Raw genomic sequence first — 56,844 nt, 5'->3', positions numbered from 1 at the left:
AGCTGAAATTCGTCAGCACCTGCATCTTCGGCGGTGTCGGCATGAATCCCCAGGTGCAAGCCATGTCCAAGGGCGTCGACGTCCTGGTGGCCTGCCCCGGTCGCCTGCTTGACCTGGTCGGTCAGCGCGCCGTGGATTTGTCCCACGTGGAAATCCTGGTACTGGACGAAGCCGACCGCATGCTCGACATGGGCTTCGTGCATGACGTGAAGAAGGTCCTCGCACGCCTGCCGAGCAAACGGCAGAACCTGCTGTTCTCGGCGACCTTCTCCAAGGACATCACCGACCTCGCCGGCAAGCTGCTGCACAACCCCGAGCGCATCGAGGTCACGCCGCCGAACACCACGGTCGAGCGCATCGAACAGCGCGTATTCCGCCTGCAGGCCAGCCACAAGCGCGCCCTGCTCGCCCACCTGATCACCGCTGGCGCCTGGGAACAGGTGCTGGTGTTCACCCGTACCAAGCATGGCGCCAACCGCCTGGCCGAGTACCTCGACAAGCACGGTCTGGCGTCCGTGGCGATTCACGGCAACAAGAGCCAGAACGCCCGCACCAAAGCCCTCGCCGACTTCAAGGCCGGCGCCGTGCGGATCATGGTTGCCACCGATATCGCCGCCCGCGGTCTGGACATCGACCAGTTGCCGCATGTGGTCAACTTCGAGCTGCCGAATATCGAGGAAGACTACGTGCACCGCATCGGCCGCACGGGCCGCGCCGGACGTAGCGGCGAGGCGATCTCGCTGGTCGCGCCCGATGAAGAAAAACTGCTCAAGGGCATCGAGCGCATGACCAAGCAGAAGATCGCCGATGGCGACCTGCTCGGCTTCGACGCCAGCACGGTCGAGGCCGAGCGCCCGGAAGTGCGCGAACCGCAGAAGCCACGCCAACCCCGCGGCGCCAAGCCGGAAGGCGAACGCCACGGCGGCGGGCGCAAGGACAAGGGCAAGGACAGCGGCAAGGACAGCGGCAAGGCCAAGCCTCAAGCCGCCCGTTCGCAACAGCCACGCGCGGCGCAGACCGGCCGCGCCGCCGCGCCAGCAGTACCTGCGCTGCCGCCGGATCGGGCGCCGGATGAGTTCCGCGACGACGAAATCGATAACTTCGGTAATCGGGCCGACTATGTCAGCCCACACCAGAACAAGCAGCAGAACCGTGGCCGTCGGCCCGGTGCGCCTGCTTCGGGTCCCAGCGCCAGCAACGGTGTTGGCCAGGGTCCGCGTACCCCCAGCAAAAACCCGCGCAGCGGCGCAGGCGCAGGCGCCGGTGCCGGCGCCGGCGCCGGCAGCCAAGGCAAACGCCAGGGCGCTGGCGGCCAAGGGCGCAATGGCTCCGGCCGTGCCCGGCCGCCACGTGACTCGCGTGAGATCACCACGTCGCTCAACCGCGATGAACTGCCACGCCAAGAGGGCGCCGTAAAAAGCCCGCGCGACAAGCAGCCGGTGATCGTGCACAAGGGTTCGCGTAGCACCGAGCGCTTCCCGACGCCCGAGCAACTCGACCAGCTGCCGAGCAGTCGTCCGCGCGGCGAGAAGCCTGCACTGCTGACGCGGAATCGCGAAAGCTAAGCAGCACCGTTAACGACAACGCCGACCTCAGGGTCGGCGTTGTCGTTCATGCACTCGCAAAAACGCCGACCCTGGGGTCGGCGTTCTGCGGAAACTGCGTTGGCTTACTTGCGCACGCCTTCTACCGAGATGATCAGCTCGACTTCCGCGGACGCCGGGCCGAGATCCTTCTCGATGGCGAAATCTTTCAGCTTGAGCATGGTGCTGCCGGCAAAGCCGGCGCGGTAACCGCCCCACGGGTCATCGCCCTGGCCAATGAACGTGGCGGCGATCACCACTGGCTTGGTCACGCCGTTGAGCGTCAGGTTACCGGTGATGTCGGCCGTGCCTTCGCCGGTGGATTTCACCGACGTGGACTCGAAGGTTGCAGTCGGGTGCTTGCCGACGCTGAGGAAGTCATCGCTGCGGATGTGCTTGTCGCGCTCGGCATGGTTGGTGTCGACGCTGGCCGTGTTGAGGGTGACATTGACCTTGCTGGCCTCCGGGCTCTTCTCATCGAAGCTGAAGCCGCCCTCGAACTCCTTGAAAGTGCCGTACAGCCAGCTGTAGCCCAGGTGGCTGATCTTGAAATTGACGAAAGCGTGCTGCCCTTCGGTGTCGATGGCGTAATCGGCGGCCGTGGCATGGCCAGCGCCGAGCAGAGCGGAACCGAGAGCCAGGGCGGCGAGGGTGTTCTTCAACATGGGCGTTCTCCTTGTGAGGTTGGGCAAATCGGCACGCGGGCATTCCTCGCACCAGAAAAGGGTGTCAGCGACCGAACATGCGGCTTAGCGTGCGGTCACGATCGATAAAGTGGTGTTTCAGCGCGGCCAGGGCGTGGATACCGGCGAAAATCACCAGGACCCAACTGAGGTATTCGTGCACCAGGCCGGCCACATCTTCCTGGTTGGGAATGCTGGTGATGGTCGCCGGCACCTCGAACAGGCCGAAGACCCCGATACCCCGGCCATCGGCGGTGGAAATCAGGTAGCCGGAGAGCATCAACACGAACAAGCCCAGATAGAGAAAGGCATGACCGAACCTGGCGCCCAGTCGGGTTAGCCGGTCATGCTCGGGCAAGCTGGCCGGCGGCGGACTGATCCAGCGCCAGAGCATGCGCCCGAGCATCACCACGAACAGCAGGATGCCAATGCTCTTGTGCAGCTCCGGCGCGGTCTTGTACCAGCTGCTGTAGTAATCCAGACCGACCATCCAGTAGCCCAGCCCGAACAGGCCAAAGACCGCCACCGCCACCAGCCAATGCAAGGCAATGCTGAGCAAACCGTAATGGGAGGGGGTGTTGCGCCACTGCATCGAGAAGGCTCCGCACAGAAAGTTCGCTAAAAAAATGATCAGGCAAGGGTAGCGGCAAATCTATCGATTAAAAGCGGAATTTTTCGCTTTGAAATATCGGGAAATACGATGCTTTTGTCTGAATTTTTCCCAACCAAATTAGTTCGCCGGGCCTGCCGGAGGTTCAACCAGCGACCGGCCAGGGCGGATGACCGGCGCCGCCGCGTGCGCCGAGCCGGCCGACTGTGGCGCACATGGGCCTGGGGGCATCTGATAGGCTTGGCGCAGATGATTGGGAGAGTGTTTCGATGAGCCTGAATGACCACTGGATGCAGCGCGACCTGAATGTGCTCTGGCATCCCTGTACCCAGATGAAAGATCACGAACAGCTGCCCCTGGTGCCGATCAAACGCGGTGAAGGGGTCTGGCTGGAGGACTTCGACGGCAAGCGTTACCTCGACGCCGTCAGCTCCTGGTGGGTCAACGTGTTCGGCCACGCCAACCCGCGCATCAACCAGCGGATCAAGGACCAGGTCGACCAACTGGAGCACGTGATCCTCGCCGGCTTCAGCCATCAGCCGGTGATCGAGTTGTCCGAGCGCCTGGTCAAGCTGACCCCAGCCGGACTCGACCGGGTGTTCTATGCCGACAACGGCTCATCCTGCATCGAAGTCGCGCTGAAGATGAGCTTTCACTACTGGCTGAATGTCGGCCAGCCCGAGAAAAAGCGCTTCGTCACCCTGACCAACAGCTACCACGGCGAAACCATCGCGGCCATGTCGGTCGGCGATGTCGCACTGTTCACCGACACCTACAAGGCGCTGCTGCTGGACACCCTCAAGGTGCCGAGCCCGGACTGCTATTTCCGCCCCGAGGGCATGAGCTGGGAAGCCCACTCGCGAGCCATGTTCGCCCATATGGAACAAACCCTGGCCGAGCACGGCCATGAGGTCGCGGCGGTGATAGTCGAGCCGCTGATCCAGGGCGCCGGCGGCATGCGCATGTACCACCCGGTCTACCTCAGGCTGCTGCGCGAGGCCTGCGACCGCTATGGCGTGCACCTGATCCACGACGAGATCGCCGTCGGCTTCGGCCGCACCGGCACGATGTTCGCCTGCGAACAGGCCGGCATCCGCCCGGACTTCCTCTGCCTGTCCAAGGCCCTGACCGGCGGCTATCTGCCGCTGGCCGCCTGCCTGACCACCGACACCATCTACCAGGCGTTCTACGACGACTACACCAGCCTGCGCGCCTTTCTCCACTCGCACAGCTACACCGGCAATCCGCTGGCCTGCGCCGCGGCCCTGGCGACCCTGGACATCTTCGAGCAGGACAACGTGATCGAGGCCAACAAGGCGCTGGCCGCGCGCATGGCCAGCGCCACCGCGCACCTGGTCGATCACCCGCACGTCGCCGAGGTGCGCCAGACCGGCATGGCCCTGGCCATCGAAATGGTCCAGGACAAGGCCAGCAAGACCGCCTACCCCTGGCAGGAACGGCGCGGTCTCAAGGTTTACCAGCACGCCCTGCAACGAGGCGCCCTGCTGCGCCCGCTGGGCAGCGTGGTGTATTTCCTGCCGCCCTATGTGATCACCGAGGAGCAGATCGATTTCCTCGCCGAGGTCGCCAGCGAAGGCATCGATATCGCCACGCGCAACTCGGTCAGCGTGGCCGTGGGCAACAATCGCTACCCCGGTTTTCGCGATCCTGGCTGACGACATGAGTCGTAGGGTGGATGACGCTTCACCCATCCACCATTGCGATATTGCGGTGGATGAAAAGAGCGTCATCCACCCTACGGAAACCGGTGCGCACGGCGCACCCTACGGCTAGAATTTGCGCCTTTGCTCCAGGTTCGCCTCCTATGCGACTATCCCGCTTCTTTATCGACGCCCCGCTCGCGCTCGGCCAGCATGAGCTGCCGGAAACCCAGGCCCACTACATCGGCCGCGTGCTGCGCCATACGGTGGGCGATGCCGTGCAACTGTTCGACGGCAGCGGCAACGAGTTTCTCGGCGAGCTGATCGAGGTCGGCAAGAAGAGCGTGCGCGTCGAATTGCGCGAAACCTTCGCCGGGCAGGCCGAATCGCCGCTGCACATCCACCTGGGCCAGGGCCTGTCGCGGGGCGAGCGGATGGACTGGGCGATCCAGAAGGCCAGCGAACTGGGAGCCAATGCCATCACCCCGATTGTCAGCGAGCGCTGCGAGGTGCGCCTGAAAGACGAACGTGCCGACAAGCGCATGGCCCATTGGCGCCAGGTGGCGATCAGTGCCTGCGAACAGTGCGGCCGCTCGGTGATTCCGGTCATTCACCCGCCACTCGCGCTGGCCGACTGGCTCGAGCAGACCGAGGCGGAGTTGAAACTGGTGCTGCATCCGGTTGCCGAGCCGCTGGCCAGTCACGACAAACCGCAGTCGCTGGCCTTTCTGATCGGCCCGGAAGGCGGCTTGGCGGATGCCGAAGTGACGCAGGCGAAAAACGCCGGCTTCCACGCCGCACGCCTGGGCCCGCGCGTGCTGCGTACGGAAACCGCACCGGTGGTGGCGCTCAGTGTGGCGCAGCAACTGTGGGGGGACTTCTAAAAATCGGCAAGGTGGACCGGGCGGCGATCCGCCTCAGCCCACTTCAAATCAACCCGGCATCCGCCAGCTTCTGCTCCAGGCCGATCAGGTCGGGAATCTTCAGCACATCCTCGCCAATCAGCACCGCGTCCAGCTCCAGCGGCGACAGCGGCGCATCGGCGCGCAGCAGTTCGGTACCGACCTTCACCGAGCGCGGGATGCCCTGGACCAGCAGGGCGATGAACTTGACCTTGGCTCGCCCGCCGAGGGCGTTGATGATCGCCACCCGCGCAGTGGAACCGACCTGCGCCCGACCATCGGAGGCCGCCTCGAACGACAACAGCGGCAGACTCAGGTCACGCCAGCCAATCTGGCCGAGAAACCAGGCCGGCATGCCGGCAGTGACGTGCGGTGCGCGATAGGCAATCAGCTCGGCGATGGCCACGTTGGGCAGCAACAGAGTACGGTCGGTCAGCGGCACCAGCAGGGCGGTCAGGCTGTTGACGGTATTCGGGGTAGCTATGGCTTGGCTCATGAAAAGATCCTATGCAGGGCGAAGCCCCGGATTAACTGCACTGCTCGGCCAGATGATTGACCAGCCCGGCGGCCAGTTCCCGCGGATCGGCGCTGAAGCTGCTGTAGCCACCCTCGCGCAGGCTGTCCGGCATGCTCGGGCATACGCAGGTATCGCCACGCTGGGTCCAGATGGCCCCGCCCTGGCGCCGCACATAGGCCGCGGCGGCGCTGCCATCGCTGCCCATGCCACTGAACGCAATGACGCCGCAGAGCCCGGCAAAATGCTGGGCAAGATTGAGCATCATCTGATCGATCGACGGGCTGTAGGGTTCTGGCCAGGCTCGTTCGCTGATCTGCATGGCCCCTGTGTCGCTGAAACCCAGCTCACGACTGATCGGTACCACCACCACTTCGCCACAGCGCACTGCATCGCCGTGACGCGCCGGATTGACGCGCCACTGGCTATGCCGCCCAACCGCCTGTGGCAGCGCCGACTCGAAACTGGGGTCGATATGCTGGGCATAGACGAAGCCCACCGGCAAACCGCCAGGCAAGGCATCGAGGAACGCCTTGATCGCCGCCGGGCCGCCGAGCGAGGCGGCCAGCAGCCAGACCTGGCGGGCTGGTTCACCGACCACCAGCGGCGTATCCGCGAGCACCTGCGGCAGATCCAGGCGGGTCGGCCGCTGCGCATCGGCCAGCAAGGCCTGCAGACTGGGCCCCACCGCCTGCGACGGGTCACCGACCAGCTTCTTCAGCTTGCCGAACAGGCGACGTTCCCAGCGCGGATAATTCTCAGAATGCCGCTCCGGCGCATGTCCCTCGCCAAACAGGATCGGCGCGCTGGCGTTTTCCATCAGGTCGTCGACCAGGGGGAAATCCTCGGACTGGGCCAGGTCGATCAACCACAGATCGGTCTCGCACGCCGCCAGGGTCGCCTCATCCAGGCGCGCCGGATCGCTGTTGAGCACCACCTGATAGCCACTCCCGGTCAACGCCTGCTGCAGCACATGGCGCTGCAGGGAGGTGTCGGCAATGACCGCAATGCGTGCCACATTCTTCTCCGTCATGCCGGCATGTCCGGGCGGCGATCCGTAGAGCGACTATCCGTCGGGCGGCGATCCGTCGGGTGACGCTCCGCCGGGTGGCGGTCCACCAGTTTCGCAATGCTCTCGAGCAATAGCGACTCCTGGTAGGGCTTGCCAAGGTATTCGTTGACGCCGATGGCCAACGCTCGCTCGCGGTGTTTCTCGCCGGTACGCGAGGTGATCATGATGATCGGCAGATCTTTCAGGTGTTCGTCGTGACGCACCAGGGTCGCCACTTCGAAACCGTCCATGCGCGGCATTTCGATATCCAGCAACATGATGTCGGGCTTGTGCTCCTGCAACTGGGAGATGGCGTCCACACCGTCCTTGGCGGTCAACACGTTCATGCCGTTACGCTCGAGCAGACGACTGGTGACCTTGCGTACGGTGACCGAGTCGTCCACCACCATCACCAGGGTCGGCCGATCCGCTTCGATTTCCGCGGCGCTCGCCGTATGGCCGAGCATGCGCGGCTGCAGTTGGTTGAGCAGATGCGCATGCAGCACGCGGATAGTGGCCAGCAGGTCGAGAATCACCACCACGCGACCGTCACCGAGAATGGTCGCGCCGGAAATACCGTGCACGCTGGCGAACTGCGGCCCGAGGCTCTTCACCACAATCTCGCGCGAACCGGCCAGGGAGTCGACCTGTACCGCCACCGCGTGCTCGCTGGAGCGCACCAGGATCACCGGTAGCGGCAGGCTCTGACCGACCAGTTTGGGTTGCTGGCCGTTATTCAGCAGGTCGCCGAGATAACGCAACTCGTAGGCCTGGCCGGCATACTCGAAGCGTGGCGTATCCGCCGTGCCCGCGGCGCTCTGCTCGTAGAGGGCTTCCAGCTCGTAGGGCGAAATCCGCACGATGCCTTCGATGGTGTTCAGCGGGATGGCGTACAGGTCTTCGCCCGACAACACCATCAGCGCGCGGTTGACCGACACGGTGAACGGCAGGCGGATGGCGAAGCGGGTCCCCGCGCCCGGCGTCGAGTCGATGCTCATGGAGCCGCCGAGTTGCTTGACCTCGGAATGCACCACGTCCATGCCGACGCCACGCCCGGATATCTGGGTGACCGCCACCGCGGTGGAGAAACCGGCCTCGAGGATGAACTGGAGGATTTCGTGATCGCTCAGATCCGACTCCTCGTCCATCAGGCCACGCTCGATGGCCTTGCGCCGCACGGCATCGAGCCGGATGCCGCCACCATCGTCGCTGAGGGTCAGGACGATATCGCCGCCCTCGCGGCCGAGGTTCAGACGGATGGTGCCGTGCGCAGGCTTGCCAGCGGCGCGACGCACCTCGGCCGACTCGATGCCATGGTCGACGGCGTTGCGGAGCATATGCTCCAGCGGCGCGACAATCCGTTCGAGCACGCTGCGATCCATCTCGCCGTCGGCGTTGCCGAGGACGAATTCGACCTGCTTGCCCAGCTCGCCAGCGACCTGCCGAACAATCCGCCGCAGCCGCGGGACCAGGCGGTCGAAGGGCACCATGCGGGTGCGCATCAGGCCTTCCTGCAGTTCGGTATTGACCCGCGCCTGTTGCAACAACAGGGTTTCCGCATCGCGGCTGCGCATGGCCAGGGTTTCTTTCAGGTCGAGCAAGTCGGAGGCCGACTCGAACAGCGCCCGCGACAGCTGCTGCAACTGCGAGTGACGGTCCATTTCCAGCGGATCGAAATCCTCGTAACCGGCGCGCTCGGCCTCGGCCTGATAGCGACTGAGAATCTGCGCCTGGGTTTCGATATCCAGACGCCGCAGCTGATCGCGCACGCGGTCGATGGTCGCTTCCATCTCGCTCAGGGTGAAACCGAAATCGCTGACCTGCTGCTCGACCCGACCGCGGAAGATCGAGGTCTCACCGGCCAGGTTGACCAGGCCTTCGAGCAGTTCCGCCGGCACCTTGACCAGCTCCTGCGGGGCGCGACGGGCGGCGGCTTCCTGCGCCGCCTCCTGCGCGCGGCGGACGAATGGCAGGACTTTCACCACCCGCTCGCGGGCCGGCAAGTCACTGGCCGCGACTATGGGGGCGACCAGGCCGGGGACTTTTGCCGCCGCCGGGTCGACGCCCGCCGCCGCACTGTCTTCCGCCGCCAGACTGGCCTGCAGGCGCTGACGCAGTTGGTCGAGTTCTTTCTGCAGCCCCTCGAAACCCGACTGCACGTCGAGGAACAGGCTTTCCGGCCAAGGCGCCCCCTGCAACAGGGCCTCGCTCAGGTGCGCTTCAAGGTCATGGGTCAGGTTGCCCAGGCGGTTCTGCCCGGCCAGCCGCGCCCCACCCTTGAGGGTATGCAAAACGCGCAACATGTCATCGATCGCGGCGCCATCGTCACGGCTCTGGTCCCAGCGACCCATGGCGACTTCCATGGCTTCCAGCAGGTCGTCGGCCTCTTCCAGGAAGATATCGAGGATGTCCGACTCGTCATCGTCCTGATCCTGATTTTCCGCGACCGCCTTGAGTTGCACGGCAGACGGCATGCTCAGTTGCTGGTCCGGGTTGGCGCGAAACCGCTTGATCGTCTCGATCAGCGCATCGCCATCGGCTACCGCGCGCTTGCCGCGCACCGCATCGAGCATCTCGGCCAGGCGATCGTGGCAAGCCTGGAGCAGGCCGAACAGCTCCTGGCTAGGGCGCAGCCGACCATCAGCGAGCCCTTCGTAAAGGAATTCGAGTTCATGGGCGAGGTCGCCAATCTCGCGAATTTCCGCCATGCGCGCACCGCCCTTGAGGGTGTGCAGGTCGCGTTGCAGGGATTCCAGTTCAAGGCTGTTGTCGACGTCTTCCATCCAGCGCTGCAGGGCCGCGCCGGAGCTGTCGATAATGTCGAAACCCTCCTCGAGGAAGATATCCACCAGCTCCTGATCGGGCTGATCCTCGGGTTCAGCTGGCGAGAGCATGCCCAGGTCGGTGACCGCCGACGCGGCGAAGGCCTGCGGCAGTATTTCCCGCTCGGCTGGCGCAAGCTCAGGCTCCGCGGCGAGGAGCGGCGGACCCGGTTCGATCTCGTCTTCGCCTTGCAGCAACGCCAACAGCTCGTTCTCAACCTCATCCTCATCCGCGCGCTCGGCTTCGGCTTCGGCTTCGGCTTCGGCTTCGGCTTCGGCTTCGGCTTCGGCTTCGGCTTCGGCTTCGGGATCAGGCTCGGCGGCCGTTACCGCCACCGACAAGCGCTGCGCGCCACCGCCCTGGCGGAAGCGACGAATCGCCTCGATCAGCTCGTGCGGCTGCTGCAACTCGGCCTGCTTCTGCAACTGCTCCAGCAATATGGCCAGGCAGTCATGGCTTTGCTGCAGCAGAGCGACAAGCGCCGGGGAATGGCTGAAACGCCGATCCACCAGGCCTTCGTACAAGGACTCCAGCTCATGGGCGAGGTCGCCGATCGGACGGATTTCGGCCATCCGCGCGCCACCCTTGAGGGTATGCAAATCACGTTGCAGGGACGACAAGGCGGCCTTGTTGTCCGGTTCGGCACTCCAGCGCTCCAGCGCCTGACCGGCGCTCTCGAGGATGTCCACGGCTTCCTCGAGGAAGATCTCGACCATCTCCGCATCGAGCGCCTCATAGCCGGAGGCAGCGGCAGGCTCGGACTCGGCCATGAAACCGGCGTCCGCATCGACCTGCAACTCGACGGCCGTAACGGTCTCGCCGTCGTTCTCCCGCGACCAGGGTGTCTGCTCGAGCGCCGCAGTGGCGGCATCCAGTTCGACCGGCTGCAGCTCCGCCTGACCGTCCGCGGACAACAGTGCCAGCGCTCGCGGATCCAGCGCTTCGCCGAGCAGGCCACGCAATGCCTCGACCCGCGCAGGCTCGGCGCTGACCTGCAAGCCGGCGGCGACCTGATCCATCATGCTGATCAGTGCTTCATGCGCCTGTTCGGCCTCGCTGAAGAAGCGCTCGCTGACCGCCAGGCTGCCTTCTTCCACGGCACCATAAAGATCGAGCAGGGCTTCACAGAGCTCATCGATCTGCGGCAGTTCGGCCATTTCCGCGCCGCGCCCCAGGGTCGTCAACTCGTCGAGCAGGGCACTCAGTTCCTGACGTTCGGAGGGGTGCTCGCGCCAGCGCTGCAGCAAGGCCTCGGCATCCAGCAGGATGTCCATGCCCTCGGCGAGGAAAATGCTGATCAGTTGCGGGTCGCGGGTCTCGCCCTGCTCGTTCTGGCGACTGCTTTGCGCGGCATCCAGGCGATCCTGATGCAGCTTGTGCGTGCGCTCGAGAAACGCCGGGGCCCCGGGCAGAGGCGCCAGCGGCTGCGTCTCCAACTGCGCCAGGCCCAGGCGGAACAGCTTCTCGGCGGCGCTCAATAATTCGGCTTCGGCCAGATCCATGGGGATCAGGTTGCTCTTGAACTCCTTGACCAGCTTCTCCAGCGGCGCGGCTATCTCCGCTACCGGCAGAATCCCGGCCATGTAGGCACTGCCCTTGAGGGTGTGCAAGGCACGCTGCAGGTCGTCGGTGACCGGCTGCGGCAGTTCCTGGGCACAATCGGCCAGAAAGCCGACCAGGGTATCGAGGTGGGTTTCCGCCTCGTTACGGAAAATCTCCAGCAGTTGCGGATCGAGGGGCTCGCCGTCGAGCGCTTCAACCTGCTCATCGACTGCCGCGACGACCGCGGTTTCGCCCGCAAGCGGGGCTACCGGCGCAACGGCTGGCGACAGGCGTTGGCCTTTCGCCAGCACATGTGCGGTGGCGGCCAGCAGGTCGACATCGTCACGCTGGCGCTGGGCCTTGGCGGCGAATTCATCGACCAGGGCCGGCATCAGCGCAACCACATCGGTCACCACCTGCAGCACCTCGGCAGTCGGTTGAATGCTGCGGTCGAGCACCCGATTGAGCAGGTTCTCGATCGACCAGCCCAGCTCGCCGATGACCAGCGCGCGGACCATACGGCCACTGCCCTTGAGGGTGTGGAAGGCCCGGCGGATTTCAATCAGGGCCTCTGTGTTGCCCGTGTCGGCGCACCATTGCGGGAGAAACTCGCCAATGGTTTCCAGGACTTCGCCGGCTTCTTCGACGAAGACTTCCATCAACTCTTCGTCGATCGGCTCTTCATCCGCCGGTGGTGGCAGCAGACTCGGCGGTACATCGTGAGCCGGCGGATTGATCGCCTGCAGCGGCGCGGCCATGACATCGGCCAGCGACATCGGCTTGTCGGCCAGCGGGGCCGGCTCAGCGACGATCGCCGGTGCGCTCGGCAGTTCAACCGCGGGCACGCCCAGCGAGGCCAGTTCGGCCTCATCCCAGTGGCCAGAGCTGCTCAGCTCGTCCAGACCCAGCTCTTCCAGCGGCATGGCAGCACTGCTGAAGTCCGCCAGCGGCGCTTGCGGTTCGTCACTGAGGTCGAGGGTCGGCAAGGATTCGCTGGCCGTCGACTCGAAATTCGGCTCGATATCCAGCGCATCGGCGTCCAGCGGGGCCAGGCTCCAGCCGTCATCGGCAAGCGGTTCTCCGGCCTCGACTGCAGCAGAAACAACCTCGCTGAACTCGGCGCTCAGTTCCTCTGGGGACACGGGTTCGGCCTGCGCCTCCGGCGGTTCAAGAGCCTCGGTCTGGGCCGGCTCATCGGCCAGTACCTCGATATCATCCAGGGGGTCGGCAAGCGGCGCAAAGTCTTCTTGCGCCGGCTCGACCGAATCGAGGATCGAGGGTTTTTCATGCAGTGGATAGCCGAGGCTTTCCAGACTTTCCTCGGCCACATCGAGAATCAGGTCGCCCTGGCTGCCATGGTCTTCGGTCAGGCGCTCGAGGTAGTACTCGACGCTGGTGATGGCATCGGCCAAGGTGTCCAGGCTCTGCCAGTTCGGCACGGCCTTGCGCGCCAGCAGCTGTTCCTGGATGTAGCGATTGCAGGCATTGAGCAGATCCGCGGCCCGCGCCAATGGGATCATGGCCAGGCCGCCACGCACCTGGGTCAGCAACGCCGGCACCCGCGCCAGATGCTCGTGGTTCCACTGCGAGGCAATGAATTCGATGATCGCGTCCTTGGCCTGTTCCAGGCCATTGCGCGCTTCCTTGATCACCAACTGGTGAATCTGCGCCACGTCGGTGGTGGGCAGATGGCTCTCTTCGCGGCCACCGTCGGCGACCGGGCCGACCATGCCGGCCAGGGTCGCTTCGACATACAGCAGCGCACCGGCAACATCCATCAGCACGGCATCGCTCGGCGCCTGCCGGCCAAGGGCCAGGCCGTGCACCACGTCGATCTGATCGAGGATGACTTTGCGTGGCTGGCCGAAACCGAGCACGGCCAGGGTGTCGGCTATCTGCTTGAGCGGCGCCAGCAGACTATCCAGCTCGGCCACCTGATTGCGGTCGCTGCGCACGAACAGGTCGAGGCTGTCCTTGACCCGCACCAGTTCCTCACACAGCGCGCCGACCACCGAGCGCATGGCATCGCGATCCGGACCGGCCAGACGGGCACGCTCCTCATCGACGATATCGGTGTCCGGCAAGGCGTCGTCGAGACGGAACTGTTCCTTCAAGGCACTGATGCGCGGTGACTGCGCCGGCGCCTTGGCCACGTAGAACAACAGATTCTTGATCAGCTCGTCGGAGGCCGGCTGGTTGATGCCGTCGGCTCCTTGCTCGAGCAGGCGTTTGAGCTCTTTATCGACCTCGCGCAGCAGGGTACGGACCGACGGACTGTTGACCACGCCACCACTGGCCAGGCCCTCGACCAGACCCGAGGCGATCTGCCACAAGGGGCCAAGCGGCGCGTCCTTGCACAAGGTCTCGAGACGACCGAACACCCGCGCCATATAGCCCAGATTGGTCGGCAGATCCTGATTGCGCATGACCCCGACCAGGGCCACTTGCAGCATCTGCCGCAGCTTGCGCAGCAGTACCGGCAGTTCCGCGGTGCGCAGTTCGCCCAGGGACTCGACAGACAAGGCCGGCGCGCGCACGGACATATCCGGGGAAAACAGGCTGGTTTCCGAGAGCAGCTTTTCGCCGCGGGCGGCCCGCAGGTCGTTGAGCAGTGGCAACACCACCATCGGCAAGTCGCGGCGGGCGGTCTGGATGCGGTCGAGGTAGACCGGCAACTGCAGGATGGCCTGCATCAGCACTTCCAGGGCTTCCCCCTGGTTGGCCACGCGCCCTTCCATCAGCGCCTGGGCCAGGTGCTCCATTTCTTCGGCGAGCAACGCCGCGCCGTAGAACTCCACCATTTGCAGAGTGCCGTGTACCTGGTGCACATAGGTCAGGCAGAAGCGCATGCGCGTCGAATCCTGCGGATTCTCGACGTACGCCTCCAGGGCTTGGCGCGCCTGTTTCAGGGTTTCCGCGATTTCGCCTTTGACCCATTCCAGGGCGACATAGTCGTGCCGATCCCCCATAGCCACTCCACTCATAAACTTGGCTCTGCCCTATCCCTTGCGGGTAAACGCCAGCACTCGCTCGTCGGCCACCGGAAGCAGGTCCGGATGCTGCCAACCGACCACTTCACCCACTCCCACCACCAGCAGACCACCCGGTGCCAGGCGCTCGGCCAGGCGGTTGAGGATCTCGCGGCGACGCCAGCGACGAAAATAGATCAGCAAGTTCTGACAAAAAATAACGTCCATTCCGGACATTGGCGCCTTGGCCAGTTCCAGCACATTGAGCCTGGCGCAACACACTCGCGCAGCCAGGCTCGGTATCACCTTGAAACGTCCATCGGCCTGAGCCACAAAGTAGCGCTGACCCAGCTGCGCATCGATCTGTTCCAACTTGCGCGCAGCATACTGACCATCGCGCGCCTTGCTCAGCGCGTTCAGGCTGATATCGGTACCGGTTACGCCAAAGTACTCGGGCTGCTCGCTGTCACGCAGCACTTCAGCCGCCGTGATCGCCAACGAATAAGGCTCCTCGCCACTCGAGCAACCCACGCTCCAAAATTCCCAGGGACGGCTCAATCCTTGCTGCAGTCGCTCGCCCAGGTAGCGCTCGAGCACGTCGAACGATGGCCGGTGACGAAAGAAACGGGTCTCCTGCACGGTCAGACGATCCAGCAGGGTCGACCATTCGACCGCCCCGCGTGGGCCATCCGTGACCTGCCGGTAATAGCTGGCGTAATCTGCCACCCCCAGTTCACGCATGCGCGCACTCAGGTTGGTCTGCAGGAACGCCCGCCGCTGCTCGCTGATCACCACGCCGGTGCGCTCTTCGAGCAGCGTCTGCCAGGCGCGAAATTCGGCGGCCGCCATGTCCACCACCGGTTGCAAGGCCCAGGCGCCTGACTGCATGTCGTGCCTCTCGCTCATGGCCATAGGCGTTGGGCGGCGACCGGACAAGGCCGCCACGCCACGCTCGTTTATGCCTGTTCGCCGCTTTCCGGCAAGGTAAAGCCGGAAACCGACTTACGCATCTCACTGGCCATCTTGGCCAGGTTACCAATGCTCTTGGCGGTAGCCGTGGTACCGGACGAGGTTTGCGAGGTGATCTCCTGGATCACGTTCATGGTGTTGGAAATGTGGCCGGCTGAAGACGCCTGCTGGCGCGCCGCGTTGGAGATGTTCTGGATCAGGGCCGCGAGGGTCTTGGATACCTTCTCGATCTCTTCCAGGGCGACCCCGGCGTCCTGCGCCAGACGGGCACCGCGCACCACCTCGGAGGTGGTCTGCTCCATCGAGATCACCGCCTCGTTGGTGTCGGTCTGAATGGTCTTGACCAGGGCCTCGATCTGCTTGGTCGCCGCCGAGGAACGTTCCGCCAGGCGCTGGACTTCGTCCGCTACCACGGCGAAGCCTCGGCCCGCGTCACCGGCCATGGAAGCCTGGATCGCCGCGTTGAGGGCGAGGATGTTGGTCTGGTCGGCAATGTCGTTGATCAGGCTGACGATGTCACCGATCTCCTGGGACGACTCACCGAGGCGCTTGATCCGCTTCGAGGTGTCCTGGATCTGCTCACGGATGTTGTCCATGCCGGTGATGGTGTTGTGTACGACTTCGTTACCCTTGTTGGCGATGGCTACCGAACGTTCCGCTACCGCGGAGGATTCCGAGGCGTTCGCCGATACCTGGTCGATCGACACGGCCATTTCGTTGATCGCCGCCGATGCTCCGGCGATTTCCTGGGCCTGGTGCTCCGAGGCTTCGGCCAGGTGCATCGCCGTGGCCTGGGTTTCCTGGGCGGCGCCAGCGACCTGAACGGCGGTCAGGTTGATGGTCACTACCAGGTCGCGCAGCTGGTCGATGGAGTAGTTGATGGAGTCGGCGATGGCGCCGGTGAAGTCTTCGGTTACGGTCGCGGCAACGGTCAGGTCACCGTCGGCGAGGTCGGCGATTTCATCGAGCAGGCGCAGAATCGCCGCCTGGTTACGCTCGTTCTTCTCGGCGGTCTCGGCGAGGCGGCGGTTGGTTTCCCGCACCATCACGATGCCGATCAGGATGATCGAGCCCAACGCCAGGATGCCCAGCACATAACCGGCCAGGGTGTTGATGGCGCGGCCGTCGGCCATCTCTTCGAAGCCGACAGCCAGGTCGGAGGCTTTATCCAGCAGGGTCTGCGAGACAGTGAAAATGCCGTTGGCCGACTCACGCACCTGGAACAGTTCCGGCGAGGTCTCGAGAATCTCGTCTACCGAACCGGAGACGAACTCGAACAGCTCGGAAATTTCCGCCAACCGCTCGAGCGCTTCCGCGTCGTTGACCTTGGCAATTTCCATCGCCGCGTTGCCTTCCAGCATGGCGCTCAAGACCCGACCGAACAGGCTGGCGTCGCGGCCGAACATGTCGGCGGCTTGTACCGAGTCCTGGTCACCGGCCAGCACCTTGTTCACCGAGCCGAGAATACGTTCGGCCAGCAGCGACTGGCGCTGGGCCACCGACACCTGGGCCGCCGGCGCACCACTTTCCAGGAGGATGTCGACCACTTCTTCGTACTCGACCTGCAGCTGCGGGATGGTTTCCGCCAGGGTTTCGGCCACCTGGTGCAGGGACAGAACCGTCTGTTCGCTGGCCAGAATGGCATCGGTGTTCTGCCGCAGGCTATCCCAGTCCTGCTGCACGGCAGTCATCTGCGCCTGCACGGGCTCCGGCGCCGAGGGCACGCCACTCTCCTGGTTGCCGTCGGTCAGATAGCCCCAGCGGGTCTCGAAGTCGTTGCGCGCCTCGCGCAACAGACCGAAGGCCTCGGCAGTACCGGCGGCCGCTTCGGTGGAGTTCTTGGCGATACGCTGGGACAGAACCCGCAGCTCACCGGCGTGGCTGATGTATTCCGTATCGTAGTTGGATTGCGTGTTGAGGTAGGCGAAGTTGGCGAACAACAGCACGATGGAGACGATCAGGACGATAAACAGCCCGGCGATCAGCGTGCTGCTGCGCGTACTCGCGAATAAATTGCCTGCATTTAGTTTTTTCATTTTCTGGCCCCCGCCTGGACCGACCGCGCTACGGTTCCCACACAACCCCAACAGGCCGACAACGCCGACCCAACCGAAAAACTGTTAAAACGCAACATCGAGAAACCCCTGGTGCTGGGCCAGCGCATGAGGGCTGAACACCAACCAGGGTTGTTCGCGCTGGAAGACGCCATGAATGAAGGGCGCGATGGACGCTTCGAGCGGTGGTAGCTGCTCGGAGAAGGTGTCCACCGGAAAATGCTGCATGCCGAACACTTCATCGACCGTCAGTCCGGCGAATACATCCTGGTGGTCGACCACCAGCACCCGCCGTTTCTTGCGCAGCGGCGACAACTCGTTGCCGAAGAAGCCGCACAGGTCCATCACCGGCAGCAGACGACCGCGCACGTTGGCCACGCCCTTGACCCAGCTTTTAACCCCGGGCAACAGGGTATGGCGCGGCTCGTGCAGCACCTCCCCGATCTCCCCCATGGGCGCGACGAAAAAACGCTCGCCCATGCGAAAGCCGATACCGCTCCAGGTTTGCACGGCGGCCTGCTGCAAAGGCAAGCCAGCCGCCAGCAACCGGCAACGCTGGTCGATTCCGAGGAGGAGTTGAAAAGGTGTCTGCGCGTCGGACATGCCAACCGTGGCCTTCTGCTTATTGAGTTACTGGCACGCCATCAACCAGCCAATACGGCATTCAAGGTCTTCAGCAGTGTTTCTTCGTCAACCGGCTTGGTCAGGTAGTCCTTGGCGCCTTGGCGCTTGCCCCAGACCTTGTCGGTCTCCTGATCCTTGGTGGTGACGATGATCACCGGGATGTGGCTGGTGTCGGCGTCCTTGGTCAGCTGACGGGTCGCCTGAAAACCATTGAGGCCCGGCATGACGATGTCCATCAACACGGCGTCGGGCTTTTCCTGACGCGCCAGGGCAACGCCGTCCGCGCCATTTTCCGCCTTGAGCACCTGGTGGCCATTTTTTTCCAGCATGGCGGTCAGTTTGTACATCTCGGTCGGCGAGTCATCAACAATCAGAATTCGAGCCATGGTGTTTCCCAATACATGAAAAGGCGTCTGCAGCTGTAGCGCAGACGTCAGGATGCCTGTTCCACCGGGGTGAAGTTAGGGACATGGGCCTTGATCGCTCCAAGCAACTCTTCCTTGCTGAAAGGTTTGGTCAGATATTGATCGGAGCCAACGATGCGCCCCTTGGCCTTGTCGAACAAGCCGTCCTTGGAAGACAGCATGATCACCGGGGTGGACTTGAAAGCACTGTTGTTCTTGATCAGGGCACAGGTCTGATAGCCATCGAGTCGCGGCATCATGATGTCGACAAAAATAATATTCGGGTGGGTGTCGGCGATCTTTGCCAAGGCATCGAAGCCGTCAACTGCGGTAATTACCTCGCAACCCACCTTTTTCAGCAGGGTTTCCGCGGTACGACGAATCGTTTTCGAGTCGTCGATCACCATCACCCTCAAACCCTCGGAATGCTGTTCCATGTTTGCCCTACCATCGCCTCGGTGAGTCGTTATTTTGCGTTCTATCAGTGCGCCTGAGGCCTTACCACCGACGGGCTGCAACCCAATCGTCGGGCCTTTTTAGCACACTCTCCCCATGCAAGCTATAAGCCGCGGAAGGGCAAGGTTTTTTCCTTGACCACCCGCCCGGCCAGCGCCACCCTGACGCCACATGCTCGTCCCGACACCCTTTAACTGCTGCCTTTCACGGAGAAATTCCCCCATGAGCGTTCGCCTCGGCATTGTCATGGATCCCATCGCCCAGATCGCCTTTAAAAAGGACAGCTCGCTGGCCATGCTGCTGGCCGCCCAGGCGCGCGGCTGGTCGCTCTTCTATATGGAGCAGAAAGACCTTTACCAGGCCAAAGGCGAGGCACGTGCCCGCCTGTGCCCGCTCAACGTATTCAATGACCCTGAGCGCTGGTTCGAACTGGGCGCCGAGCGCGACGTCGCGCTGGCCGAACTGGATGTGATCCTGATGCGCAAGGATCCGCCCTTCGATAACGAATTCGTCTATTCCACCTACCTGCTGGAGCAGGCCGAGCAAGCCGGCGTGCTGGTGGTCAACCGCCCGCAGAGCCTGCGCGACTGCAACGAGAAGCTGTTTGCCACCCAGTTTCCCCAGTGCACGCCGCCAACCCTGGTCAGCCGCCGATCCGACATTCTGCGCGAGTTTGCCACAGAGCAACGTGACATCATTCTCAAACCCCTGGATGGCATGGGCGGATCTTCGATATTTCGTCACTGCGAGGGCGACCCCAACCTCTCGGTGATTCTCGAGACCCTTACCGCCCACGGCAAACAGCAGATCATGGCGCAACGCTACCTGCCGGCGATCCTCGAAGGTGACAAGCGCATCCTGATGATCGATGGCGAACCGGTACCCTATTGCCTGGCACGCATCCCGGCACACGGCGAAACCCGTGGCAACCTGGCCGCCGGCGGCCGTGGCGAAGCCCGTCCACTGACCGAGCGCGACCGCGAGATCGCCGCAGCCGTGGGCCCAACCCTGCGCGAGAAAGGCCTGCTGTTCGTCGGCCTGGACGTGATCGGCGACTACCTGACCGAAATCAACGTGACCAGCCCGACCTGCATCCGCGAGATAGACGCCGCCTACGACACCCGTATCGGCGAGCGCCTGATGGATGCCATCGAAGGCAAGTTGCCCACCGCGAGGGGCAAGGCGAAAGCTTGAAGCACGTAGCAGCTTCGAGCGTGTCGCTTGCAGCTGGCGGCTCCAAGCCGTCAGACTGCGCGGCAACCTGAACAGACCCGAACAGCATGAACGCAGCCACCACCCCACCCGATCTACCCGCCGCTGGCGTCCGCCCAGCGGATCGGCTGGGCTTTACCCTGTTCCTCGCCGCGGCCCTGCATGCCGCGCTGATTCTCGGCCTGGGCTTCAGCCTGGCCGAGCCCAGCCAGATCAGCAAAACCCTGGAAATCACCCTGTCGACCTTCAAGAGCGAGGAAAAGCCGAAACAAGCCGACTTCCTCGCCCAGGACAATCAGCAGGGCAGCGGCACCCTGGAACACAAGGCCGCCCCGAAAACCACCGAGCAGGCACCGTTCCAGGACACCCAGGTCAAGCGCGTGACGCCGCCCGCCGCCCCGCCGCAACCGGCGGTGCGCCAGGAAGCGCCGAAAGCCGCAGTAGCGACCCGCGCCCCGCAACAGCAAAAGACCCCGGTCAAGCGCGAAGCAGCCAAACCCACCGCAAAGGCCCCTCCGGCACCGGTATTCGACAGTGCGCAGCTCTCTGAGGAAATTGCCAGCCTGGAAGCCGATCTGGCCAACGACATCCAGCAATACGCCAAACGCCCGAAGATCCACCGTCTCAGTGCGGCCTCGACCATGCGCGACAAGGGCGCCTGGTACAAGGACGAATGGCGCAAGAAGGTTGAGCGGGTCGGCAACCTCAACTACCCCGACGATGCGCGCCGCCAGCAGATTTACGGCAGCCTGCGGGTGCTGGTCTCGATCAACCGCGACGGCACCCTCTACGAAGTCCAGGTACTGCAGTCCTCCGGCCAGCCACTGCTCGACCAGGCCGCCCTGCGCATCGTGCGCCTGGCCGCGCCCTATGCCCCGTTCACCGGTGATCTGGCCGATATCGACCGCCTGGAGATCATCCGCACCTGGCGCTTCGAACGCGGCGACCGCCTGTCCAGTAACTGAAGCTCTTCACAAGCGCTCAGGCTCACCGCGGTTTTTTTCTTGCAGCTTGCCGCGTGACGCTTGAAGCTCTTGGCTCCAGGCCTGAAACTAATGCCCATGAAAGACGCCAAACCGAGCTACCTCAAGCACCAGTTCCTGATTGCCATGCCGCACATGGCCGATCCGCATTTCGCGCAGACCCTGATCTACCTGATCGAACACAATGAACAGGGCGCCATGGGCCTGGTGATCAACCGTCCGAACGGCCTCAGCCTGGCCGATGTGCTGGAACAACTGCGCCCGGAAAGCCAACCGCCGGTGCCCTGCCAGGACCTGCCGATTTTCTCCGGCGGCCCGGTGCAGACCGATCGCGGTTTCGTCCTGCACCCGGCCGGCCCGCAGTTCCAGGCCACCCTGGAACTCGGTGAGCTGGGCCTGTCCACCTCCCAGGACGTGCTGTTCGCGATTGCCGACGGCACAGGGCCTGCAAAATACCTGATCACCCTCGGCTATGCCGGCTGGGACGCCGGGCAACTGGAAACCGAGCTGGCCGACAACGCCTGGCTGACCTGCCCGGCCGACAGCGCCATCCTCTTCGACCTGCCCTTCGATCAGCGCCTGGACGCCGCCGCCGCGCGCCTGGGCGTCAACCTCAGCCTGCTCACCTCGCAAGCCGGGCACGCCTGATGAGCGAGGCCAAGCCGCTGCGCCTGCTCTTGGGTTTCGATTACGGCAGCAAGCAGATCGGCGTCGCCGTCGGCCAGGTGGTCACCGGCCAGGCCCGCGAGCTGTGCATCCTCAAGGCGCAGAATGGCGTGCCGGACTGGCAAAAGGTCGAAGCACTGCTGCGTGAATGGCAACCGGACGCCATCGTCGTCGGCCTGCCGCTGAACATGGACGGCAGCCCGAGCGAGATGAGCGAGCGGGCGGAGAAATTCGCCCGCCGTCTCAACGGCCGCTTCAACCTGCCCGTGCACACCCACGACGAGCGCCTGACCACCTATGAAGCCAAGGGCCAGCGCCTGCAACAGGGCCAGAACAGTGGCTATCGCGAACGCCCGGTCGATGCCCTGGCCGCCGCCTTGCTGCTCGAAGGCTGGCTGGCGGAGCACTGCGCGCCTTGAACCAGCACGATCCCCAGCCTTGTAACAACCTGGCGCGCAACGCTCAGAGCGGGGCGCAGCGCCTGCCCTCAAGGAGTTTCCGATGAGCCTACCCAACCCTGCCGAGCTGCTGCCGCAAATGGCCGCGGCGCTGATCGGCCACCTCAATCAGCGGCAGATCAGCGAGCCACGCTTCATCGGCATCCGCACCGGCGGCGTGTGGGTCGCCCAGGCGCTGCTCGAGGCCTTGGGCAATAGCGAGCCACTGGGTATCCTCGACGTCGCCTTCTACCGCGACGACTTCACCCAGAGCGGCCTGCACCCGCAGGTACAGCCCTCCGAGCTGCCGTTCGAGGTCGAAGGCCAGCACCTGGTGCTGATCGACGACGTACTGATGAGCGGCCGCACCATCCGCGCCGCGCTCAATGAACTGTTCGACTACGGCCGCCCGGCCAGCGTGACCCTGGTCTGCCTGCTCGACCTGAATGCCCACGAGCTGCCGATTCGTCCCGACGTGGTCGGTGCCAGCCTGTCGCTGGCCGCCGGGCAACGGGTCAAGCTGTCCGGCCCCACGCCGCTGACCCTCGAACTCCAGATGCTGGCCAACCGAGAATGATCGCGATGACTCCCATGGATGCCAAGCGCCCGCTGCAGCTCAATGACCAAGGTCAACTGCGCCACTTCCTCTCCCTCGACGGCCTGCCGCGCGAGCTGCTGACGGAAATCCTCGACACCGCCGACTCCTTCCTCGAAGTCGGCGCCCGGTCGGTGAAGAAGGTCCCGCTGCTGCGCGGCAAGACCGTGTGCAACGTGTTCTTCGAGAACTCCACGCGCACCCGTACCACCTTCGAACTGGCCGCCCAGCGCCTGTCCGCCGACGTCATCACCCTCAATGTGTCGACCTCCTCGACCAGCAAGGGCGAAACCCTGTTCGACACCTTGCGCAACCTCGAGGCCATGGCCGCCGACATCTTCGTGGTGCGCCACGCCGATTCGGGCGCCGCGCACTTCATCGCCGAACACGTCTGCCCGAACCTGGCGATCATCAACGGCGGCGACGGCCGTCACGCCCACCCGACCCAGGGCATGCTCGACATGCTGACGATCAGGCGGCACAAGGGCGGCTTCGAGAAGCTATCGGTGGCGATCGTCGGCGATATCCTGCACTCGCGGGTGGCCCGCTCGAACATGCTGGCGCTGAAGACCCTCGGTTGCCCGGACATCCGCGTGATCGCGCCGAAGACCCTGCTGCCGGTCGGCATCGAGCAATACGGCGTGACCGTCTACAGCGACCTCGCCGCCGGGCTCAAGGACGTCGACGTGGTGATCATGCTGCGCCTGCAGCGCGAGCGCATGACTGGCGGCCTGCTGCCCAGCGAGGGCGAGTTCTACCGCCTGTTCGGCCTGACCGAGCAACGCCTGGCTCTGGCCAAACCGGATGCCCTGGTGATGCACCCGGGGCCGATCAACCGTGGCGTGGAAATCGAGTCGGCGGTGGCCGATGGCCCGCAATCGGTGATCCTCAACCAGGTCACCTACGGCATCGCCGTGCGCATGGCCGTGCTGTCGATGGCCATGAGCGGGCAGAATGCCCAGCGTCAACTCAACCAGGAAGCCGAGGAATCCAACTGATGCGTACCGCAATCCTTGGCGCCCGCGTCATCGACCCCAGCAGCAACCTCGACCAGGTCGTCGACCTGTTCATCGATGGCGGCAAGCTCATCGCCATCGGCCAGACCCCGGCCGGTTTCGTCGCGGAGAAAATCATCAACGCCCAGGGCCTGGTGGCCGCACCCGGCCTGGTCGACCTGTCCGTGGCCCTGCGCGAACCCGGTTACAGCCGCAAGGGCAGCATCGCCAGTGAAACCCTGGCCGCCGCCGCTGGCGGCGTCACCAGCCTGTGCTGCCCGCCCTTCACTAAACCGGTGCTGGACACCCCGGCGGTGGCCGAACTGATCCTCGACCGCGCCCGCGAGGCCGGTCACACCAAGGTCTTCCCCATAGGTGCGCTGAGCAAGGACCTCGCCGGCGAACAGCTGGCCGAACTGGTCGCTTTGCGCGACGCCGGCTGCGTGGCCTTCGGCGACGGCCTGGATACCTTCCGCAGCACCCGTACCCTGCGCCGCGCCCTGGAATACGCCGCCACCTTCGACCTGACGGTGATCTTCCACTCCCAGGATCACGACCTGGCCGAGGGCGGCCTGGCCCATGAAGGCGCCACGGCCAGCTTCCTCGGCCTGGCCGGCATCCCGGAAACTGCCGAAACCGTGGCCCTGGCCCGCGACCTGCTGCTGGTCGAACAAAGTGGCGTGCGCGCCCACTTCAGCCAGCTGACCAGCGCCCGCGGCGCGCAACAGATCGCCGAGGCCCAGGCCCGCGGTCTGCCGGTGACGGCGGATGTGGCGCTGTATCAGCTGATCCTCACCGATGAGGCGTTGAGCGACTTCTCCAGCCTCTATCACGTGCAACCGCCACTGCGTACCCGCGCCGACCGCGACGGCCTGCGCGCGGCCGTGAAGAGCGGAGTGATCTCGGCCATCGCCAGCCATCACCAACCGCATGAACGCGATGCCAAGCTGGCCCCCTTCGGCGCCACCGAACCGGGCATCAGCAGCGTGCAACTGTTGCTGCCGCTGGCCATGAGCCTGGTGGAAGACGGCCTGCTCGATCTGCCGAGCCTGCTCGCGCGCCTGTCCAGCGGCCCGGCCCAGGCCCTGCGCCTGCCCGCCGGGCGCCTGAGCGTGGGCGCAGCGGCCGACCTGCTGCTGTTCGACCCGCAGGCCTCGACCCTGGCCGGGGAAAGCTGGCACTCCAAAGGCGCCAACTGCCCGTTCATCGGCCACTGCCTGCCGGGCGCGGTGCGCTACACCCTGGTCGACGGGCGTATCAGCTACCAGGCCTGATCCCTGCCAAACGCAAAAGCCCGCCGATTGGCGGGCTTTTTTGTGCCTGGCGATCAGCCGCGCTGGGCGTTCTTGATCGATATCTGCTCGTTCAGCGTCCAGAAGTCGTAGAGCACGCCAACCAGGAACAGGCCACCGGTGAGCAGGTAGAGGATCCCGGTGATCCACTTACCCTGGTACATGCGGTGTACCCCGAAAATGCCGAGGAAGGTCAGCAGAATCCAGGCGACGTTGTAATCGGTGTCGCCAGCGGTGAAGCGCAGATCGGCCTCGCGATCCATCGCCGGGATCAGGAACAGGTCGATGATCCAGCCGATAAACAGCAAACCGAGGGTAAAAAACCAGATGGTCCCGGTGACTGGCCTGCCGTAATAGAAGCGGTGCGCACCGAGAAAACCGAAGATCCACAGCAGATAACCGATGACCTTGCTATGGGTGTCCTTTCTTACGTCCATGCCGTGCTCCTGCGCTGCTGAATAGTACGAATGAGACCGGCAAGACCGCGCAGGGTTTACCGCTTACTGAAAAAAGCCCGCGAGCGCGGGCTGGATCGAATCACTTCAGCGGAAACGCCGGCCCGGGTCTTCGGGGGCGACTTCCAGGGACAGGCCATCGCTCATGTGGGCCAGGTGATCGCCATCGGACTCCGAACCGAGCTTGATCAGCAGGCGCAAATCGTTCGCCGAGTCGGCGTAGAGCAGCGCATCTTCGTAGGTGATCTCGCCCTGGCTGTAGAGGTTGTACAGCGCCTGGTCGAAGGTCTGCATGCCCAGTTCGGTGGAGCGCTTCATCAGGGCCTTGAGTTCATGCACCTCGCCCTTGCGGATCAGGTCGGCGGCCAGCGGGGTATTGATCAGCACCTCGATCACCGCGCGGCGCCCCTTGCCGTCCGGGGTCGGGATCAGCTGCTGGGCGACGATCGCCTTGAGGTTGAGCGACAGGTCCATCCACACCTGGTTCTGCCGGTCGGCCGGGAAGAAGTTGATGATCCGGTCCAGCGCCTGGTTGGCGTTGTTGGCGTGCAGGGTGGCCAGGCACAGGTGACCGGTCTCGGCGAAGGCCACGGCATGGTCCATGGTCTCGCGGGTGCGCACCTCACCGATGAGGATCACGTCCGGCGCCTGGCGCAGGGTGTTCTTCAGCGCCACCTCGAAGGACTCGGTGTCGATGCCGACTTCGCGCTGGGTGACGATGCAGCTCTGGTGCTGGTGGATGTACTCGATCGGGTCTTCGATGGAGATGATGTGGCCGCTGCTGTTCTTGTTGCGGTAGCCGATCATCGCCGCCAGCGAGGTGGATTTACCGGTACCGGTGGCGCCGACGAACAGCACCAGGCCACGCTTGGTCAGCGCCAGCTTCTTGAGGATTTCCGGCAGCTTGAGGTCATCCAGGGTCGGGATGTTGGTCTCGATGCGGCGCAGCACCATGCCGGCCAGGTTGCGCTGGTAGAAGGCACTGACGCGGAAGCGACCGACGCCACGGGCGCTGATGGCGAAGTTGCACTCGTGGCTCTCGGCGAAGTCGCGGCGCTGCTGCTCGTTCATCACCGAGTGCACGGTTTCCCGGGTTTGCTCGGGCGACATGGGGTTCTTGGTCACCGGCATGATCTTGCCGTTGACCTTCATCGACGGCGGTACGCCGGCAGTGATGAACAGGTCGGAGCCGCCTTTCTCTACCATCAGGCGCAGCAGTTTTTCGAATTCCATGCGTTATCTCGCCCATCACTGTCACGCGCTTGACCAACCACCAGCTGCTGGGGCGCGTGCCTCGCCAGCGATCTGGATCTCGGCCAGCCTTGCGGCCGACCAGATATAAGGATTAGAAGTTTTCCGGGGTCTTGGATTTTTCCCGCGCACTGTCGCGGGTGACCAGGCCCTTGGCTACCAGGGTTTTCAGGCAGGCATCCAGGGTCTGCATGCCCAGCGAGCCGCCGGTCTGGATCGACGAATACATCTGCGCCACCTTGTCCTCGCGGATCAGGTTGCGGATCGCCGGGGTGCCGATCATGATTTCATGGGCCGCCACCCGACCGCCGCCGACTTTCTTCAGCAGGGTCTGCGAGATCACCGCCTGCAGGGATTCGGAGAGCATCGAGCGCACCATGGATTTTTCTTCGGCCGGGAACACGTCGACCACCCGGTCGATGGTCTTGGCCGCCGAGGTGGTGTGCAGGGTGCCGAACACCAGGTGGCCGGTTTCCGCGGCGGTCAGCGCCAGGCGGATGGTTTCCAGGTCGCGCATCTCGCCGACCAGAATGATGTCCGGGTCTTCGCGCAGCGCCGAACGCAGGGCCTCGGAGAAGCCCAGGGTGTCGCGGTGCACCTCGCGCTGGTTGACCAGGCACTTCTTCGACTCGTGGACGAATTCGATCGGGTCTTCGATGGTCAGGATGTGCTGGTATTTAGTGCTGTTGAGGTAATCGAGCATCGCCGCCAGGGTGGTCGACTTGCCCGACCCCGTTGGTCCGGTGACCAGCACCAGGCCCCTGGGCACGTCGGTGATCTTGCGGAACACCTCGCCCATGCCGAGGTCTTCCATGGTCAGCACCTTGGACGGAATGGTCCGAAACACGGCACCGGCACCCCGGTTCTGATTGAAGGCGTTGACCCGGAAACGGGCGACACCAGGCACTTCGAAGGAGAAGTCGGTCTCGAGGAATTCCTCGAAATCCTTGCGCTGCTTGTCGTTCATGATGTCGTAGATCAGTGCATGCACCTGCTTGTGATCCAGGGCCGGCAAATTGATCCGGCGCACATCGCCGTCGACCCGAATCATCGGCGGCAGACCAGCAGAGAGATGCAGGTCCGACGCGCCCTGCTTGGCGCTGAAGGCAAGCAGCTCAGTGATATCCATGGGACTCCCTAATGACGGTAGAATGCCGCGAACACTAGGCGGCTGGCGCGAGTAATGTCCACGATAGCAGAGAATATTGCAAAGGTCGGAGCACGCATCCGTGAGGCGGCGCAAGCCTCGGAGCGAGATTGTGCAACGATTGGCCTGCTCGCGGTGAGCAAAACCAAACCCGCGGCGGCCATTCGCCAGGCCTATGCCGCCGGCCTGCATGATTTCGGCGAGAACTACCTGCAGGAAGCGCTGGAAAAACAGCTCGAGCTGAGCGACCTGCCATTGATTTGGCATTTCATCGGCCCCATTCAGTCGAACAAGACCCGGCCCATCGCCGAGCATTTCGCCTGGGTGCATTCGGTGGATCGCCTGAAAGTCGCCGAGCGCCTGTCCGCACAGCGCCCGCCGCACCTGCCGGCGCTGAATATCTGCCTGCAGGTGAATGTCAGTGGCGAGGCCAGCAAATCAGGCTGCAGCCCAGAAGAGTTGCCGGCATTGGCCCAGGCGGTGACCCAACTGCCCAACCTCAAACTGCGTGGATTGATGACCATTCCCGAACCCAGCGACGACCGCGCGACGCAACAGGCCGCCTTTGCCCGCCTGGCTGAACTGCAAACCAAGCTGAACCTGGACCTCGATACCCTGTCCATGGGCATGAGCCACGACCTCGAAGCCGCCATTGCCGAAGGGGCGACCTGGGTGCGCATCGGTACCGCCCTGTTTGGCGAGCGCAACTATTCCTAAGCGCCGCTCTACTCGACTCGATAAATAAGGAAAGCTCTTATGACCTCCCCCCGCATTGCGTTTATCGGCGCCGGCAATATGGCCGCCAGCCTGATCGGTGGGCTGCGCGCCCAAGGCGTCGACGCCAGCCGCATACGCGCCAGCGACCATGGCGCCGAGCAACGCGCCAAGATCAGCGCCGAACACGCCATCGAAACCTTCGCCAGCAACGTCGAGGCCATTCAGGGCGCCGATGTGATCGTCCTGGCCGTCAAGCCGCAGGTGATGAAAGCCGTCTGCCTGGAACTGGCGGGCCAGCTCGGCGCGGGTCAACTGATCGTGTCCATCGCTGCCGGCATCAGCTGCGCCAGCCTGGAAAACTGGCTCGGCGCCCGTGCACTCGTGCGCTGCATGCCCAACACGCCGGCGCTGCTGCGCCAGGGCGTCAGCGGCCTGTATGCCAACAGCCTGGTTTCGGCGGCGCAGCGCCAGCAGGCCGAACAGCTGCTGGGCGCGGTTGGCCTGGTCCTGTGGCTGGACGAAGAACAGCTGATCGATGCGGTCACCGCCGTTTCCGGCAGCGGTCCGGCGTATTTCTTCCTGCTGATGGAAGCCATGACCGCCGCTGGGGAAAAACTCGGCTTGCCCCGCGAGGTCGCCGCCCAACTGAGCACACAAACCGCCCTCGGCGCCGCGCGCATGGCGACCAGCAGCGATGTCGATGCCAGCGAACTGCGGCGCCGCGTCACCTCGCCGGCCGGCACCACCGAAGCGGCCATCAAGACCTTCCAGGCCGGCGGCTTCGAAACCCTGGTCGAGCAGGCCATGAATGCCGCCGCCCAGCGCTCGGCGGAACTGGCCGAGCAGCTTGGCCAATAAACCACTCGGCCCCAAAAATGGACCATTAAGGAGTAAGTAATGATCGGACTGAGTACCGCAGCGGTGTATATCCTGCAAACCATCGGCAGCCTGTACCTGCTGATCGTGCTGCTGCGCTTCATCCTGCAACTGGTGAGGGCCGACTTCTACAACCCGCTCAGCCAGTTCATCGTGCGTGCCACCCACCCGCTGCTCAAACCCTTGCGCAAGGTCATTCCCAGCTTGGCCGGGCTCGACCTGGCGTCGCTGGTGCTGGCGATCCTGGTGCAACTGGTGCTCATGGCCCTGGTCCTGCTGCTGATGGGCTATGGCCTCGACAATCCGCTGCAACTGCTGATCTGGTCGATCATTGGCGTCACCGCCCTGTTCATCAAGGTGTTCTTCTTCGCCCTGATCATCAGCGTGATCCTGTCCTGGGTCGCCCAGGGCAGCCACAACCCGGCAGCCGAACTGATCAATCAGATCTGCGAACCGCTGCTGGCGCCGATCCGTCGCATCCTGCCAAGCCTGGGCGGGCTGGACCTGTCGCCGATCGTGGCCTTCCTGATCCTCAACCTGATCGACATGCTGGTGATTCGCAACCTGGCGGTAATGACCGGCATGTTCAAGGGCCTCAGCCTGGCGATCTGACCGTGAGAACCCGATGAGCTTCTATCGCTGGGACGGCGAGGACCTGATCCTCGACTGCCACCTGCAGCCCAAGGCCAGTAGCGACGAGTTCGCCGGGCTGCACGGTGAGCGGCTGAAGATCCGCCTCACCGCGCCGCCAGTCGACGGCAAGGCCAACGCCAGGTTGCTGGCCTTTCTCGCCGACGCCTTTGCCGTGAGCAAGAGCCAGGTCAGCCTGGAAAGCGGCCAGCAAAGCCGGCAGAAGCGGGTGCGCATCAAGCAGCCGCGGCAGCTGCCAGCCGTGCTCGAACTGACCGCCCGACCCGCCTGAGCGACCATCAGGCCGGATCGAAATACTAGCCAATTGACACCCCCTGCACGCCCCGCATAATGCTCGCCAGCCCAGCGCATCGGCGCCTGCCATGCGCTGCCGGGCAGACCCGCGTCGGTAACAGCACTGCCCCACAGCCGCGCTAGCCAGAGGAACGCCAGGATGAGCATGGAACGTCTCAGTCAACAGGTCGACGCCTACGTCGGCTGGAAGCGCGAGCTGATGCGCCAGATCACCCGCTACCGCAGCTGGCTGGTGAACAACCGGCTCAACTCCGAGACGCTGGACGCCAAACTCGAACGCGCCCTCAAACTGCTGCGTACCGACCACATCACCCTGGCCTTCGTCGGCGAGTTCTCGCGCGGCAAGACCGAACTGATCAACAGCCTGTTCTTCTCCGCATACGGCCAGCGCATGCTGCCGTCCCAGGCCGGGCGCACCACCATGTGCCCCACCGAGCTGTTCTTCGACCCCCGCTCGGAACGCTCCTACATCCGCCTGCTGCCGATCGAAACCCGCGCCACCGAGGCCAGCGTCGCCCAGTTCAAGCGGATTCCCCGGCACTGGGTGAACATCCCGCTGGACCTCAGCGACCCGGACAACATGATCCAGGCCTTCACCCAGGTGGCGAAGAGCAAAGCCATGCCGGTGGAGCAGGCCATCCAGCTGGGCTTTCACCCCGACAGCCTGGAAAGCACCGGCAAATCCGGCCAGGTGCTGGTGCCGGCCTGGCGCCATGCGCTGGTCAACTTCGACCACCCACTGCTGCGCCAGGGCCTGCGAATCCTCGACACCCCCGGCCTGAATGCCCTGGGCAGCGAACCGGAACTGACCCTGTCGATGCTGCCCAGCGCCCAGGCGATCATCTTCCTGCTGTCCGCCGATACCGGGGTGACCGCCAGCGACATGGCGGTCTGGCAGCAGCATATTCGCCAGCTCGACGACGATACCCAGACCTGCCTGTTCGCCGTGCTCAACAAGATCGACATCCTCTGGGACGACCTGGCCGGCGAAGCCTTCGTGCAGAACGCCATCGCGCAGATCCAGACCCTCACGGCCAGGCAACTCGGCATCCAGCCCGATGAGGTGCTGCCGCTGTCGGCCAAGCAGGCATTGCTGGCCAAGGTGCGCAAGGATCCGGCCCTGTTGGCCCGCAGCCAGATGAGCAATCTGGAGGACCTGCTGTGCGAGCGCATCGTCAGCCAGAAGGAACGCCTGATCGAAGAGCGGGTGGTCAACCAGGTACTCGCCCTGCTGCAGAGCAGCCAGCATCTGCTCAACCTGCGCCTGGACAAGGTCAACGAACAGCACGCGCTGCTGAGCAATCATCAGCACGACAACGGCCAGTTGCTGTTCGAGCTGACCGCCAAGACCAAGGACGACCACAGCCAGCACCACAAGCGCCTGCTCGGCCTGAAAACCAACCAGCGCCTGCTCAAGCGCCAAGGCGAGCTGCTGCAGATCGCCGTGCGCGCGGAACGCCTCGACGAACACCTGAACAAGGTGCGCAAGAACCTCGCCGGCAGCTGGACCACCCTGGGCATCAACCAGGCGATCCTGCACTTCTTCCGCGCCGTGGAACATGACCTGGACAGCCTGGGGCATGAAGCCGCGATGGCCAACACGATGGTCGCGGCCATCTACCGCCGGCACAACCAGGAGAACCCGCTGCAAGGCGTCGATGCGCCGCAGTTCAACATCAAACGCTACCGGCGCGAACTCAAACAGCTGCAGACCCAGGCCGACCAGTTCCGCCTGCACCTGAAAACCCTGCTCACCGAACAGCGCAGCCTGACCAGGCGCTTCTTCGCCACCCTGGGACAGGAAGTCATCGGCCTGCACCAGCGCCTGCGGGTCGAGGCCGGGCAGTGGGCCAGCGACGCGCTGATGCCGCTGATGCAACACACCCTGGAACACAAACAGCTGCTGGAAAGCCACATGCTGCGGCTCAAGGCCCTGGCCCAGCAAACCCAGCAAGCCCGTCAGCGCGGCCAGCAACTGGCCGGCTACCGCGACGAGCTGCAACAGCAACTGGCCCAGGCCGGCGAGATGCTGCGCAGCCTGCGCCGTCCCGCGCCGATCCAGCGCCAGGGCAAGGTGGTCAACCTGCCCGGCGTGGCGCGCCCGCACAGCGTCGGCGAATAAGCGCCGGCAGCGATTCCCGCCGCCCCGCCCGCTTGCCGCAGGGGGCGGCGCTCTTTAGACTGCGGCACTTCCTTTACCGCGAGCAGGGTCGATGTCTACTGCCTTTCCCCAAGACTCTGTTGGCCTGGTGACCCCGCAGGTGCTGCATTTCGCCGAACCCCTGGCGCTCGCCTGCGGGCGCAGCCTGGCCGACTACCAACTGGTCTACGAAACCTACGGCGAACTGAACGCCGCGCGCAGCAACGCGGTGCTGATCTGCCATGCGCTGTCCGGCCATCACCATGCCGCCGGCTACCACAGCGCAGACGAGCGCAAGCCCGGCTGGTGGGACAGCTGCATCGGCCCCGGCAAGCCGATCGACACCAACAGGTTCTTCGTCGTCAGCCTCAACAACCTCGGCGGCTGCAACGGCTCGACCGGCCCCTCCAGCCTCAATCCGGCCACCGGCAAACCCTTTGGCGCGGACTTCCCGGTGATGACCGTGGAAGACTGGGTGCACAGCCAGGCGCGCCTGGCCGACGCCCTCGGCATCGGCCAGTGGGCCGCGGTGGTCGGCGGCAGCCTCGGCGGCATGCAGGCCATGCAGTGGGCCATCAGCTACCCCGAGCGCATCCGCCACTGCCTGGCGATCGCCTCGGCGCCCAAGCTGTCGGCGCAGAACATTGCCTTCAACGAGGTGGCGCGCCAGGCCATCCTCACCGACCCGGAGTTCTACGGCGGGCACTTCCAGGAGCGCGGGGTGATCCCCAAGCGTGGCCTGATGCTGGCACGCATGGTCGGCCACATCACCTACCTGTCGGACGATGCCATGGGCGAAAAATTCGGCCGCGGCCTGAAGAGCGAAAAGCTCAACTACGACTTCCACAGCGTCGAGTTCCAGGTCGAGAGCTACCTGCGCTACCAGGGCGAGGAGTTTTCCGGGCGCTTCGACGCCAACACCTACCTGCTGATGACCAAGGCGCTGGATTACTTCGACCCGGCGGCGGCGTTCGACGGCAACCTGGCCCAGACCCTGGCCGGGGTGCAGGCGGACTTCTGCGTGATGTCCTTCACCACCGACTGGCGCTTCTCGCCGGCGCGCTCGCGGGAGATCGTCGACGCCCTGATCGCCGCCCGCAAGAACGTCTGCTACCTGGAAATCGACGCGGCGCAGGGCCACGACGCCTTCCTGATCCCGATCCCGCGCTACTTGCAGGCTTTCAGCAGCTATATGAACCGAATCGCAGTATGAGGCGCCCATGAGAGCCGACCTGGACATCATCCAAGACTGGATTCCCGCCGGCAGCCGGGTACTCGACCTCGGCTGCGGCAATGGCGAGCTGCTCGCCTGGCTGGCCGAGCACAAAGGGGTCAGCGGTTATGGCCTGGAGATCGACCCGGACAACATCGCCCAGTGCGTCGGCAAGGGCGTCAACGTCATCGAGCAGAACCTCGACAAGGGCCTGGGCAACTTCGCCAGCAACAGCTTCGACGTGGTGGTGATGACCCAGTCGCTGCAGGCCCTGCACTTCCCGGACAAGGTGCTGGCGGAGATGCTGCGCATCGGCAAGACCTGCATCATCACCTTCCCCAACTTCGCCCACTGGCGTTGCCGCTGGTACCTGGCGAGCAAGGGACGCATGCCGGTGTCCGACTTCCTGCCCTACACCTGGTACAACACGCCGAACATCCACTTCTGTACCTTCGAGGACTTCGAGCGCCTGTGCCTTGCGCAGAACGCCAGGGTATTGAACCGCCTGGCGGTGGATCGCGACCATCTGCACGGTTGGGCCAGCCGCATTTGGCCTAATCTGTTAGGTGAGATCGGCATCTACCGGATCAGCGGGCCGAGCGCCAACTGATTTCGCCGGCAACCAGGCCATCCTGAGGAGAACCACCATGCGTCGCATCGCCCTACTGTTTATCGCCCTGTGCCTGAGTCTGCCGGCACTCGCCGAACGCAAGCAAAGCTTCGGCGACCTGGATGTGCACTACAGCGCCTTCAACTCCAGCTTCCTGCAACCGGAGATCGCGGCGGCGGCGGGCCTCAGCCGTGGCAAGCAGCAGGGCGTGCTGAATATCTCGGTGCTCAAGGCCGGCCAGCCGGCCGCGGCCGTGGTCAGCGGCGAGGTGCGCAACCTGCTCGGCCAGGTTCGCAGCCTGAGCTTCAAGCAGGTGAGCGAAGGCGAAGCCATCTACTACCTGGCCCAGTTCCCCATCGAACAGCAGGAGATGCTGCGCTTCAGCCTCAAGATCCAGACGGACGGCGGCGCCACCCACAGCCTCGACTTCAACCAGGAACTCTTCCCCGACTGATGATCCCGCTCAGCGAACTCGTACTGGCCAGCCATAACACCGGCAAACTCAAGGAACTCCAGGCCATGCTCGGCGCGGCCGTGCGCGTGCGCTCGATCGGCGAGTTCAGCGACGTTGAACCGCTAGAGAGCGGCCTGTCGTTCGTCGAAAACGCCATCCTCAAGGCGCGCCATGCGGCGCGGGTGTCCGGCCTGCCGGCACTGGCCGACGATTCCGGCCTGGCGGTGGACTTTCTCGGTGGAGCACCGGGCATCTACTCGGCGCGCTATGCCGATGGCCGGGGCGATGCGGCGAACAACGCCAAACTGCTCGAGGTGCTGAAAGACGTCCCGGATGCCGAGCGCGGCGCCCAGTTCGTCTGCTGCCTGGCCCTGCTGCGACACGCCGAAGACCCACTGCCGATCATCTGCGAGGGCCGCTGGCACGGGCAGATCCTGCATGCCGTGCGTGGCGCCCAGGGCTTCGGCTACGACCCGCTGTTCTGGGTCGCCGAGCGTGACTGCTCCAGCGCCGAACTGGCACCGGCCGAGAAGAACCGGATCAGCCATCGCGCCCGCGCCATGGCCCTGCTCAAGCAGCGCCTGGGGCTGGCATGAACCCGATGCTCTCTCCCCCAGCCCCTCTGCCGCAGGGCGAGGAAAGCCAAAGCGGCTTCGAACTGCCGCCGTTGGCGCTGTACATCCACATCCCCTGGTGCGTGAAGAAGTGCCCGTACTGCGACTTCAACTCCCACGCCGCCGGGCCGACGCTGCCGGAACAGGAGTACGTCGACGCTCTGCTCGCCGACCTCGACCAGGACTTGCCCCAGGTGCATGGCCGGTCGCTGCGCTCGATCTTCTTCGGCGGCGGCACTCCCAGCCTGTTCTCGGCCGCGGCGCTCGGCCGTTTGCTGGCAGGCGTGGAACGGCGCATCCCGTTCGCCGGCGATATCGAAATCACCCTGGAAGCCAACCCCGGCACCTTCGAGCAGGCCAAGTTCCGCGACTACCGCGGACTCGGCATCAATCGCCTGTCGATCGGCGTGCAGAGCTTCCAGGCCGCCAAGCTCCAGGCCCTGGGCCGCATCCATGACGGTGACGAGGCCATCCGCGCCGCGGACATGGCGCGCGCCGCCGGCTTCGACAACTTCAACCTGGACCTGATGCACGGCCTGCCCGAGCAGTCCATCGAGGACGCGCTGGGCGACCTGCGCATCGCCATCGCCCAGGCGCCGACCCACCTGTCCTGGTACCAGCTGACCCTGGAGCCGAACACGGTGTTCTGGAGCCAGCCGCCGAGCCTGCCCGAGGACGACATTCTCTGGGACATCCAGGAAGCCGGTCAGGCGCTGCTGGCCGAACACGGCTACGCCCAGTACGAAGTGTCCGCCTACGCCCAGCCCGGCAAGGCGGCGCGGCACAACCTCAACTACTGGAGCTTCGGCGACTTCCTCGGCATCGGCGCCGGCGCCCACGCCAAGCTCAGCAGTCCGCAGGGGGTGATCAGGCGCAGCTGGAAAACCCGCCTGCCCAAGGATTACCTGGATCCCGGCAAAGCCTTCAGCGCCGGCGAGCGCCTGCTCGGCCCGGACGAACTGCCCTTCGAATTTCTGATGAATGTGCTGCGCCTCACGGACGGCGTCGCCAGCACGCTGTTCACTCAGCGCACCGGCCTGCCGCTGACGCTACTGGCCGCGGCCCGCTCGGAAGCCGAGCAGCGCGGCCTGTTGCAGCGCGAGCCGGCCCGCCTGGTCGCGACCCGCGAAGGCCAGCTGTTTCTCAACGACCTGCTGCAACACTTTCTGCCCTGACCTGCCGTGCGCCACGCTGCGCTAAGGACCCCGCTTGGATCTGCTATTCGACCTGATCGCCACCCTGTCGCGCTGGAGCCGCGGCCACCTGTACGACATCGCCCTGGCCATCATGGCCACCCTGTTCGTCCTGTTCGGCCCCGGGCTCAATGCCTGGGTGCAGCGCTCGATCGGCGGCCTCAATTTCTTCTTCCGCACCCTGATCTTCGTCCTGGTCTGCGCGGTCGGCTACGGCCTGGCGATAGTCTTCATCACCCCCTGGCTGGCCCAGGGTCTCGGCCACTTCAACAACTACACCCTGGCGCCGGTGTTGCTGCTGGTGTTCTTCCTGATCGGCGTGCTGGCCGATCGCAGCTAGCCGGCATTCGTCGGCGACCGCACCATTGGCAAGCCGGGTGCAGCTTGCCTAGGTCCGCGCGGCACCGCTCTTCCCGGGGCGCTGGCGCGGCCTGCCGAACAGCACCCGCAGCTCGTCCTTGGCCGCCTCCAGGCAGGCCCGACGCTGCTCGGGAAGCTGGCGCCCGGCACGATTGATGTAGAAGTTGAGCATCGCCATCGCCGAGGCGAAGGGCGTGGTCTTGCGCCTGGTGCTGCGCTCGGCCGAGGCCTTGAGCGATGCCGCGATGGCCAGCGGGTCGTCCCAGGTGAAGACGCCAGGCTGCAGATCCAGGGCGCTGCTGGTCTGGGTCACCTGCTGCGACCAGCCGCGGTATTTCGCCGGGCGGGCGCGCGATTTCGAAGATGTCGCCATCGGATCTCTGCCGCCTCCAAGTCTTCGTTTACCCCAGCCAGCTTAAGTCCACTCGCCGGGGCGCTCAAAAGTCTTCTGCCGTGACCGGACCTCAATTACCTTCGCGGCGCAGCGCCTGCGGGGTGAAGTCGCGCGGGTTGAGCCTGGCGTTGAAGTCGTACATCGGCTCGTTGTTGTCCAGGCCATCGACGAAGTAGCGGCCACCCTTCAAGTCATAGAGACTCTCCAGGGTGCTGCCGAACATCGGCACCTCGTAGTAGCTGATCGGATGGCTTTCCTGCAGGCCGACCAGCGCACCGCGCTGGTCGTACAGGTCGACCGCGAGGATCTGCCAGCTGTCCTCGTCCAGGTAGAAACGCCGCTTGCCATAGGGGTGGCGGAAACCCTTGCGCAGCTCGGCGTCAACCACCCACACGCGGTGCAGCTCGTAGCGCAGCAGTTCGGGGTTGAGCGTGTTGCGCTTGAGGATCCGCTGGTAGGCAATCCCCTGCTGGTGCACCTTGTAGCTGTTGTAGGGCACCAGCATCTCCCGCTTGCCGAGCAGCTGCCATTCATAGCGATCCGGCGCACCGTTGTAGGAGTCGACCACGTCGGCGGTGACCAGGCCGTCGGTGTCCGGACGCAGGGTGTCGTAGGCCAGCATCGGCAGCCGGCGCACGCGCCGTTCGCCGCGGCTGTAGCGCCAGACCTTGCGGATCGCCAACACCTGGTCGAGGGTTTCCTGCACCACCAGCGCGGAGCCCGCCAGCATGGCCGGAGCGATCACCTTGTACTTGTAATAGAACAGGGTGTTGTCCAGATCCTGCGGGCTGACGCCGGCGCGGCCGTAGAGGAAGTACAGGTCGCGCTCCAGCTTGAGCAGGTTGTAGTCGCCATTGGCGAGCACCGCCGCCTGGTTGGTGACGAAGCGCACCTGCTCTCCCCGGTAGCGCATGATGTGATTCCAGATCGCCTGCTGGCCGTTCTGCGGCAGCGGGAACGGAATTCCCGCGGCGACACCGGCGACGCCGTTGCCGCCGGAGATCAGCTCGGCACTCTGGGCGTTGAAGCGGGTGGCATCGTAGATGCGTTGCGGCGCCGCGGCGCTGCGCCGGGTTGGATAGACGCTCAGGAAATAATCCGGATGATTGTCCAGCAACTGCTGCAGGCCTGCCGGCAATTGCGCCTGGTGCTGGCCGAGGTTGTGGCTGTCGACCCGATACAGCGGTGCATCGTCGGCGTAAGGATCGGGATGGTGCATGCCGGGCCGGTAATTGGCCGGCGGTTGCGCCAGCCCGCCCTGCCAGGGCGGGATGCTACCGGCGGCGTTGCCGCCACGTTCGCCACCCAGCGGGGTGAGATCCTGGCCCAGGCGCGCGGCCTGGACACTCTCGACCTGAGCCTGCGCCTGCAGCGTAACGGCGATCAGCAACAGAATTGAACATGCTCTCAACACAACGAACTCCTCAGCGCAGCGGGCGTCTGGCGCCCCTGCTTTTTCGTGCCCGGCCCCCAACAGGCCGTTGAAAAACGTAGGCGAGGCAGCCGAGCCTGTTTTTAACGACGCATCGGCAACGCAGGTAGTTTTTCAACAGCCTGTTAAAGGGGTCGAGCGTGATGTGCTTCGGTGTTGCGGTGAGGGCCGTCCTGGCGCCGGGTGGTCCCGATCTTGTGCAATCGTCCTGTGGCTGTCGTGCAGCCGGGTCGCGCTGCCGGGGCAGCGCTTGAAGCTGTTTTGCGGCTAGCTCTCGCGCTGGAACTTCAGGTCCCACACGCCATGACCGAGGCGCTCGCCGCGGCGCTCGAACTTGGTGGTCGGCCGCTCTGGCGGGCGCGCTACCCAACGACCGTCGGCCGCCAGATTGCGGTAGCCGGGCGCCACGTTCATCACTTCCAGCATGTACTCGGCGTAGGCCTCCCAGTCGGTAGCCATGTGCAGCACACCACCGATCTTGAGCTTCTGCCGCACCAGCTCGGCGAACGCCGGCTGGACGATACGGCGCTTGTGATGCCGCGACTTGTGCCAGGGATCGGGAAAGAACAGCAGCAGGCGGTCGAGGCTGGCGTCGGCCACGCACTGGCGCAGCACTTCCATGGCGTCGCAGCTGTAGACCCGCACGTTGCCGAGGTTCTGCGTCATCAGGCCGTTGAGCAAGGCACCGACTCCCGGCGTATGCACCTCGACGCCGATGAAGTCCTGCTCGGGCGCCGCCGCCGCCATTTCCAGCAGGGACTGGCCCATGCCGAAACCGATTTCCAGGGTACGCGGTGCACTACGGCCGAATAGCGCATCGAAATCCGCGGCGCCGGCATCCAGCTCCAGGCCGAACCTGGCCCAGCCCTGGTCGAGGCCGCGCTGCTGGCCTTCGGTCATGCGCCCGGCGCGCATCACGAAACTCTTGATGGTGCGGTGCTGGCGCTGTTCCTCGGCTACCGCCGAGGGTTGGTGCGATTCGGTCATCGGAGGCTCTTCAAATCGGTGGTCTTGAGTCTGCCACTAGCGTGCAAAGCCCTTTCGGATCTAGCGAGCTAGAGCCAGACAAGGCAAAAATGGCTGAGGAAGCGGAGTTTACGGCTGTAAATGAGCATTCCGAAGCCATTTTTAACGCCGTATGGCCGACGCGCAGCAGATTATGCTCGGTTCAGCGGATCAGGCCGTCCAGCGGCGAGGAAGCGCTGGCATAGAGCTTCTTCGGCATGCGTCCGGCCAGGTAGGCCAGGCGGCCGGCCTCGATCGCGTACTTCATGGCCTCGGCCATCAGCACCGGGTTCTGCGCATGGGCGATGGCGCTGTTCATCAGCACCGCCTCGCAGCCCAGCTCCATGGCGATGGTGGCATCGGACGCGGTGCCCACGCCGGCATCGACCAGCACCGGTACGGTGGCTTCTTCGAGGATGATGCGCAGGTTATACGGGTTGCAGATGCCCAGCCCGGTGCCGATCAGGCCGGCCAGCGGCATCACCGCGATGCAGCCCATCTCGGCCAGCCGGCGGGCGATGATCGGGTCGTCGCTGGTGTAGACCATCACGTCGAAACCGTCCCTGACCAGCACTTCGGCGGCCTTGAGGGTTTCGATCACGTTGGGGAACAGGGTCTTCTGGTCGGCCAGCACTTCCAGCTTGACCAGTTTGTGGCCGTCGAGCAGCTCACGGGCCAGGCGGCAGGTGCGCACGGCCTCGTCGGCGTCGTAGCAGCCGGCGGTATTGGGCAGGATGGTGTAGCGCGAAGGCGGGATCACGTCGAGCAGGTTCGGCTCACCTGGGTTCTGACCGATATTGGTGCGGCGCACGGCGACCGTGACGATCTCCGCCCCCGAGGCTTCGATGGCCGCACGGGTCTCGTCGAGATCCTTGTACTTGCCGGTGCCGACCAGCAGACGCGACTGATAGGTCCGGCCGGCCAGGGTAAAGGGCTTGTCGCTACGTACTTGGCTCATTGCAAACTCCAGGGCGGATTAACCGCCACCAATCGCGTGCACCACTTCAACCCGGTCACCGTCGCGAAGCGCGGTGGCGGCATGCTGGCTGCGCGGCACTATATCCAGGTTGAGCTCAACCGCTACCCGGCGTTCAGTCAAATCCAGACGGCCGATCAGGTCGGCAACGGTGGCGCCGTCGGGCAGCTCGAATGATTCACCGTTCAACTGAATACGCATAACGGGACAGTCACAACGTGGGAGGGGGCGGGCATTCTAGCCCGATCACGGACGATGACCAAGACCAAAGGATGCCATTCGTCCAGCACTCTGACGTGAGGGTCAGGTTAAGCGGCACCGGCAACGCCGTGCGCCACGCCAGCCGCCAGCATCAGCGGCCGGGTAAACGCCAGGCCGTCAGGCCGAGGCACAGCCAGCCGGCCAGAAAGGCCAGGCCGCCGAACGGGGTGATGATACCGAGCTCGCCGATGCCACTGAGGGTCAGCAGATACAAACTGCCGGAAAACAACAGGATGCCCAGGGCGAAACAGCCACCGGCCAGATTCACCAGGCGCCCCGGCGCCTGCAGCGCCAGCAGGGCGACGCCGAACAGCGCCAGGGCGTGGATCAACTGGTAGTGACTGCCGGTCTGGAACACCGCCAGGTGCTCCGGGCTGAGCCGACTTTTCAAGCCATGGGCGGCGAAAGCCCCGAGGGCCACACCGGTAAAGCCGGTCAAGGCGGACAGCAACAACCATAGACGCGCCATGCATCACTCCAGACAAGGGAACTGCGACCGCTATAATGGCCGGCAAAATCAGCCTGGCCAAGCCCGCATGTTTCGCTCCATCCGCCGCCTCATGTTCAAACTGCTGCTCTGCCTCATGGCCGGCTCGGCCCTGCTGGTGCTGGTCTTGCGCTGGGTGCCGCCACCCGGCACGGCCCTGATGGTCGAACGCAAGATCGAATCCTGGGTCGACGGCAAGCCCATCGACCTGGAGCGCAGCTGGCGCCCCTGGAGCGAGCTGCCGGACGACTTGAAAATCGCGGTGATCGCCGGTGAAGACCAGAAATTCGCCGAACACTGGGGCTTCGATGTCGCGGCGATCCGCGCGGCGCTGGCGCACAACCAGCAAGGCGGCTCGCTGCGCGGCGCCAGCACGCTGAGCCAGCAGGTGGCGAAAAACCTGTTTCTCTGGTCCGGCCGCAGCTGGTTGCGCAAGGGCATCGAACTCTGGTTTACCGGCTTGATCGAGTTGCTCTGGCCGAAACAGCGGATCCTCGAGGTGTACCTCAACAGCGTCGAGTGGGGCAACGGCGTATTCGGCGCCGAAGCCGCGGCGCGCCATCACTTCAATACCGGCGCGCCCTACCTGTCGACCCAGCAGGCCAGCCTACTGGCGGCCGTGCTGCCGAACCCGCGGCACTGGAGCGCCAGTCGGCCGAACGCCCACGTCAGCCGCCGCGCCGCCTGGATCCGCCAGCAGATGCGCCAGCTCGGTGGCAGCCATTACCTCAGCCGCTTGCAAGCGGCGCGCCCGGACTGGTGGCCGCACTGGCTGAGGGCCTGAGAGCCGGCCCAACCCCTGTGTGCCGCCCAGTAGGCCGAATGCATCCGGGCTACGGCGTGCTCCGCCGCTGACCCAGCGCATGGCGCGGCATCACCTGCAACAGCAGCAGCTGCTCGTCTGCGGTGTGCGCGGTCAGCCCCGCCTCGGGATAGACCCAGGCCTGGCCTTCGCCCAGCTCCAGGCGCAGGCGCGGTTGACCGACACTACTGAGCAGACGCTCGGCGGCCACGACCTGCTGCGGTTTGAGGGTCAGGCCGACGATGGCATGAGTGCCCAGTTCGGCCAGCAGCTGCCTGCCGAGCGGTTGTTCATCGTCGCGCACACCCAAGCCGGCCGCGGCCATCAGGCTGGCGCGCTCGGCCTCGTCCAGTTCGAGTTCGGCTTCCAGCGCCCAGGGCTCGCCACTCGCCTGCCAGTCCGCGCGGTAGAGCAAGCGCGACCCATCCAGACGTGGCTGCAGCCAGAGCTCACCCTCCACCTGGGCTCGCAACATGGCCAGGCTCAAGCGGTTATCGGCCAGGGGCACGAGCACCGCGGCCTGCCACTCGGCCAGCCAGGGCAGCGGCGCCGGCACAGGTTGCGGGCGCATCAGCCAGGCGCCCCAGGCGAAGAACAGCAAGGCGACGGCAACGAAGATCAAGCCATGCTGCGCGCGCAGGGGCGGCATGTTCATTAACATTCTCCAGACAGAAAAAAGCCGCACCCAGGTGCGGCCTCTTGTTCGGGCAAGGGATCAACTACGCGGCGATCGAGCCCTTGAGCTTGTTCATCGCGCTTTTCTCCAGCTGGCGAATGCGCTCGGCGGAGACGTTGTACTTGGCGGCCAGCTCGTGCAGCGTGGCTTTTTCCTCGGCCAGCCAGCGCTGGTAGAGGATGTCGCGACTGCGCTCGTCCAGTCCGTCCAGGGCTTCATGCAGGTTGGCGGTGGAACTGTCGCTCCAGTCCGAGGCCTCGAGCTGGCGCGCCGGATCGTAGCGGTGATCTTCCAGGTACTGGGCGGGCGACTGGAATGCGCTTTCGTCATCGGCCTCGGCAGCCGGATCGAAGGCCATGTCATGGCCGGTCAGACGGCTTTCCATCTCGCGCACTTCGCGCGGCTCGACCCCCAGGCTCTCTGCCACGGCGTGCACTTCCTCGTTGTTCAACCAGGCCAGACGCTTCTTCTGGCTGCGCAGGTTGAAGAACAGTTTGCGCTGCGCCTTGGTGGTGGCGACCTTGACGATGCGCCAGTTGCGCAGGATGAACTCGTGGATCTCGGCCCGGATCCAGTGCACGGCGAACGACACCAGGCGCACACCCATTTCCGGGTTGAAACGCTTGACCGCCTTCATCAAGCCGACGTTGCCTTCCTGGATCAGGTCGGCCTGGGGCAGGCCATAACCGGAATAGCTGCGTGCGATATGCACGACAAAGCGCAGATGGGCGAGCACCATTTGCCGAGCGGCTTCGAGGTCCTGCTGGTAATAGAGACTCTCGGCCAGCTCGCGCTCCTGCTCGGGGGTCAACAGCGGTATGCAGTTGACCGCATGCACGTAAGCCTCCAGGTTGGCGCCCGGGACTAAAGCATGAACAGGTTGCAAAGAAGTGGACATATGGATCCTCCGACTCACGAATCGAGCGCAGTGTAACACTGAGCAATACGACTAGGAACGTCTGTACAAGTTCCCTTACACATAATAAATATCAACAAAAACAATGACTTACCTATCTAGGCTGTAATTCGTTCAGGTGCCGGGCGACCGCCAGCCAGGCGCCGATATAGCCTAGCAGCACTGCGCCGAGCAGCAAGGACAGGCCGTCGCCTGCCGGCACACCGGCCAGGGCGAAGTCGCTGCCGTACAGCCCGGCCAGGCGAATCACCGCGGCGTTCAGCCAGCCCAAGCCATAGGCCAGCAGCAGCCAGGCCAGCAGCCCGGCGCCCATACCATAGAGCGCGCCCATATAAAGGAAGGGCCGCCGCACATAGCTGTCGGTGCCGCCGACCAGCTTGATCACCTCGATCTCGGTGCGGCGGTTCTCGATGTGCAGGCGAATGGTATTGCCGATCACCAGCAGCAAGGCCATCACCAGCAGCAGGGTCAGGCCGAAGACGAAGCGATCGCCCAGGTTGAGAATCGCCGTCAGGCGCTCGACCCAGAGCAGATCGAGCTGCGCCTGCTGCACCTTGGGCAACTCGGCCAGACGCAGACGCAGGGCCTCCAGGGTGACCTTGTCGACTTCCCTGGGCGTCACCAGCACCACGCCCGGCAACGGATTATCCGGCAACTCCTTGAGCGCCTCGCCCAGCCCGGACTGCTGCTGGAACTCCAGCAAGGCCTGCTCGCGACTGATCCAGTCGGCCTCGGCGACATCGTCCATCGCGCCGATCTGCTCGCGCAACGCCTGGCCTTCGGCCTCGCTGGCGTCGATCTGGAGGAACAGGGAAATCTGCGCGGCACGCTGCCAGGAGCCGCCGAGACGCTCGACGTTGTCCAGCAGCAAGGCCAGGCCCATCGGCAAACTCAGGGCCACGGCCATCACCAGGCAGGTGAAGAAACTGCCGATGGGCTGCTTGGCCAGGCGGCGCAGGCTGTCGACCAGGCTGGCGCGGTGGCTTTCCAGCCAGGCGTCGAGCTGGCTGCGAAAATCCGGCTCATCGCCCGGGGTTTTCGGCTCGTGCTTTTTCGGCGCGGCGCCGACGCGTTGCGCCGGCTGCGGCGGTGGCATGCGAGTCGCGCTCATCAGACAGCCTCCCCGTCGCCGATCAAGCGGCCACGCTGCAGGGTCAGCATGCGATGGCGCATGCGCGCGATCAGCGCCAGGTCGTGACTGGCGATCAGCACGCTGGTGCCGAGACGGTTGATGTCCTCGAACACCCCCATGATCTCCGCCGCCAGGCGCGGGTCGAGGTTGCCGGTCGGCTCGTCGGCAAGCAGCAGGGCCGGGCGATGCACCACCGCGCGGGCGATGCCGACGCGCTGCTGCTGGCCGGTGGACAGTTCGCTGGGAAACTGCTCGGCCTTGTCCGCCAGCGACACCCGCTCGAGAGCGGCGCCGACGCGCTTGCCGATCTCCACCTTGGACAGGCCGAGGATCTGCAGCGGCAGGGCGACATTGTCGAACACGCTACGGTCGAACAGCAGCTGGTGGTTCTGGAACACCACGCCGATCTGCCGGCGCAGGAAGGGAATCTGCGCGTTGGTGATCTGCCCCAGATCCTGGCCGGCCAGCAGCAGCTTGCCGGTGGTCGGTCGCTCCATCGCCAGCAGCAGGCGCAACAGAGTGCTCTTGCCGGCACCCGAGTGGCCGGTGACGAACAGAAACTCGCCGCGGCGCACGCGAAAGCTCAGCTCGTGCAGCCCGACGTGACCATTGGGGTAACGCTTACCGACCTGCTCGAACTTGATCATTACGATTCCCGCGACTGGAACAGCGCCTGGACAAAAGAGTTGGCCTCGAAGGTACGCAGATCGTCGATGCCTTCGCCGACGCCAATATAGCGAATCGGCAGGCCGAACTGCTTGGCCAGGGCGAAGATCACCCCGCCCTTGGCGGTACCGTCCAGCTTGGTCAGGACCAGGCCGGTCAGGCTCACCGTCTGGTTGAACTGCTTGGCCTGGTTGATCGCGTTCTGTCCGGTGCCGGCATCCAGCACCAGCAACACCTCGTGGGGCGCGGTGTCGTCCAGCTTGCCGATCACCCGCCGGACCTTCTTCAGCTCTTCCATCAGGTTGTCTTTGGTGTGCAGGCGCCCGGCCGTGTCGGCGATCAGCACATCCATGCCGCGGGCCTTGGCCGCCTGCACCGCATCGAAGATCACCGAGGCCGAATCGGCGCCGGTGTGCTGGGCGATCACCGCAATCTGGTTGCGCTCGCCCCACACCTGCAACTGCTCGACGGCGGCGGCGCGGAAGGTGTCGCCAGCGGCAAGCATGACTTTCTTGCCGTCCTGCTGCAGCTTCTTCGCCAGCTTGCCGATGGTGGTGGTCTTGCCGGCACCGTTCACGCCGACCACCAGAATCACATAGGGCTGCTTGGTCGAATCGATGCGCATCGGCTGCTCGACCGGCTTGAGCAGCGAGGTCAGCTCGTCCTGCAACGCCTGGTACAGCGCGCCGCTGTCGGTCAGCTGCTTGCGCGCGACCTTCTGGGTCAGGCTCTGGATGATCAGGTTGGTGGCCTCGACGCCGACGTCGGCGGTCAGCAGGCGGGTTTCGATTTCCTCGAGCAGCTCGTCGTCGATCGCCTTCTTGCCGAGGAACAGGCTGGCCATGCCCTCGCCCAGGCTGGCGCTGGTCTTCGACAGGCCCAGCTTGAGGCGGGCGAACCAGCCGCCCTGGTTGTCGCCCGGCTTGTTCTGCTCGACCTGCACCTCAGCCACCGGGGCCTCTACCACCAGCGGCACAGGCGGCTCGGGCTCCGGTACATGAATGACAGGATGCAGCACTTCGCTGCCGGCATTGATGCGGAACCGCGAAGGCCGCGGCGCCTGCACCGGCTCGACCGCAGACGCGGGTGCAGGCGCCACTGCGGGCTCGGCCGGCGGTGCAAGCGGAGCAACCGCTGCCACCTGCTCGACCACCGGCGCAGCGGCCTCGACGGCTTGCGGCAGTGTCGGCTCTGGCACTTGCGGTTCTGGCGCCGGCACGGGCGCAGGTTCAGCCGCGCCATGTGCTTGATTGCTGGCGGGCTCCTGCGGCTTCTTGCGCAACCAGCCGAACAGGTCTTTCTTCTCCGCGGCTTTCTCGGCAGATGGCGGCGCAGCGGGCGTGGCGCCGGGTGCGGGGGTCTTCTTGTCGTCGTTGGAACCAAACATGGAGGACGGCTATCTCGAAAAGTGCGACGCGCCAGTGGGCGGGTCTGAAACTTGGTCTGCGCAGCAGAATATAAAGCTGAAGGAACCGCACAGTAAAATTCAGACCGGATACCAGACGTGGTCGCCGGCAAGGTCGGGCAACCCCAGATCATTCCTGAGCGGGAGCCCCAAGGATCGTGCGTGCGGCTTTGACAGCACAGGGCTCAAGCCTACATCAAGCCAGTCTTGCTGACTGGCAACACACGAGAATTGCGCGCGACTTTACCACTATAAGCCGCCGTGGAGCAGGTCTATCTGTCGCTTCCGACCGAGATCACCGCGAGCGCTACGGTGCGCGGTCACGCCCCGCACTTGCGCTTACGCATGCGCCAGGGCGGCGAACGGCGACCGCACCATCGGCTTGGTTCGCCGGTCGACAGATGATGACGCTCGGCAGTCCGGCAGAGGCAGGACAGGCCTGCCCGCCGAACAGATGCCCGGGCCGGCAATGCCCCGAGGCTATCTCCTTCAACGTCCGCCCTTACGGTTGGCCAACAGCCTTGGTCGCCGCGCATGCCCCTGCGCTGTCGGCGTCGCGCCGCTGGCCACGCATCAGTGCCAGGGCCGCCCCGGCGGATAGCAGCAGGCCGGGGGCGGCGGCAAACAACACGCCACTCCCGCCCATCCCCAGCGCCAGTATCTGCCCCGCCACCAGAGGCCCCGCCATCGAGCCCAGACGCCCCACCGCGACAGTCGCCCCGACCCCTGTGGCACGGATGTCCACCGGATAAAGCATGGGGGCCAGGGCGTACAGCACCAACTGGCCGCCAATGGCGCAGAACCCGGCGGCAGCCCCCGCAAGCAAAAGCAGATCGAAGCGCTGCACCAGACCGATCGCCGCAAGAGCAACCAGCATCCCCAGATAGGTGCTGAGCACCACCAGAATGGGGCTGGCACGATCCATCAACCGGCCCGTCAGGATCGACCCAGCTGCGCCGCCGATATTGAACAGTATCTGCACGTAGCCCGCCTGAACGTGGTCGTAACCCTGGCTAACCAGCAATGACGGCAGCCAGTTAAGCAGCATGTAAAGCACCGCCAGGGTGAAGAAACTGCTCACCCAGATCAGCAGTGTCGCCGTAGTCCGCCCCTGGGCGAACAAGCCGGTGACCGCCGAACCACGCTCGCTGGAGCTGTTGCTGCGAACCACCGGCACCTCCCGCAAGAACATGGCCAACAGCCCGGCAACCAGAATTGGCGCGATCCCTCCGACGTAGAAAATCAGCCGCCAGTCGTCCCCAACGCCCAGCACGCCCATCAAGGCAGCGGTCGCGCCTCCAAGGGGTACCCCGCAGTAGGTCAGGCTCACAGCGGTGCTCTTCAGGCCGCCATCGGCCACCTCCGATGAGACTGCAATTAGAATCGGCAAGGCGGCTCCCAGACCAAGACCGGTGGCCAGGCGTGCCAAGAGCAGCATGGAATAACTGCCGGCATGAGCGGTTAGCAACGAGAAAATCCCGAACAGCAACACCGCTGCAATCAGCACCCCCTTGCGCCCCAACCGATCCGCCAGCCAGCCGCCGAACAGCGCACCCGGCAACAGGCCGATCAAGCCGACACTGAAGAACCAACCAAGCTGGACAGCGCTAAGGCCAAACTCCATGGCGATGTGGGGGGCGGCGATGCCGGCGGCCTGCAGATCGAAGCCCTCGATCAGCGCGACGATGAAACAGAGGGCAATGGTGTGCAGCGGGCTTGTCGGCGATGCGGCCTTACGAGCGAACATAGGTACCTCAATTGTGATGGTGTCATGGACAAGCCCTTCGGCAGTCCGCTGCCCGCTCGAACCGCATCGCTTGCCATGCGGCCACAGGACTCGGCGGTTGTGAAAGTATCGGGCGCAACCTCAGCAGCAGGCGCCTGGAGACGGCCGCCGTAGGCGAGCGTTGTTTCGCCAGCGCTCGGGCACAGAAGCACCAGCCTGGCGCGGGAAACTCGTCGAGCCGCTCGCGACAAACGCAGGAAGAAAGGCCGGAGTGCCAGAACGACCCGCACATGACGACCCCGGCAACCGGACTGTCGGGCACCGATGCATGCAGCGCTCGCAATAGCCGGCATCAGGCCATCCCTTGCCGCCACGTGCATCGACACACCCGCCGGTGGAGCCCCGCTCAGCCGCCCGCAACCTCCTTGAGCCGGTGCCAGAGCATGCCCAGCGCCAGCAGCGGAGAACGCAGCCGTTGGCCGCCGGGGAAGCTCATGTGCGGCACGCGGGCGAACAGATCGAAGCCCTGGCTGTGATGCCGACTGATCGCCTCGGCAAGCAGCCGGGCGGCCAGGTGCGTGGTGTTGAGCCCGTGCCCGGCATAGGCCTGGGCGTAGTAGACGTTCGGCTGGGCGGCCAGGCGACCGATCTGCGGCAGCCGGTTGGCGCCGATACCGATCATCCCGCCCCACTGAAACTCGATGCGTTTGTCGGCCAGCTGCGGAAACACCTTGAGCATTTTCGGACGCATGTAGGCCGCGATGTCGCCAGGATCGCGGCCCGAGTAACGACAGGCCCCACCGAACAACAACCGGCGGTCTGCCGACAGACGATAATAATCCAGCCCAATGCGCTGATCGCACAGCGCCCGGTTACCCGGGATCAGGGTCTCGGCCAGGGCTGGGCCCAAGGGTTCCGTGGCGATGATATAACTGCCGGCCGGTAACACCTTGCCGCTCAACGCCGGCTCCAGATTGCCCAAATAGGCATTGCCGGCGAGCACCAGGCTGTTGGCCTGGACCTGGCCTCTGGCGGTATGTACACGGATGCGCTTGCCGTATTCGATGCGCGTCACCGCACTGCTCTCACAGAGCCGCACCCCCAGCTCCTGGGCGATGGCGGCCTCCCCCAACGCCAGGTTGAGCGGATGCAGGTGACCCGAGCCGTTGTCGATCAGGCCGCCGACATAGCGCGCGGAACCGACCACCCGAGCCATCTCGTGCGGCTCGACCAGACTGACCTCATGCGCATAGCCCTGCCGCTCGAGCGCGTCCCGCTCGCGAATCAGCCCGGCATAGTGCCGCGGCGTGTTGGCCAGATCGCAGTATCCCCAGCGCAGGTCGCAGTCGATGGCGTGCCCCAGCACGCGCTGGCGGACGATATCGACGGCCTCGAGCCCCATCCGTTCGAGGGTCTGGCACCCTTCGCTGCCGATGTACTTGTGGAACTGCCCGAGCTCATGGCCGAGCCCGCGAATCAATTGCCCGCCATTGCGACCGCTGGCCCCCCAGACGATGTGGCGCGCCTCCAGCAAGATCACCGAGTGGCCGCGCTCGGCCAATTCGATTGCCGTGTTCAGCCCGGTAAATCCACCACCGACAACGCAGACATCCGCGTGGGTAACGCCAGCGAGTGGCGGGCAATCGAGCGGGCGATTGCGGGTGGCGTGGTAATAGGTTGGCGGTGCAACGAACGCGCGAGACATGTTGAGGGTACCTGTCGACTGCCGGGCCGACGCTCCAACCCGGCATGGGGATTAGCGGCCGGATTTGAGCTTGTTCCAGGAGCGGGTGATCCAGCGCATGATTTCAGGCGGCTGCTCCGAGGAGACATACAGCCTTTGCTGGACGGCGGCGGAAGGATAGATCGAGGGGTTCTGCCGGACCTCCTCATCCATCAGCGCATCCGCCTGGGTATTGGCGTTGGCGTAGCCGACATACTCGCTGACCTCAGCGATGACCTTCGGCCGCAGCAGGTAGTCGATAAAGGCATGGGCCTGCTCGACGTTCTTCGCATCGGCCGGGATGGTCAGCATGTCGAACCAGAGGTTGCCGCCTTCGCGGGGCACCACGTACTCCAGCTCGATGCCGTTGCCCGCCTCTTCGGCACGGCTGATGGCCTGGAACACATCCCCCGAATAGCCGAAGGCGATGCAGATATTGCCGTTGGCCAGGTCGGAGATGTAGCGCGATGAGTGGAAGTAGGTGATGTGCGGGCGCAATGCCTGCAACTTGCGCTCGGCATCTTTGTAATCCTTGATCCGCGTACTGCCGGGATCCAGCCCCATGTAGTTGAGCATGGCCGGGTAGAGTTCGTCGGCCGAGTCCATGAAGGACACGCCACAGGCCTTCAACTTCTCCAGGTTCTCCGGCTCGAACAGCACGTTCCACGACTCGATCCGCTCGATACCCAGCACTTCGCGGACCTTCTCCACGTTGTAGCCGATACCATTGGTGCCCCACAGGTAGGGCACGGCGTACTGGTTACCCGGGTCATTGGCCTGCAGGCGTTCGAGCAGCTGCGGGTCGAGGTTGTTCCAGTGCGGCAGCCGGCTCTTGTCCAGCTTCTGGAACACCCCCGCCTTGATCTGCCGGCTGAGGAAGTGGTTGCTCGGCACCACCACGTCATAGCCGCTATTGCCGGCCAGCAGCTTGCCTTCCAGGGTTTCGTTGGAGTCGAACACGTCATACACCGGCTTGATACCGCTGGCCTGCTGGAACTCGGCGAGGGTGTCTTCGGCGATATAGTCGGTCCAGTTGTAGATATTCACCACGGACTGGGCCGAGGCCGGGCCGGCCAGCAGCAGACCGACGGCGGCGAGCAGAGCAGGAAATTTCATGGCGTTCATGATGCTGTCCTTGCGTGTGGGTATCAGAAAGTCTGGCTGGCACTGAAAACCAGGGTGGCGCTGCACAGGTCGTCATAACCGCTGAAGCTCATGCACTCGGCCTTCGACAGGTCGGTGTCGACATAGCTCGCACCCCAGTTCACGCCGAGCATCTCCCGCTGCAGGCCGATGCTCCAGTTGTTGTAGTCCTCCTGGCCATGGGTCCAGTCCCTGTTGAAGAACACCTGGTCCTTGTAGTCGACGTTCTCGAACTTCAGCTCCAGACCGATATCCAGCGGCAACAGGGTGCGGTAACCGGCGAAGTAGCTGGCGCTGCTCTCGTCGGTATCGTCCGAGTGCTTGCCGCCGATGAAGAAGCCGTAGGCATCCAGGGTCAGGTAGACATCGGCGCCGTTGAACTGGCTCTCGCCCGGGTAGCTGTACTTGTTGTACATGGCGTCCAGGCTGATGGCATCGCTGATCTGCCAGTAGTAGCCGGCGTAATAGTCGACCTCCTGACGGGTGCCGTAGTTGTCGTCCTGTTCCCAGTCATAACCAAACTCGACATTGCTGGTCCAGACCCCGGCATACAGGCCGCTGGCATGGGCCAGCATCACATCCAGCTGAAACGCCGGATCGCCCAGGGTTTGCGAAATGCCGCTGTTGCGGTAGTCGCTGAGCAGCATGGGGGTGATCTGCAGGTCGAACTGTTCATTCAGTTGCAGAGCCTGCAGATGGCCGAGCGGAGCCAATGCCAGAGCAGCCGCAAAGAAGGCGGTTAACGAGCGCATAAGGTGTTCCTTGTTTTTATAGGGGTTGAGCAGGGCCGATCGGGCGCAGAGGATCAGGACTCCTGGCCGTGCACCAGCTTGCCGGCGAAGTAGGTGCGCAGCACCTGGGTCTCGAACAGCTCCTCGTCGCTGACCTTGAACACGTCGCGGTCCAGCACGATCAGGTCGGCTTGCTTGCCCGGCGCCAGGGAGCCGATGCGCCGATCCAGGCGCAGGGCCTTGGCCGCATTGAGGGTGTAGGCCTGGAACATGGTTTCGCGGTCGATGCTCTCGGCGCTATTGAGCACGCCCAGCGGGCCCTTGCGGGTGCTGGCCTGGGCGATGGCGTTCCACGGGTTGGGACTGGACACCGGCCAGTCGCTGGCGCCGGCGATGGTCGCACCGGCCTTATGCAGCGAACGCGCCGGGTAGTGGTACTGGTAGGCGGCCGCACTCACGTAGGGCTTGACCAGCTCCTCGGTGTAGCTCTCGGCCGTGGCCCAGAGCAGCTGCATGGACGCAATCACCCCCAGTTGCTGGAAGCGCGGGAACTCCTTGGGATTGACCATCTGCAGGTGGCTGATGCTGTGCGGCACCGGCGTCGGCTTGAGCTTGCGCGCCTGCTCGAAGCCGTTCAGCGCTTCACGCACCGCCCGATCGCCCACGGCATGCACATGGACGATCCAGTCACGCTGTTCGGCGGCCGCCACCAACTCGCCGAAGCTGGCCGGGTCGATCAGCAGCTCACCACGCTTTAGGCTGTTCTTGAAGGGATCGAGCACCGCGGCGGTCTGCCCCGGGAACTCCATCACCCCATCGGCGAATATCTTGATCCCGGGGAAGCTCAGGTTGGGCACGCCCTGGAATTGCTGCATGACCTTGTCCAGCACCTGCAGATCATCCGGCTGGCTTTGCGGGTGGGTCACCAGCAGCGCGGCGACGTGGGCACTGAGCTCACCCTGCTCGGCCAGTGTGCGATACAGCGGCAGCACGCCCAGGCCCTGTTCGGTGGGGCGCAGCTCGAACAGGCTGTCGCCGTCACCGGCATTGGCCGCCGCATCCATCCAGGCGGTAACGCCGACCTGGTTGTTGATCTTCACCGCCTCGCGGGCGGCGGCGAGCATGTCGGCTTCGCTGGGTGCGGGATACTGGCTGCGCACCCGATCCCAGCCGTTTTCCGCCAGATAGCCGGTGGGGTTGAAGTCATTATCGTGACCGATAAAGCCGCGCTCCTTGTCCGACAGACTGCGCACCAGCTCGGCATCGATCTTCAGGCGCCTGAGCATGGCCGCGTTGGCCCAGCCGGTGTGGCCGTCGATGCCGTCCAGCACCAGCGGCTGCTCGAGCCAGCGGCCCTGGTTGAAGATATTGCCCAGCCCGGCGCTCTGCTCCCAGTAAGCCGAGCTGACGCCGGAAATCACGATCAGGTCGCCCATCCGTGCGGTGCCGGCCCGATCCTGTTCGAGGATCCACCGCTCCAGCTCGTCCAGCACCAGCACCTCGTCATACAGATTGGCCCGCAGGCTGGCCATGGCGCCCATGATCGGGTGGCTGTGGGTGTCGATCATGCCCGGCATCAGCACCTTGCCGGCCAGGTCGATCAACTGCGTATCGGCATCGGCGAGGGCCTTCACCTCGGCGTCGCTGCCGACCTTGAGGATCTTGCCATTGGCCACTGCCACCGCCTGGACCAGTGGCTGGCCGGGCTCGGCGGTGAACACCTTGCCGTTGAACAACAGCAGATCCGCGGCAGCCATGGCTTCCATCGAGGAAAAAGCCAGCACCCCGGCCAACACACCTGGAATAAATCGTTGCATCGCAGCAGCCTCTGGTTTTTATTGGTCTGGCCACGAGACTAGCGGCGGATATGCCGAGGCAGAACACCGCTGCCGAGCAAAACATTTTTGCCATACAGGAAAAACACTATGGACAAGCTCAGCGCCCTGGGCATGTTTGTCGCCACCGCCGAGCACGGCAGCTTCAGCCGCGCGGCCGAACAGCTGGGCAAGACGCCTTCGGCCCTGACCAAGGCGGTCAGCCATCTGGAAGCGGAACTGGGCGCACAACTGTTTGAGCGCAGCACCCGGCGCACGGCGCTGACCGAGGCCGGCCGGCTGTATCTGGAGACGGCCCGCCAGGTGCTGCAGCGCCTGCATGACGCCGGCGAGGAAATCGGCCAGCTCAAGCATGGCCTGCACGGCAACCTCAGGCTGACCGCACCACTGGCGTTTGGCCGGGCGTTTCTCGATGAGGCCTGCGCCGGTTTTCTCGCCGAACATCCACAGATCCGCCTGCGGGTGGACCTGTGCGACGCCTTCGTCGATCTGGTCGAGGGTGGCTATGACCTGGCCTTGCGCGAGGGTCGCAGCGACCTGCCGGGGCTGATTGCCAAACCGCTGGGACACAATCGCATCGTGCTGTGCGCCAGTCCGGCCTACCTGGCCGCCAACCCGACGCCGGTCAGCCCGCAAACCTTCGACCGCCACCAATGGCTGATCTACCGCCATCCGGCGCTGGATCAGAACTACTGGTGGCTGGCCCACAATGGCGTACGCCTGCGCCTAGCAAGGCCGCAGGCGCGCCTGGAGAGCGACAATTACGATCTGCTGCTGGCTAACACGCTGCTCGGTGCGGGATTGCACGCCTGCCCGTTGTGGAGCGTGAAGCCCTATCTGGAAACTGGCCAGTTGCTGCAACTGATTGCCGAGTACGACTTCGACCCGGATGCCTTCGGTCCCCTGATCCTCGCCGTCTACCCCAGCCATCGCCGGGCCACGCGCAAGGTCCAGGCGTTCATCGGCTACCTGGCGGCTTTTCTCGAGAGCCGCGGGCTGGGCGTCGCGGCAGGTTGATCGCACGCGGACACGACGACGGAGGCGCCTGCGCCAGGGCAAGGAAACTCGTGGCCAGGTGCATGGTCACAAGGTTCTGCTGGCACCGACTTGCCGCTAGAATCCGGCTTGCACCATGACTGACAGCCGCGCTAGAACGACGAATATCACTGGATTGCACCTTTCGCGGCACACGACCTATCGATGGACGCAGTGACCGCGCCATACTGTGCCACTGCGGGAGTTGCCGAGGACATGACCATCGCCTGCATTCCGCGCCTTGCCTGGCGCGCTCCCAGCGCCAAGGTGAAATACCTCTTTATTGTGAATACACCCTCTATGAAAATGATTGCCCAACGCGCCGCCTTGCTCCTTGGTGCGCTCTGCATGCCGCTGGCGATCTTGGCCGCAGAACCGCAACCGACCCATGAATTCAGCCTGGACAACGGTCTCAAGGTCATCGTCCGCGAGGATCACCGCGCGCCGGTGGTGGTCTCCCAGCTCTGGTACAAGGTCGGCTCCAGCTACGAGACGCCCGGCCAGACCGGCCTGTCCCACGCCCTCGAGCACATGATGTTCAAGGGCAGCCGCAAGCTCGGCCCCGGCGAAGCCTCACGCATCCTGCGCGAGCTGGGCGCCGAGGAGAACGCCTTCACCAGCGACGACTACACCGCCTATTACCAGGTGCTGGCGCGTGATCGCCTGAGCGTGGCCCTGGAACTGGAAGCCGATCGCCTGGCCAGCCTCAAGCTGCCGGCCGATGAATTCGCCCGCGAGATCGAGGTGATCAAGGAAGAGCGGCGCCTGCGCACCGACGACAAACCCGCGAACCTGGCCTACGAGCGCTTCAAGGCCATGGCCTACCCCGCCAGCGGTTACCACACCCCGACCATCGGCTGGATGGCCGACCTCGAGCGCATGACCGTCGAGGAGCTGCGCGCCTGGTATCAAGCCTGGTACGCGCCGAACAACGCCACCCTGGTGGTGGTCGGCGATGTCAGCGCCAGCGAGGTCAAGGTGCTGGCCGAACGCTATTTCGGCGACATCCCCAAGCGCGCCGTACCGCCGACGAAAGCCCCGCGCGAACTGGCTGCACCGGGCGAACGGCGGATCACCCTGCACCTGAAAACCCAGCTGCCGAGCCTGATGCTGGGCTTCAACGTACCGGGCCTGGCCACCGCCGAGCAGCCGCGTCAGGTGCATGCCTTGCGCCTGATCGCCACCCTGCTCGATGGCGGCTACAGCGCCCGCCTGCCGACGCGCCTGGAGCGCGGCGAGGAACTGGTCTCCGGGGCTTCCGCCTGGTACGACGCCCACCCGCGCGGCGACAGCCTGTTCGTGCTGTCCGCCACGCCCAATGTGCAAACCGGCAAGACCCTGGCGCAAGCCGAAGCCGGTCTGTGGCGCGAGCTGCAGGACCTGCAGCAGAACCCGCCCTCCGCCGAGGAGCTGGCCCGGGTGCGCGCCCAGGTCATCGCCGGCCTGGTCTACGAGCGCGACTCGATCACCAGCCAGGCCACTGCCATCGGCCAACTGGA

At 64.6% G+C, this 56,844-nt stretch carries 53 protein-coding genes (2 of these 53 only partly in view); 24 read left to right on the top strand and 29 right to left on the bottom strand.

The window, feature by feature from the left end:
* Positions 1-1,565 carry the 3' portion of a DEAD/DEAH box helicase gene (locus G9C89_RS13550; protein WP_172148763.1) on the top strand. 313 nt of this gene lie to the left of the window's left edge, so only the last 1,565 of its 1,878 coding nucleotides appear in the window; the start codon falls outside the window, past its left edge; it ends in the stop codon at positions 1,563-1,565.
* A 104-nt stretch (positions 1,566-1,669) separates the two neighbouring features.
* Here G9C89_RS13550 and G9C89_RS13545 read toward each other — a convergent pair whose 3' ends face one another.
* Complete coding sequence (locus G9C89_RS13545; RefSeq protein ID WP_172148761.1) at positions 1,670-2,248, bottom strand: YceI family protein; 579 nt, start codon at positions 2,246-2,248, stop codon at positions 1,670-1,672.
* A gap of 64 nt (positions 2,249-2,312) precedes the next feature.
* Entirely contained in the window at positions 2,313-2,858 is a 546-nt protein-coding gene (locus G9C89_RS13540; RefSeq protein WP_172148759.1) for a cytochrome b, read from the bottom strand.
* A 287-nt stretch (positions 2,859-3,145) separates the two neighbouring features.
* Here G9C89_RS13540 and G9C89_RS13535 point away from each other — a divergent pair, with 287 nt between their 5' ends.
* On the top strand, positions 3,146-4,552 hold the full coding sequence (locus G9C89_RS13535) for an adenosylmethionine--8-amino-7-oxononanoate transaminase (protein WP_172148757.1): 1,407 nt from the start codon (positions 3,146-3,148) through the stop codon (positions 4,550-4,552).
* A gap of 149 nt (positions 4,553-4,701) precedes the next feature.
* Positions 4,702-5,421: a 16S rRNA (uracil(1498)-N(3))-methyltransferase gene (locus G9C89_RS13530; protein WP_172148755.1), complete on the top strand. Its 720-nt coding sequence runs from the start codon at positions 4,702-4,704 to the stop codon at positions 5,419-5,421.
* Between the two features lie 43 nt (positions 5,422-5,464).
* On the opposite strand, the gene G9C89_RS13525 is transcribed toward G9C89_RS13530, so the two are convergent.
* The 8 genes from G9C89_RS13525 to pilG form a co-directional block, all read right to left on the bottom strand.
* Positions 5,465-5,935 carry a chemotaxis protein CheW gene (locus tag G9C89_RS13525; protein WP_172148753.1) on the bottom strand — a complete coding sequence of 157 codons (471 nt, stop codon included), beginning with the start codon at positions 5,933-5,935 and terminating at the stop codon, positions 5,465-5,467.
* Between the two features lie 31 nt (positions 5,936-5,966).
* Positions 5,967-6,986, bottom strand: coding sequence for a chemotaxis protein CheB (locus G9C89_RS13520; protein WP_172148751.1), 1,020 nt, complete (start codon positions 6,984-6,986; stop codon positions 5,967-5,969).
* The gene (locus G9C89_RS25355; RefSeq protein ID WP_172148952.1) at positions 6,983-14,338 is read right to left on the bottom strand and encodes a hybrid sensor histidine kinase/response regulator; all 7,356 of its coding nucleotides are present in this window, start codon (positions 14,336-14,338) and stop codon (positions 6,983-6,985) included. The genes G9C89_RS13520 and G9C89_RS25355 overlap by 4 nt, the downstream gene beginning before the upstream one ends.
* A gap of 30 nt (positions 14,339-14,368) precedes the next feature.
* Positions 14,369-15,226 carry a CheR family methyltransferase gene (locus G9C89_RS13510; protein WP_172148749.1) on the bottom strand — a complete coding sequence of 286 codons (858 nt, stop codon included), beginning with the start codon at positions 15,224-15,226 and terminating at the stop codon, positions 14,369-14,371.
* Positions 15,227-15,294: 68 nt separating this feature from the next.
* Positions 15,295-17,343 (bottom strand): methyl-accepting chemotaxis protein, encoded by a 2,049-nt coding sequence (locus tag G9C89_RS13505; RefSeq protein ID WP_172148747.1) that lies wholly within the window; start codon positions 17,341-17,343, stop codon positions 15,295-15,297.
* Positions 17,344-17,427: 84 nt separating this feature from the next.
* Positions 17,428-17,964, bottom strand: coding sequence for a chemotaxis protein CheW (locus G9C89_RS13500; RefSeq protein ID WP_172148745.1), 537 nt, complete (start codon positions 17,962-17,964; stop codon positions 17,428-17,430).
* Positions 17,965-18,005: 41 nt separating this feature from the next.
* A complete protein-coding gene (gene pilH, locus G9C89_RS13495) occupies positions 18,006-18,371 on the bottom strand; it encodes a twitching motility response regulator PilH (RefSeq protein ID WP_172148743.1) in 366 nt (121 codons plus the stop codon).
* 47 nt (positions 18,372-18,418) lie between these two features.
* On the bottom strand, positions 18,419-18,826 hold the full coding sequence (gene pilG, locus G9C89_RS13490) for a twitching motility response regulator PilG (RefSeq protein ID WP_079203716.1): 408 nt from the start codon (positions 18,824-18,826) through the stop codon (positions 18,419-18,421).
* Positions 18,827-19,067: 241 nt separating this feature from the next.
* Between pilG and gshB the strand changes: the two genes are divergently transcribed.
* From gshB to G9C89_RS13455, 7 genes are all read left to right on the top strand, one after another.
* Entirely contained in the window at positions 19,068-20,039 is a 972-nt protein-coding gene (gene gshB, locus G9C89_RS13485; RefSeq protein ID WP_172148740.1) for a glutathione synthase, read from the top strand.
* Between the two features lie 86 nt (positions 20,040-20,125).
* Complete coding sequence (locus G9C89_RS13480) at positions 20,126-21,022, top strand: energy transducer TonB (protein ID WP_172148738.1); 897 nt, start codon at positions 20,126-20,128, stop codon at positions 21,020-21,022.
* A 96-nt stretch (positions 21,023-21,118) separates the two neighbouring features.
* Complete coding sequence (locus G9C89_RS13475; protein ID WP_172148736.1) at positions 21,119-21,688, top strand: YqgE/AlgH family protein; 570 nt, start codon at positions 21,119-21,121, stop codon at positions 21,686-21,688.
* Complete coding sequence (gene ruvX, locus G9C89_RS13470) at positions 21,688-22,125, top strand: Holliday junction resolvase RuvX (RefSeq protein ID WP_172148734.1); 438 nt, start codon at positions 21,688-21,690, stop codon at positions 22,123-22,125. Before G9C89_RS13475 ends, ruvX begins: the two co-directional genes overlap by 1 nt.
* A gap of 82 nt (positions 22,126-22,207) precedes the next feature.
* Positions 22,208-22,720 (top strand): bifunctional pyr operon transcriptional regulator/uracil phosphoribosyltransferase PyrR, encoded by a 513-nt coding sequence (pyrR, locus tag G9C89_RS13465; protein ID WP_172148732.1) that lies wholly within the window; start codon positions 22,208-22,210, stop codon positions 22,718-22,720.
* A gap of 5 nt (positions 22,721-22,725) precedes the next feature.
* On the top strand, positions 22,726-23,736 hold the full coding sequence (locus G9C89_RS13460; protein ID WP_172148730.1) for an aspartate carbamoyltransferase catalytic subunit: 1,011 nt from the start codon (positions 22,726-22,728) through the stop codon (positions 23,734-23,736).
* Entirely contained in the window at positions 23,736-25,007 is a 1,272-nt protein-coding gene (locus G9C89_RS13455; protein WP_172148728.1) for a dihydroorotase, read from the top strand. Before G9C89_RS13460 ends, G9C89_RS13455 begins: the two co-directional genes overlap by 1 nt.
* A gap of 53 nt (positions 25,008-25,060) precedes the next feature.
* On the opposite strand, the gene G9C89_RS13450 is transcribed toward G9C89_RS13455, so the two are convergent.
* From G9C89_RS13450 to G9C89_RS13440, 3 genes are all read right to left on the bottom strand, one after another.
* Entirely contained in the window at positions 25,061-25,462 is a 402-nt protein-coding gene (locus G9C89_RS13450; RefSeq protein ID WP_172148726.1) for an NINE protein, read from the bottom strand.
* Positions 25,463-25,567: 105 nt separating this feature from the next.
* Positions 25,568-26,713 carry a PilT/PilU family type 4a pilus ATPase gene (locus G9C89_RS13445; protein ID WP_172148724.1) on the bottom strand — a complete coding sequence of 382 codons (1,146 nt, stop codon included), beginning with the start codon at positions 26,711-26,713 and terminating at the stop codon, positions 25,568-25,570.
* 112 nt (positions 26,714-26,825) lie between these two features.
* Positions 26,826-27,860, bottom strand: a complete 1,035-nt coding sequence (locus G9C89_RS13440; protein WP_172148722.1) for a type IV pilus twitching motility protein PilT — start codon at positions 27,858-27,860, stop codon at positions 26,826-26,828.
* Positions 27,861-27,914: 54 nt separating this feature from the next.
* Between G9C89_RS13440 and G9C89_RS13435 the strand changes: the two genes are divergently transcribed.
* The 11 genes from G9C89_RS13435 (at position 27,915) to G9C89_RS13385 (ending at position 36,980) form a co-directional block, all read left to right on the top strand.
* Positions 27,915-28,595: a YggS family pyridoxal phosphate-dependent enzyme gene (locus G9C89_RS13435; protein WP_172148720.1), complete on the top strand. Its 681-nt coding sequence runs from the start codon at positions 27,915-27,917 to the stop codon at positions 28,593-28,595.
* Between the two features lie 39 nt (positions 28,596-28,634).
* The gene (proC, locus tag G9C89_RS13430) at positions 28,635-29,453 is read left to right on the top strand and encodes a pyrroline-5-carboxylate reductase (protein WP_172148718.1); all 819 of its coding nucleotides are present in this window, start codon (positions 28,635-28,637) and stop codon (positions 29,451-29,453) included.
* 39 nt (positions 29,454-29,492) lie between these two features.
* Entirely contained in the window at positions 29,493-30,083 is a 591-nt protein-coding gene (locus G9C89_RS13425; protein WP_172148716.1) for a YggT family protein, read from the top strand.
* A 13-nt stretch (positions 30,084-30,096) separates the two neighbouring features.
* On the top strand, positions 30,097-30,393 hold the full coding sequence (locus tag G9C89_RS13420) for a DUF167 domain-containing protein (RefSeq protein WP_172148714.1): 297 nt from the start codon (positions 30,097-30,099) through the stop codon (positions 30,391-30,393).
* Positions 30,394-30,555: 162 nt separating this feature from the next.
* On the top strand, positions 30,556-32,538 hold the full coding sequence (locus G9C89_RS13415) for a dynamin-like GTPase family protein (protein WP_172148712.1): 1,983 nt from the start codon (positions 30,556-30,558) through the stop codon (positions 32,536-32,538).
* A 91-nt stretch (positions 32,539-32,629) separates the two neighbouring features.
* Positions 32,630-33,769, top strand: a complete 1,140-nt coding sequence (metX, locus tag G9C89_RS13410) for a homoserine O-succinyltransferase MetX (RefSeq protein WP_172148710.1) — start codon at positions 32,630-32,632, stop codon at positions 33,767-33,769.
* A gap of 7 nt (positions 33,770-33,776) precedes the next feature.
* Positions 33,777-34,379 carry a methionine biosynthesis protein MetW gene (metW, locus tag G9C89_RS13405; RefSeq protein WP_172148708.1) on the top strand — a complete coding sequence of 201 codons (603 nt, stop codon included), beginning with the start codon at positions 33,777-33,779 and terminating at the stop codon, positions 34,377-34,379.
* Positions 34,380-34,416: 37 nt separating this feature from the next.
* The gene (locus G9C89_RS13400; protein ID WP_172148706.1) at positions 34,417-34,833 is read left to right on the top strand and encodes a DUF4426 domain-containing protein; all 417 of its coding nucleotides are present in this window, start codon (positions 34,417-34,419) and stop codon (positions 34,831-34,833) included.
* Positions 34,833-35,429: an RdgB/HAM1 family non-canonical purine NTP pyrophosphatase gene (rdgB, locus tag G9C89_RS13395; RefSeq protein WP_172148704.1), complete on the top strand. Its 597-nt coding sequence runs from the start codon at positions 34,833-34,835 to the stop codon at positions 35,427-35,429. The genes G9C89_RS13400 and rdgB overlap by 1 nt, the downstream gene beginning before the upstream one ends.
* Before the next feature lie 5 nt (positions 35,430-35,434).
* Positions 35,435-36,622, top strand: a complete 1,188-nt coding sequence (gene hemW / locus G9C89_RS13390; RefSeq protein ID WP_172148702.1) for a radical SAM family heme chaperone HemW — start codon at positions 35,435-35,437, stop codon at positions 36,620-36,622.
* Positions 36,623-36,656: 34 nt separating this feature from the next.
* Positions 36,657-36,980 carry a DUF3392 domain-containing protein gene (locus tag G9C89_RS13385; protein WP_090497987.1) on the top strand — a complete coding sequence of 108 codons (324 nt, stop codon included), beginning with the start codon at positions 36,657-36,659 and terminating at the stop codon, positions 36,978-36,980.
* 48 nt (positions 36,981-37,028) lie between these two features.
* Here G9C89_RS13385 and G9C89_RS13380 read toward each other — a convergent pair whose 3' ends face one another.
* The 6 genes from G9C89_RS13380 to G9C89_RS13355 all read right to left on the bottom strand — a co-directional run bounded on the left by G9C89_RS13380 (position 37,029) and on the right by G9C89_RS13355 (position 41,537).
* The gene (locus tag G9C89_RS13380; RefSeq protein WP_172148700.1) at positions 37,029-37,373 is read right to left on the bottom strand and encodes a DUF3175 domain-containing protein; all 345 of its coding nucleotides are present in this window, start codon (positions 37,371-37,373) and stop codon (positions 37,029-37,031) included.
* Positions 37,374-37,464: 91 nt separating this feature from the next.
* Positions 37,465-38,808 carry a DUF1329 domain-containing protein gene (locus G9C89_RS13375; RefSeq protein WP_172148698.1) on the bottom strand — a complete coding sequence of 448 codons (1,344 nt, stop codon included), beginning with the start codon at positions 38,806-38,808 and terminating at the stop codon, positions 37,465-37,467.
* 285 nt (positions 38,809-39,093) lie between these two features.
* The gene (trmB, locus tag G9C89_RS13370) at positions 39,094-39,813 is read right to left on the bottom strand and encodes a tRNA (guanosine(46)-N7)-methyltransferase TrmB (RefSeq protein WP_172148696.1); all 720 of its coding nucleotides are present in this window, start codon (positions 39,811-39,813) and stop codon (positions 39,094-39,096) included.
* 181 nt (positions 39,814-39,994) lie between these two features.
* Complete coding sequence (locus G9C89_RS13365; RefSeq protein ID WP_172148694.1) at positions 39,995-40,789, bottom strand: thiazole synthase; 795 nt, start codon at positions 40,787-40,789, stop codon at positions 39,995-39,997.
* An 18-nt stretch (positions 40,790-40,807) separates the two neighbouring features.
* A complete protein-coding gene (thiS, locus tag G9C89_RS13360) occupies positions 40,808-41,008 on the bottom strand; it encodes a sulfur carrier protein ThiS (RefSeq protein ID WP_172148692.1) in 201 nt (66 codons plus the stop codon).
* Positions 41,009-41,159: 151 nt separating this feature from the next.
* Positions 41,160-41,537 carry a DUF423 domain-containing protein gene (locus tag G9C89_RS13355; protein ID WP_172148690.1) on the bottom strand — a complete coding sequence of 126 codons (378 nt, stop codon included), beginning with the start codon at positions 41,535-41,537 and terminating at the stop codon, positions 41,160-41,162.
* A gap of 67 nt (positions 41,538-41,604) precedes the next feature.
* Here G9C89_RS13355 and mtgA point away from each other — a divergent pair, with 67 nt between their 5' ends.
* Positions 41,605-42,339: a monofunctional biosynthetic peptidoglycan transglycosylase gene (gene mtgA / locus G9C89_RS13350; RefSeq protein ID WP_172148688.1), complete on the top strand. Its 735-nt coding sequence runs from the start codon at positions 41,605-41,607 to the stop codon at positions 42,337-42,339.
* Positions 42,340-42,388: 49 nt separating this feature from the next.
* Here the strand turns inward: mtgA and G9C89_RS13345 are convergent, their stop codons facing one another.
* The 10 genes from G9C89_RS13345 to G9C89_RS13300 all read right to left on the bottom strand — a co-directional run bounded on the left by G9C89_RS13345 (position 42,389) and on the right by G9C89_RS13300 (position 54,292).
* Positions 42,389-43,012 carry a hypothetical protein gene (locus G9C89_RS13345; RefSeq protein ID WP_172148686.1) on the bottom strand — a complete coding sequence of 208 codons (624 nt, stop codon included), beginning with the start codon at positions 43,010-43,012 and terminating at the stop codon, positions 42,389-42,391.
* A gap of 64 nt (positions 43,013-43,076) precedes the next feature.
* Entirely contained in the window at positions 43,077-43,931 is an 855-nt protein-coding gene (gene rpoH / locus G9C89_RS13340) for an RNA polymerase sigma factor RpoH (protein WP_172148684.1), read from the bottom strand.
* A gap of 112 nt (positions 43,932-44,043) precedes the next feature.
* Positions 44,044-45,060 (bottom strand): permease-like cell division protein FtsX, encoded by a 1,017-nt coding sequence (ftsX, locus tag G9C89_RS13335; protein WP_172148682.1) that lies wholly within the window; start codon positions 45,058-45,060, stop codon positions 44,044-44,046.
* On the bottom strand, positions 45,060-45,728 hold the full coding sequence (gene ftsE, locus G9C89_RS13330; RefSeq protein ID WP_172148680.1) for a cell division ATP-binding protein FtsE: 669 nt from the start codon (positions 45,726-45,728) through the stop codon (positions 45,060-45,062). The genes ftsX and ftsE overlap by 1 nt, the downstream gene beginning before the upstream one ends.
* Complete coding sequence (ftsY, locus tag G9C89_RS13325) at positions 45,728-47,134, bottom strand: signal recognition particle-docking protein FtsY (protein WP_172148678.1); 1,407 nt, start codon at positions 47,132-47,134, stop codon at positions 45,728-45,730. The genes ftsE and ftsY overlap by 1 nt, the downstream gene beginning before the upstream one ends.
* 520 nt (positions 47,135-47,654) lie before the next feature.
* The gene (gene mhpT, locus G9C89_RS13320; RefSeq protein ID WP_172148676.1) at positions 47,655-48,899 is read right to left on the bottom strand and encodes a 3-(3-hydroxy-phenyl)propionate transporter MhpT; all 1,245 of its coding nucleotides are present in this window, start codon (positions 48,897-48,899) and stop codon (positions 47,655-47,657) included.
* A 385-nt stretch (positions 48,900-49,284) separates the two neighbouring features.
* Positions 49,285-50,583, bottom strand: a complete 1,299-nt coding sequence (locus G9C89_RS13315) for an NAD(P)/FAD-dependent oxidoreductase (RefSeq protein WP_172148674.1) — start codon at positions 50,581-50,583, stop codon at positions 49,285-49,287.
* 51 nt (positions 50,584-50,634) lie between these two features.
* Positions 50,635-51,717, bottom strand: coding sequence for a polyamine ABC transporter substrate-binding protein (locus tag G9C89_RS13310; protein WP_390623816.1), 1,083 nt, complete (start codon positions 51,715-51,717; stop codon positions 50,635-50,637).
* A gap of 32 nt (positions 51,718-51,749) precedes the next feature.
* Entirely contained in the window at positions 51,750-52,496 is a 747-nt protein-coding gene (locus tag G9C89_RS13305) for a TorF family putative porin (RefSeq protein ID WP_172148670.1), read from the bottom strand.
* Positions 52,497-52,549: 53 nt separating this feature from the next.
* Positions 52,550-54,292, bottom strand: coding sequence for an amidohydrolase (locus tag G9C89_RS13300; RefSeq protein WP_172148668.1), 1,743 nt, complete (start codon positions 54,290-54,292; stop codon positions 52,550-52,552).
* Between the two features lie 108 nt (positions 54,293-54,400).
* Here G9C89_RS13300 and G9C89_RS13295 point away from each other — a divergent pair, with 108 nt between their 5' ends.
* Entirely contained in the window at positions 54,401-55,327 is a 927-nt protein-coding gene (locus G9C89_RS13295) for a LysR family transcriptional regulator (RefSeq protein WP_172148666.1), read from the top strand.
* Positions 55,328-55,645: 318 nt separating this feature from the next.
* A protein-coding gene (locus tag G9C89_RS13290) for a M16 family metallopeptidase (protein WP_172148664.1) crosses the window boundary here: on the top strand, positions 55,646-56,844 show its 5' portion. Its footprint extends 154 nt past the window's final position; only the first 1,199 of its 1,353 coding nucleotides appear in the window; it begins with the start codon at positions 55,646-55,648; its stop codon lies beyond the right edge, outside the window.

The sequence above is a fragment of the Pseudomonas tumuqii genome (assembly GCF_013184545.1).
GTDB classification, from domain to species: Bacteria; Pseudomonadota; Gammaproteobacteria; order Pseudomonadales; family Pseudomonadaceae; genus Aquipseudomonas; species Aquipseudomonas tumuqii.
The sequence above is the reverse complement of the archived record's forward strand: the minus strand, read 5'-3'. Positions and strand labels throughout refer to the sequence as shown.

Coding starts and splice junctions, on each gene's coding strand:
- ftsY (WP_172148678.1), bottom strand. CDS start 47,134: ATGTTTGGTTCCAACGACGACAAGAAGACCCCCGCACCCGGCGCCACG.
- ftsX (WP_172148682.1), bottom strand. CDS start 45,060: ATGAGCGCGACTCGCATGCCACCGCCGCAGCCGGCGCAACGCGTCGGC.
- G9C89_RS13460 (WP_172148730.1), top strand. CDS start 22,726: ATGACTCCCATGGATGCCAAGCGCCCGCTGCAGCTCAATGACCAAGGT.
- rpoH (WP_172148684.1), bottom strand. CDS start 43,931: ATGTCCACTTCTTTGCAACCTGTTCATGCTTTAGTCCCGGGCGCCAAC.
- ftsE (WP_172148680.1), bottom strand. CDS start 45,728: ATGATCAAGTTCGAGCAGGTCGGTAAGCGTTACCCCAATGGTCACGTC.
- G9C89_RS13475 (WP_172148736.1), top strand. CDS start 21,119: ATGAAAGACGCCAAACCGAGCTACCTCAAGCACCAGTTCCTGATTGCC.
- G9C89_RS13310 (WP_390623816.1), bottom strand. CDS start 51,717: ATGAAATTTCCTGCTCTGCTCGCCGCCGTCGGTCTGCTGCTGGCCGGC.
- G9C89_RS13355 (WP_172148690.1), bottom strand. CDS start 41,537: ATGGCGCGTCTATGGTTGTTGCTGTCCGCCTTGACCGGCTTTACCGGT.
- G9C89_RS13510 (WP_172148749.1), bottom strand. CDS start 15,226: ATGCAGTCAGGCGCCTGGGCCTTGCAACCGGTGGTGGACATGGCGGCC.
- proC (WP_172148718.1), top strand. CDS start 28,635: ATGACCTCCCCCCGCATTGCGTTTATCGGCGCCGGCAATATGGCCGCC.
- hemW (WP_172148702.1), top strand. CDS start 35,435: ATGCTCTCTCCCCCAGCCCCTCTGCCGCAGGGCGAGGAAAGCCAAAGC.
- metX (WP_172148710.1), top strand. CDS start 32,630: ATGTCTACTGCCTTTCCCCAAGACTCTGTTGGCCTGGTGACCCCGCAG.
- G9C89_RS13525 (WP_172148753.1), bottom strand. CDS start 5,935: ATGAGCCAAGCCATAGCTACCCCGAATACCGTCAACAGCCTGACCGCC.
- pyrR (WP_172148732.1), top strand. CDS start 22,208: ATGAGCCTACCCAACCCTGCCGAGCTGCTGCCGCAAATGGCCGCGGCG.
- G9C89_RS13445 (WP_172148724.1), bottom strand. CDS start 26,713: ATGGAATTCGAAAAACTGCTGCGCCTGATGGTAGAGAAAGGCGGCTCC.
- pilH (WP_172148743.1), bottom strand. CDS start 18,371: ATGGCTCGAATTCTGATTGTTGATGACTCGCCGACCGAGATGTACAAA.
- G9C89_RS13425 (WP_172148716.1), top strand. CDS start 29,493: ATGATCGGACTGAGTACCGCAGCGGTGTATATCCTGCAAACCATCGGC.
- trmB (WP_172148696.1), bottom strand. CDS start 39,813: ATGACCGAATCGCACCAACCCTCGGCGGTAGCCGAGGAACAGCGCCAG.
- G9C89_RS13420 (WP_172148714.1), top strand. CDS start 30,097: ATGAGCTTCTATCGCTGGGACGGCGAGGACCTGATCCTCGACTGCCAC.
- G9C89_RS13400 (WP_172148706.1), top strand. CDS start 34,417: ATGCGTCGCATCGCCCTACTGTTTATCGCCCTGTGCCTGAGTCTGCCG.
- G9C89_RS13545 (WP_172148761.1), bottom strand. CDS start 2,248: ATGTTGAAGAACACCCTCGCCGCCCTGGCTCTCGGTTCCGCTCTGCTC.
- rdgB (WP_172148704.1), top strand. CDS start 34,833: ATGATCCCGCTCAGCGAACTCGTACTGGCCAGCCATAACACCGGCAAA.
- G9C89_RS13440 (WP_172148722.1), bottom strand. CDS start 27,860: ATGGATATCACTGAGCTGCTTGCCTTCAGCGCCAAGCAGGGCGCGTCG.
- gshB (WP_172148740.1), top strand. CDS start 19,068: ATGAGCGTTCGCCTCGGCATTGTCATGGATCCCATCGCCCAGATCGCC.
- G9C89_RS13435 (WP_172148720.1), top strand. CDS start 27,915: ATGTCCACGATAGCAGAGAATATTGCAAAGGTCGGAGCACGCATCCGT.
- thiS (WP_172148692.1), bottom strand. CDS start 41,008: ATGCGTATTCAGTTGAACGGTGAATCATTCGAGCTGCCCGACGGCGCC.
- G9C89_RS13315 (WP_172148674.1), bottom strand. CDS start 50,583: ATGTCTCGCGCGTTCGTTGCACCGCCAACCTATTACCACGCCACCCGC.
- G9C89_RS13505 (WP_172148747.1), bottom strand. CDS start 17,343: ATGAAAAAACTAAATGCAGGCAATTTATTCGCGAGTACGCGCAGCAGC.
- G9C89_RS13455 (WP_172148728.1), top strand. CDS start 23,736: ATGCGTACCGCAATCCTTGGCGCCCGCGTCATCGACCCCAGCAGCAAC.
- G9C89_RS13480 (WP_172148738.1), top strand. CDS start 20,126: ATGAACGCAGCCACCACCCCACCCGATCTACCCGCCGCTGGCGTCCGC.
- G9C89_RS13365 (WP_172148694.1), bottom strand. CDS start 40,789: ATGAGCCAAGTACGTAGCGACAAGCCCTTTACCCTGGCCGGCCGGACC.
- G9C89_RS13530 (WP_172148755.1), top strand. CDS start 4,702: ATGCGACTATCCCGCTTCTTTATCGACGCCCCGCTCGCGCTCGGCCAG.
- G9C89_RS13415 (WP_172148712.1), top strand. CDS start 30,556: ATGAGCATGGAACGTCTCAGTCAACAGGTCGACGCCTACGTCGGCTGG.
- G9C89_RS13450 (WP_172148726.1), bottom strand. CDS start 25,462: ATGGACGTAAGAAAGGACACCCATAGCAAGGTCATCGGTTATCTGCTG.
- ruvX (WP_172148734.1), top strand. CDS start 21,688: ATGAGCGAGGCCAAGCCGCTGCGCCTGCTCTTGGGTTTCGATTACGGC.
- G9C89_RS13345 (WP_172148686.1), bottom strand. CDS start 43,012: ATGAACATGCCGCCCCTGCGCGCGCAGCATGGCTTGATCTTCGTTGCC.
- G9C89_RS25355 (WP_172148952.1), bottom strand. CDS start 14,338: ATGGGGGATCGGCACGACTATGTCGCCCTGGAATGGGTCAAAGGCGAA.
- pilG (WP_079203716.1), bottom strand. CDS start 18,826: ATGGAACAGCATTCCGAGGGTTTGAGGGTGATGGTGATCGACGACTCG.
- G9C89_RS13540 (WP_172148759.1), bottom strand. CDS start 2,858: ATGCAGTGGCGCAACACCCCCTCCCATTACGGTTTGCTCAGCATTGCC.
- G9C89_RS13295 (WP_172148666.1), top strand. CDS start 54,401: ATGGACAAGCTCAGCGCCCTGGGCATGTTTGTCGCCACCGCCGAGCAC.
- G9C89_RS13535 (WP_172148757.1), top strand. CDS start 3,146: ATGAGCCTGAATGACCACTGGATGCAGCGCGACCTGAATGTGCTCTGG.
- mtgA (WP_172148688.1), top strand. CDS start 41,605: ATGTTTCGCTCCATCCGCCGCCTCATGTTCAAACTGCTGCTCTGCCTC.
- G9C89_RS13520 (WP_172148751.1), bottom strand. CDS start 6,986: ATGACGGAGAAGAATGTGGCACGCATTGCGGTCATTGCCGACACCTCC.
- G9C89_RS13500 (WP_172148745.1), bottom strand. CDS start 17,964: ATGTCCGACGCGCAGACACCTTTTCAACTCCTCCTCGGAATCGACCAG.
- mhpT (WP_172148676.1), bottom strand. CDS start 48,899: ATGTTCGCTCGTAAGGCCGCATCGCCGACAAGCCCGCTGCACACCATT.
- G9C89_RS13380 (WP_172148700.1), bottom strand. CDS start 37,373: ATGGCGACATCTTCGAAATCGCGCGCCCGCCCGGCGAAATACCGCGGC.
- G9C89_RS13305 (WP_172148670.1), bottom strand. CDS start 52,496: ATGCGCTCGTTAACCGCCTTCTTTGCGGCTGCTCTGGCATTGGCTCCG.
- metW (WP_172148708.1), top strand. CDS start 33,777: ATGAGAGCCGACCTGGACATCATCCAAGACTGGATTCCCGCCGGCAGC.
- G9C89_RS13300 (WP_172148668.1), bottom strand. CDS start 54,292: ATGCAACGATTTATTCCAGGTGTGTTGGCCGGGGTGCTGGCTTTTTCC.